Source organism: Pseudomonas sp. ArH3a, assembly GCF_022648765.1.
In the GTDB taxonomy this organism is placed as follows: Bacteria; Pseudomonadota; Gammaproteobacteria; order Pseudomonadales; family Pseudomonadaceae; genus Aquipseudomonas.
Genome location: NZ_CP080330.1, coordinates 5,487,936 through 5,544,167, shown reverse-complemented (window position 1 = coordinate 5,544,167; position 56,232 = coordinate 5,487,936). Strand labels below are relative to the sequence as shown.

The window sequence follows — 56,232 nt, the reverse complement described above, 5'->3', positions numbered from 1 at the left end:
GTTAGGCTCGGTGACCTTCACTTGGCCAGGGGCCGGATAGGCATAGCGAGTGGTTTGCTTATAGGTTGGGCTCTGCGCGCACACTGTGAGCGTCGCTAACCTTCCAAACGCGTCATAGGTGTACTCCGTCCGATTACCGTCGGTGTCCACCTGACGAATGAGGCGCCCGCTGAGAACGCTCTGAGTGGATGAAGACGTACGCGAGGTTCCAGTAGGTTCAGTGTCGACGGTCTTTGTGGTCAGCTCTGTGTTGTTTGCCCCCCCGAGGGTGTACGTAAAGGCACGTTTGGGTACACGAAATATGTCATCTTCGTAGGCGACTTCCATTAGTTTTCCTTTACGAAAGTCATTGTCCGTGTAATAGCTGAAGTTCTGGAAAGTGATGCTGGGGTTAATGATATTTAAGGGGTCGAAGGTTTCTATCAGGACGGCGAGCTTTGGCTCGCTCATGCCGGGTATATCGGTATAAAGATACGTTTTAGTGTTTATGGCAATGTTTAAATACTCGCCGAGCAGTATGGTTTCTTTGTACGGTCGGTCCGAGAGAAATTTTTCGCCGTCATCGTATTCGTAGGTGGTGGATGTGTTAAGTTTTTTGTTTTCAATCAGGGCGGCATCTTTGTTGAAACGATTATGAATATCTATTTTTCGAGGTTTAGAAGATGATTGGCCGTATGTAGTGGAACGTTCATTTTTTATGGCGTTCGGTTCTGCAGAAATTGTGTAGTCTGTGTTGGTATAGGTCGTAATGTCGTCCGTGGTGCTACTGGTCAATTCCGATAAGATTTCGTTAGTCTTGTGATCGTACGTATAGATCGTCTTTTGTCCAGCGCCGGTTTTAGTTGTTATGTAGGCTTTAAGGTTGGTATATCGACTGTACTCATAATGATGAAAGACCGGTTCCCCGCCGCCGTTGGGCTGCAAGTGATGGCCGAGAACACAGGGCAGTGCCGATAATGTGGGGTTGTCCGGGAAGGTCAGCCCATTGTCGTCGTACTCAACCTCTTCAACGAGGCCGTCCCAGTGGGTGAACGTGTTCAGCAGCCAGCCAGCGGTCTTATGATCCAGATACGTGAACGAGGTTTTAATATCGTCGGCAAGCGTCACGGATTTAAGGGCGTAGTCCTCAATCGTCAGCTCATAGCGCAATGTTTCAGTGGCATCGTCGGGCCAGAAGGTCAGGGTGACGGGCGTAAGTGCTGACTGGGCGTTATCTTCGGCGAGCGTATAGTCAATTTCGATCAGCGTACGAAGGCTGTCTTTAACACGCTGTAACTTGGTTTGATAATAGGTTTTACCGTCTATTACGTGGGCTGTGGCAATCCAGGTCGAGTACAGGAAGTAATATCCATCGAGGGTCAGCGACTCGGGTAGATAAAACAGCGAATCTCCCAGCTTGGACAAGACTTCTGTTCTGCCGCCTTTGCGGTAGACGGTCAATTTACCATCGGCGCCCCATTCGGCAATGACCGCCACTTGTTTCAAGTTTTTGCCCTTTTTCAAGGGCAGTGTTTCGCCGGTATTGAGCGTTAACTTTTCATATTCTTCACTGTAAATAGTCGTGCTGAATTCCCAACCGTCGCCCAATGCGGCCTGGTTATTGGTCAGGGGGCTATAATACAGGTCCATTTCTAACGGGGGGCCGTTACCCTGGTTACCGCTCGGGGTGGGCATTTTTACGTACGCTTCAAACAGTCCGGTGCGGGTGTTCACCATATTGAATTTTTGGGTGGTTGCGTTAAAAATCGGCTCGCTCTCGTAGTCGGCCGGGTCTTTGCCCATTGGGTTATGTGCCATGTTCAATCTCCTTATAAGTTTGCTTGTCCTGAGCCTTCAGAACAGGGTGGAGATCTGAGCCTATATAAAATCTGACGGGGTAAAACCTGTGATTTCTGACAGTTTTTTATAGCGATTGGCTATAGACCGGGCTGTTTAATAGCAGCGATGGGCAAGGTTTGCGGCGGGCATAAAAAAACCGGAGCCCTTGGCGGGGCTCCGGTTTTTAAGCAGATCACGGATTATTGATTAATCACACAAGTGATCAGCGGTACAGCAAGGTGTGCTTAAGCAGTAAAGGTCTTGCCTTCGAACTGCTCAGCCACGAACTTCCAGTTGACCAGGTTCCAGAACGCTTCCACATACTTTGGACGCACGTTGCGGTAGTCGATGTAGTAAGCGTGTTCCCAGACGTCGCAGGTCAGCAGCGGGGTGTCGCCGCTGGTCAGCGGGTTGCCGGCGCCGATGGTACTGGCCAGGGCCAGGGAACCGTCAGCCTTTTTCACCAGCCAGCCCCAACCGGAACCGAAGGTGCCGACGGACGTCTTGGTGAATTCTTCTTTGAACTTGTCGAACGAACCGAACGCAGCGTTGATGGCATCGCCAAGTGCGCCGGTTGGTTGGCCGCCGGCGTTTGGCGCCAGGCAGTTCCAGTAGAACGTGTGGTTCCAGACCTGAGCGGCGTTGTTGAAGATGCCGCCCGAAGAGGACTTGACGATTTCTTCCAGGGTCTTGCCTTCGAACTCGGTGCCTGGCACCAGGTTGTTCAGGTTCACGACATAGGTGTTGTGGTGCTTGTCGTGGTGGTATTCCAAGGTTTCCTTGGAGATGTGCGGCTGCAGGGCATCGTGTGCGTAGGGCAGCGGCGGCAATTCGAAAGCCATGATGATTCTCCTAATCAGGTCAGTTGCGGTGAGCGCAAGGCCGATCACGGGCGGCCAAACAAGCGCCGGGGAGTTTGTACTCTTTGCGGCGCAGGGTCTGGATCATAGCACCGGGGGTGCGGCAAAACCACGCAACAACTGTGTGGGATAGAGGTTCCAGAGCGTTTTGGAATATTCATCAAGCACTGATCAATTGATACGCCACGCTGAACATCATGACCGCCACCAAAAGGTCCAGCAGCCGCCAGGTAGCAGGGCGTGCCAGCCACGGCGCCAACCACGCGGCGCCTAATGCCAGGGTGGCGAACCACAGGAACGACGCGCTGGCCGCGCCGGCCACGTAGGCGCCGGGTTCAGTTTGCTGAGCGCCTAAAGAGCCAATCAGCAAGACGGTGTCCAAATACACATGCGGATTGAGTAACGTCACCGCCAGGGCGCTGAGTAACACCGCGCGCAGGGAACGCACCTTGAGGTTTTCGCCTTGACCTAGGCTTTGCTTGGAAAACGCGCGACGCAGCGCCAAGGTGCCGTACCACAGCAGGAACGCCGCGCCGCCCCAACGGGCAACCGCCAGCAGCAGCGGGTTTTGTGCCAGCACTGTGGCCAGGCCGAATACCCCGGCAGCCACCAGAATCGCATCACATACGATGCACAGCGCCGCCACCGGTAGGTGATGCTCACGGCGCAGGCTTTGCGCCAACACAAACGCATTCTGGGTGCCGATCGCCATGATCAGGCCGAGGGCTACCAGCAGCCCGTTCACGTAGCTTTGCCACATAACCTTTACTCCGCGTTTGCTGCCAAGTGGCGCAATACATCCATGGCTCGCTCAGCATCGCTGCGGCCGACAAACAGGTGGTCGTGATAAAAGCCGGCGATCACGTTGCAACTGATGCCGGCCTTGCCCAAGGCGCTGGCGAAGGCAGCGGTCAGGCCTACCGCCTCCAAGGCCGAATGCACGTTCAAGGTGATCCACGCGGCGACATAGTCGAAGGCCAATCCGGCCTGTTCAGCGTGTTGGCGGTCCAGGATCAAGGTCAGGCCTTCCTGCTCGCGGAAGCTGCCGATCACCTCGCAGCCGGGCGGGATACGGTTGTCGGGCAGGGTGCAGAACACATAATCGCCCTCATTGAGCTGTGGGCTCATGCTGCGCAGCAGGGTTGCCAGGGCGGTTTCGCCAGCCATGTGTGGGTTCCTTAATAGAGAGAGACTCAATGCTGGTCATTCTCATGGGCTAGGCTGTATAAGAAAAACCAATATTGCTGATCGCCCATTAGAGAAACTGATGTTCGACTATAAATTGCTTTCCGCCCTGGCGGCGGTGGTGGAACAGGCCGGCTTTGAGCGCGGCGCCCAGGTGCTGGGGTTGTCGCAGTCGGCGATCTCCCAGCGCATCAAGTTGCTTGAGGCGCGTGTCGGCCAGCCGGTGCTGGTGCGGGCCACACCGCCCACACCTACCGAAATCGGCCGGCGCCTGCTCAACCATGTGCAACAGGTGCGCTTGCTCGAGCGCGACCTGCAAAGCCAGGTGCCGGCGCTGGACGAGGAGGGCATGCCCGAGCGCCTGCGCATCGCACTGAATGCCGACAGCCTCGCCACTTGGTGGGCTGAGGCCGTCAGCGACTTTTGCGCCGAGCAGCATTTGCTGCTGGACCTGGTGGTGGAAGACCAGACTGTGGGCCTTAAACGCATGCGCGCCGGTGAAGTGGCGGCCTGCATTTGCGCCAGCGAGCGCCCCGTGGCCGGCGCGCGCAGCCTGTTGCTCGGTGCCATGCGCTATCGCGCGCTGGCCAGCCCGGCTTTTATTGCGCGGCATTTCCCTGAGGGCGTGCGTGCCGATCAATTGGCGCGAACGCCGGCGCTGGTGTTCGGCCCGGATGATTTCCTGCAGCACCGTTACCTGGCGTCCTTGGGCGTGGACGGCGGTTTCGAACACCATTTATGCCCATCCTCCGAAGGCTTTATCCGCTTGACGGAAGCCGGCCTGGGCTGGGGGCTGGTGCCGGAATTACAGGTGCGCGACCAGCTGCAAACCGGCGTATTAGTCGAGTTATTGCCAGATAAGCCCATCGATGTGCCGTTGTACTGGCATCATTGGCGCAGTGGCGGGCAGCTGTTGGGCCTGTTGACCGACCATCTGGCCCAGGCCTGTGGCCAATGGTTGGTGCCCTATCAGCAGTAACAAGCGTCAAGCTGCAAGCTGCAAGAGAAAAGCTTGCGGATCGTTTTTAACTTGTGGCTTGAAGCTTGACGCTGGCAGCTGCATCCGTAGGAGGCTACATGAAGATTCTGGTCACCGGCGCAAGCGGCTTCATCGGCGGGCGCTTTGCGCGTTTCGCCCTGGAGCAAGGCCTGGACGTGCGGGTCAACGGGCGGCGCGCCGAAGGTGTGGAGCACCTGGTACGGCGCGGCGCCGAGTTTATCCAGGGTGATTTGAACGACGCCGATCTGGTGCGCCACCTGTGCCGCGATGTTGAAGCCGTGGTGCATTGCGCCGGCGCCGTCGGGCTGTGGGGCAAGTATCAGGACTTCCATCAAGGCAATGTGCTGGTCACCGAAAACGTGGTTGAAGCCTGCCTCAAGCAACGCGTCGGGCGACTGGTGCACTTGTCATCGCCGTCGATCTACTTCGACGGGCGCGACCACCTCGGCCTGACGGAAGAACAAGTGCCCAAGCGCTTCAAGCATCCCTACGCCGCCACCAAGTACCTGGCGGAACAGAAAGTGTTCGGCGCCCAGGAGTTCGGCCTGGAAGTGCTGGCCCTGCGCCCGCGCTTTGTTACCGGTGCCGGTGACATGAGCATCTTCCCGCGCCTGTTGAACATGCAGCGCAAGAACCGCCTGGCTATCGTCGGCGACGGCCTGAACAAGGTCGACTTCACCAGCGTGCACAACCTCAATGAAGCGCTGCTGAGCAGTTTGCTGGCCACCGGTTCGGCGCTGGGCAAGGCCTACAACATCAGCAACGGCACGCCGGTGCCGGTGTGGGATGTGGTCAACTACGTGATGCGCCAGATGGACATGCCCCAAGTCACGCGTTATCGCTCTTACGGTTTGTCCTACAGCGTGGCGGCGTTGAACGAGGCATTTTGTGCGATGTGGCCGGGGCGCCCGGAGCCGTCACTGTCGCGGTTGGGCATGCAGGTGATGAACAAAGATTTCACGCTCGATATCAGCCGGGCGAGGCATTATCTCGACTACGAGCCCAAGGTCAGCTTATGGACTGCACTCGACGAGTTCTGCAGTTGGTGGCGAGCCCAGGCTCCGGGGCGCCAGTAAGCTCACACCCGGCAACACTTCGGGAACCGAATTCGCGGTTCCGGGTCGATCAGTGCGGCGCAAGCGCGGTTTATACTCGCGCTGCTCGGCTTTTCAGGTAGCTATCTCACCGATTCAGGGTTGATTCATGCGTAACGATGCTAAAGACGATTTCGACAACGTTCCCAGCCTGCGGGCCGACATCGGGGACGATGATGATTTCGAGCCGAGCCCCGCCACGTCGGTGCGCTCGCGCAATCCGAAGGTGGTCAAGGTCAAGAGCGCCAGCACCGGCCCGCTGTGGGCTTTGGTCGGCGCGCTGTTGATCGCCTTTGCGGGTCTTGCCTGGTGGAGCTTCCAGCAGATTTCCCTGATGGGCCAGCAATTGGTCGCTACCCAGGAAAGCTTTGCGCGCATCAGCGAAGAAGCGGCGGGGCGCCTGCAGGATATTTCCGGCAAGGTGGTGGCCAGCCAAGCCAGCGTGAACAACGGCAGTGAAGCGCTCAAGTTGCAGATCAAGCAGTTGGAAGCGCAGTTGCAGGAGCAAGGCAAGCAGCAGGTCGGCGTCGCCGGCCAGGCCTCCGAACTGGACCAGCGCCTGGCACAAATGACCGCCAGCACCGCCGACCTGTCGAGCGCGAATGCCAAGTTGCAGGGCCAGGTGCAGGCGCTGACCGACGCAGTGGCAACCCTCAAAGCGGCGCAAGGTGAAGTCAAGGATCTGTCTGCCGACGTGGCCACCCTGAAGAAACAGGGCAACCCGAGCGCGGCCATTGCCCGCCTGGAACAGGACCTCGTGGTGCTCAAAAGCGCGCAGGACAACCCGACGGTTAACAGCGATGCGCCGACCAATAAAGAGTTTGATGTGTTCCGCATCCAGACCACACGCAATATCACCACCCTGCAAAGCCAAGTGCAAAACCTGCAGCAACAGCTCAACGCGCCAGCGAAGATCAGGCCTCTGGGGCAGTGATAGCAGGTGTAAACCGGCTTTCAACTGTGGGCGCTGGCTTGCCTGCGATAGCGATCTGTCAGCTCATGCTTTTGTAACTGACCCACCGCTATCGCAGGCAAGCCAGCTGCCACAATTAGATTGGGTTCAGAGTTAGACAGGACCATCTTTTGAATTGTCACCGGCTGGTGACATTTCCGTTCCCCTTCGTTACTTGCCCTGATCTCACCCTTGTTTAGACTCCGGTCATCCCATAAAAAATAATAAGGGCTACCTATGACCACGCAACCACTGCCTGCCAGCAGTTGGCTGAACGCACCTGCCCATCACACTTGGCTCGCCCACGAAGGCCTGCGCCTGCTGGCATTCGCCAAGGCCTCGCGCCTGCCAGATGGCTTCGGCAACCTCGACGACAACGGCCAACTGCCGGCCGATGCCCACGCCGAAACCATGAACACCGCCCGCATGACCCACAGCTTCGCCATGGCCCACGCCATGGGGTTGCCCGGTTATGCCGACCTGGTGGCGCACGGCGTTGCGGCGCTCAGCGGGCCATTACGCGATAGCGAGCACGGCGGTTGGTTTGCCGCGCCCCATGCCGTGGATGGCAACCGTGGCAAGGCCGCTTACCTGCATGCGTTCGTCGCCCTGGCCGCCAGTTCGGCGGTGGTGGCGGGCGCGCCCGGTGCACAAAACCTCTTGAACGACGCCGTGCACATCATCGACCAGTTCTTCTGGAGCGAGGAGGAAGGCGTCATGCTCGAATCCTTTGCCCAGGGCTGGAGCGGTGTTGAGGCTTATCGCGGCGCCAACAGCAACATGCACGCCACCGAAGCATTCCTGGCCCTGGCCGATGTGACCGGTGACACGCGCTGGCTCGACCGCGCATTGCGCATCGTCGAACGTGTTATCCACACCCACGCCGCCGGCAACCAGTTCATGGTCATTGAGCACTTCGACGCCCACTGGAAGCCACTGCTCGGCTACAACGAAGACAACCCTGCCGACGGTTTCCGCCCTTATGGCATCACCCCCGGCCACGGTTTTGAATGGGCGCGGCTGGTGCTGCACCTGGAAGCCGCGCGCCTGCAAGCCGGGTTGGCCACGCCGGACTGGCTGGTAACCGATGCTCAAGGCCTGTTCGCCAGCGCCTGCGAATACGCCTGGGCCGTAGATGGTGCGCCCGGCATCGTCTACACCCTGGACTGGAACCACCGCCCGGTGGTGCGCGAGCGCCTGCACTGGACCCATGCCGAAGCCAGCGCCGCCGCCCAAGCGTTGCTCAAGCGCACCGGTGAGCTGCATTACGAAACCTGGTATCGGCGGTTCTGGGAGTTCTGCGAAAGCCACTTTATCGACCGCATCCGTGGCAGCTGGCACCACGAACTCAGCCCACACAACCAACCCAGCAGCAAGATCTGGGGCGGTAAACCGGACCTTTATCACGCCTGGCAAGCGGTGGTGCTGCCTGCGTTACCCTTGTCACCCAGCATGACCAGTGCGTTAGGGCAGGGCTGCTATGTCACCAAGTGGTGACATTTGTACGTCCCTTTGTTACCTGCGCCTGGAAAATCCCTGTTTAAACTCCGTGCAGCGCAAGCTCTAGACTTGCATGCATAACAACAAGAAAAGGTACTCAGATGAACGCGATTAATCGCCTCGCCGTTGCTATTTCCATTGCCTCGTTGTTTCCCCTCAGTGCATTTGCCGCCGACTCGAAAGGGACGGTTGAAGTTGTGCATTGGTGGACCTCCGGCGGTGAAAAGGCGGCTGTAGATGTCCTGAAGGCCCAAGTTGAAAAAGACGGCTTCACCTGGAAAGACGGTGCCGTCGCAGGTGGCGGTGGTGCCACCGCGATGACTGTGCTGAAAAGCCGCGCAGTCGCCGGCAACCCACCCGGCGTTGCCCAGATCAAAGGCCCCGACATCCAGGAATGGGCGTCCACCGGCTTGCTCGACACCGACGTGCTCAAAGACGTCGCCAAAGAAGAAAAGTGGGACTCCCTGCTCGACAAGAAAGTCTCCGACACCGTGAAGTACGAAGGTGACTACGTCGCCGTACCGGTCAACATCCACCGCGTTAACTGGCTGTGGATCAACCCGGAAGTCTTCAAGAAAGCCGGTATCACCAAGAACCCGACCACCCTCGAAGAATTCTACGCAGCCGGTGACAAGCTCAAGGCCGCGGGCTTCATTGCGCTCGCCCACGGTGGCCAGCCTTGGCAGGACAGCACCGTATTCGAAGCGGTCGTACTGTCGGTGATGGGGGCTGATGGCTACAAGAAAGCCCTGGTCGACCTGGATAACGCTGCGCTGACCGGTCCTGAAATGGTCAAGTCCCTGACCGAGCTGAAGAAAGTCGCGACCTACATGGACGTCGACGGCAAAGGCCAGGACTGGAACCTCGAAGCAGGCAAGGTCATCAACGGCAAGGCCGGCATGCAGATCATGGGTGACTGGGCCAAGTCCGAGTGGACTGCCGCCAAGAAAGTCGCCGGTAAAGACTACGAGTGCGTAGCCTTCCCAGGCACCGACAAAGCCTTCACCTACAACATCGACTCCCTGGCGGTGTTCAAGCAGAAAGACAAAGGCACTGCTGCCGGTCAGCAGGACATCGCCAAAGTCGTGCTGGGTGAGAACTTCCAGAAAGTCTTCAGCATCAACAAAGGCTCGATTCCGGTTCGGGTCGACATGCTGAACAAAATGGAATCGTACGGGTTCGACTCCTGCGCCCAGACCGCAGCCAAAGACTTCCTGGCAGACGCCAAAACCGGCGGCCTGCAGCCAAGCATGGCGCACAACATGGCCACCACCCTGGCTGTGCAAGGTGCGTTCTTTGATGTCGTGACCAACTTCATCAACGACCCGAAAGCCGACCCGGCCGACACCGCCAAGAAACTCGGCGCTGCGATCAAGTCTGCCAAGTAACGGTTAGCAGCTGGTCCTTGTGAGGGGAAACCCCCTGACCCCTCACAAGGCTTGTTCCTGTAGTCCTTTTCTCTGTACTGGATTTTCCCATGAGTTCTGTTGCTGTGTTCAGCAAGGCCTCGCCGTTCGATGCACTGCAGCGCTGGCTCCCTAAACTGGTGCTGGCGCCCAGCATGCTCATCGTGCTGGTGGGCTTTTATGGCTACATCCTGTGGACGTTCGTTCTGTCGTTCACCACTTCCACGTTCCTGCCAAGCTACAAATGGGCGGGGCTTGCGCAATACGCGCGGTTGTTCGACAACGACCGCTGGTGGGTAGCGAGCAAGAACCTGGCTGTTTTTGGCGGGATGTTTATCGGCATCACCTTGGTGATTGGCGTGACCCTGGCGATTTTCCTCGACCAGAAAATCCGCCGCGAAGGTTTTATCCGCACCATTTACCTGTACCCGATGGCGCTCTCGATGATCGTCACCGGTACTGCCTGGAAATGGCTGCTCAACCCGGGCATGGGCCTGGACAAACTCCTGCGTGACTGGGGCTGGGAAGGCTTCCGCTTGGATTGGCTGATCGACCCGGACCGCGTTGTGTATTGCCTGGTGATTGCTGCCGTGTGGCAAGCCTCCGGCTTCATCATGGCGATGTTCCTCGCTGGCCTGCGTGGCGTTGATCAGTCGATCATCCGTGCCGCCCAGATAGACGGCGCGAGCCTGCCGCGTATCTACTGGAGCGTGGTACTGCCAAGCCTGCGTCCGGTGTTCTTCAGTGCGGTGATGATCCTGGCGCACATCGCCATCAAGAGCTTCGACTTGGTTGCGGCAATGACCGCCGGTGGCCCGGGCTACTCGTCCGACTTGCCCGCGATGTTCATGTACTCGTTCACCTTCAGTCGTGGCCAGATGGGCATGGGCTCTGCCAGTGCAATCCTGATGCTCGGTGCGATCCTCGCGATCATCGTGCCTTACCTGTACTCCGAGCTGAGGACCAAGCGTAATGACTAGTCTCGCTTCCAAACCAACCATCAGCCTGAGTCGCATCGCGATCTACACGGTGCTGATCCTTGCTGTGCTGCTGTACCTGGTGCCGCTGGTAGTGATGCTGTTGACCAGCTTCAAGACCCCGGAAGACATCAGCACCGGCAACCTGCTGAGCTGGCCCACCGTGGTCACCGGCATCGGCTGGGTAAAAGCTTGGGCCACCGTCGATGGCTACTTCTGGAACTCGATCAAGATCACCGTTCCGGCGGTGCTGATTTCCACTGCCATCGGCGCATTGAACGGCTACGTGCTGTCGTTCTGGCGCTTCCGTGGTTCGCAGCTGTTCTTCGGCCTGCTGTTGTTCGGCTGCTTCCTGCCGTTCCAGACCGTGCTGCTGCCGGCCTCTTTCACCCTCGGCAAGATGGGCCTGGCCAGCACCACCACCGGCCTGGTGTTTGTGCACGTGGTCTACGGGCTGGCATTTACCACACTGTTCTTTCGTAACTACTACGTCAGCATTCCGGATGCGCTGATCAAGGCGGCACGACTGGACGGTGCAGGGTTCTTCACCATCTTCCGGCTCATCATTCTGCCGATGTCGACGCCGATCATCATGGTCTGCCTGATCTGGCAGTTCACCCAGATCTGGAACGACTTCCTGTTCGGTGTGGTGTTCTCCAGCGGCGACTCGCAGCCCATCACGGTGGCGCTGAACAACCTGGTCAACACCAGCACCGGGGCCAAGGAATATAACGTGGATATGGCGGCGGCGATGATCGCCGGGCTGCCGACCCTGCTGGTCTATGTGATCGCAGGCAAGTATTTCGTGCGCGGCCTCACGGCCGGCGCGGTCAAGGGGTAATCATGGCTACGCTTGAACTTCGCAATGTAAACAAGACCTATGGCGCCGGCCTGCCCGACACCTTGAAGAACATCGAACTGTCGATCAAGGAAGGCGAATTCCTGATCCTGGTCGGCCCTTCGGGGTGTGGTAAGTCCACGCTGATGAACTGCATCGCCGGTCTGGAAACCATTACCGGCGGCGCCATCATGATCGGTGATCAGGATGTGAGCGGCATGAGCCCCAAGGACCGTGACATCGCCATGGTGTTCCAGTCCTACGCCCTGTACCCGACCATGAGCGTGCGCGAGAACATCGAGTTCGGCCTCAAAATCCGCAAGATGCCTCAGGCGGATATCGACGCCGAAGTGGCGCGCGTGGCCAAGCTGCTGCAGATCGAGCACCTGCTTAACCGCAAGCCAGGCCAACTGTCCGGTGGCCAGCAACAGCGTGTTGCCATGGGCCGCGCCCTGGCGCGTCGGCCGAAGATCTACCTGTTCGACGAACCGCTGTCCAACCTCGACGCCAAGCTGCGCGTCGAGATGCGCACCGAAATGAAGCTGATGCACCAGCGCTTGAAAACCACCACTGTCTACGTCACCCACGATCAGATCGAAGCGATGACCCTGGGCGACAAAGTGGCGGTGATGAAGGACGGCATCATCCAGCAGTTCGGCACGCCGAAAGAGATCTACAACGACCCGGCCAACCTTTTTGTGGCAAGTTTTATCGGTTCACCTCCGATGAACTTCATTCCTTTGCGCCTGCAGCGCAAGGACGGTCATCTGGTGGCGCTGCTCGACAGCGGCCAGGCCCGTTGCGAGCTGCCGCTGAGCATGAATGACACCGGCCTTGAAGACCGTGACGTGATCCTGGGCCTGCGCCCGGAGCAGATCGTGTTGGCGGCGGGTGAAGGTAATGGTTCGTCGAGCATTCGTGCCGAAGTCCAGGTCACCGAGCCGACTGGCCCGGACACCCTGGTATTCGTGCAACTCAACGACACCAAAGTCTGCTGCCGCCTGGCACCCGACGTGGCACCGCAGGTGGGCGAGACCCTGACCCTGCAGTTCGACCCGGCCAAGGTCTTGCTGTTCGACGCCAAAACCGGCGAGCGCCTGGGCGCTGCTGCTTCATTGCCTGCACACGGGCATGCCGACAATGTGGCCCAATTCAAAGGCCGCTAATGCAGATAAGTTGTTGTTTTAGATAAAAATGTAACCCGCGTTAGATAAAAACAGTTTAATAACAATAAAGACGAGGATGTAGGGATGAAAAAGCAACACAACAACACCCGGCTGATCTGCCAACTGTCAGCAGCAGCAGCCCTGGTATTGTCCGCCAATGCGATGGCGGCCGATGCATTCAGCGCCGACTCCAAGTGGATGACCGGCGATTGGGGCGGCGAGCGGACCAAGCTCATCGAGCAAGGTATCGACATCAAGGCTGACTACGTTGGGGAAGTGGGCGCCAACCTGCGCGGCGGCTACAACGACGACAAAACTGCCCGTTACGCTGACCAGTTCGGTCTGGGCGTAGCACTGGATCTGCAAAAGCTGTTTGGCTGGGATAACACCCAGGCCAAGATCCAACTCACCAATCGTAACGGCGCGAACATTTCCAATGACCGTATTGGTGACCCGCGTGCCGGCACCTTGAGTTCGTCTCAAGAAGTTGATGGCCGAGGCCACATGGTGCGTCTGACCCAGTTCTGGATTCAGCACCAGATGTTCGACAACAAGTTGGACGTCAAACTCGGTTACTTCGGTGAAGGCGAAGACTTCAACACCTTCCCATGCGACTTCCAGAACCTGTCGTTCTGCGGCTCGCAAGTGGGTAACTACGTTAACACCTGGTACAACTGGCCGGTCAGCCAGGCTGCGATCCGCGTGAAGTACAACATCACGCCTGAGCTGTATGCGCAAATCGGTGCTTACAACCAGAACCCATCGCAACTGGAGCACGGCAACGGCTTCAAACTCAGCGGCAGTGGCACCAAGGGCACCGTATTGCCGGTGGAATTGGTCTGGTCGCCGAAGGTCAATGGCCTGCCGGGCGAATACCGTGTGGGTTACTACAAGAGCACCGCCGACGCTACCGACGTACGTGAAGACGTCAACGGTAACGACGCTGGTACCACCGGCGCGGCCTTCCGCGTTCGTAGCAGCAAGAGCGGCTACTGGGGCGTTCTTCAACAGCAGCTCACCACGCACAATGGCGACGCTTCACGCGGCTTGAACATCGCGGCCAACGTGACCTTCCACGACAAAGACACCAACGTCGTCGACAACTACCAGTCGCTGATGCTTGTGTATAAAGGCCCATTCGACGCGCGCGCCAAAGATGACATCGGTATCGGTGTTGCGCGTATCCATGCCAACAGTGACGTGAAGAAAAACGCCGAGTTGCTCAATGCCGCTGGCGGCTTCACCGATTACGACCAACTGGGTTACGCGCCACTGCGTAACACCGAGTACAACGTCGAGCTCAACTATGGCGTCCACGTCACCAATTGGCTGACCGTGCGTCCTAACTTGCAATACGTCGTCCACCCAGGTGGCGTGAACCAAGTCGACAACGCGCTGGTAGCGGGCCTGAAAATTCAGTCTACGTTCTAACGCTGTTGCGATAAGCTCCTTCTCTCTGTGCGCATTTCGCGGATAGCCATGGCTATCCGCTTTTTTTTGGGCAGCACGCTGCACAATTCCTGCGGGAGCTGGCTTACCTGCGATGGCATCGCCTCGGTCATTCAAACAAACCGAGTCGCTCACATTGCAGGCAAGCCAGCTCCCACAGGGGAACCAAGGTTTGAGCGAGAATGAATTTCAGGACCGTGGCACATGCATGAGCATCCGCTGCAACGTTTTTTCAAATCCCTGCGCGAGCGTCCGGTGTTCGCCTGGGAGCGCTTTCAGATGCGCGATGTGTTGGTGATCGACCATCCGCTGTGCCAGGCGGTGTTCAGTCGCCAGGGCGCGCAACTGCTGCATTTTCAACCCCGTGGCCAGAAACCCTGGCTGTGGTGCGCGGCCAAGTGGCCGCAAGTCGGCGCCATCCGTGGCGGCGTGCCGGTGTGCTGGCCATGGTATGGGCGCCACCCGAGTGAAAACGCGTGGCCGTCCCATGGCTGGGCGCGGCTGATTGATTGGAAACTGCTCGACAGCAGTACCGACGACGATGGCGTGCGCCTGCATTGGCAATTGCAGCTGTGCGACTGGCAGGTCGACCTGCACGCGCACCTGGGCGAAACCCTGGAACTGCGCCTGTGCACAGAGCATCAGGACGAGTTGCCGTGCCAGTTGAGCCATGCTTTGCACGCTTATTGGCGGATCGGCAATGTCGGTGAGATAGCGCTGTCTGGGCTCGATGGAGCGCAAGGTTATGACCAGCTCAATCGCCAGGTTTGCCAGCAGGAAGGCGAGTTACGCGTGGACGGCGGTTGCCAGCGAGTGTTCCAGCATGACGGCGAGCTGCACCTCAAAGACCACGCCTGGCAGCGCGAGCTGTGCATTGATACTGGCGACAGTGCCGACACGGTGGTGTGGCACCCGGGCAGCCGGCCACTGTTGGGCGTGAGCTTCAACGAGGCATCGGGGTTTGTGTGCGTGGAGTCGGCGATGGCTGGGGCCAGTTTGGCGCCGGGGGAGAGGGCGCATTTGAGTCTGCAGGCCAGGGCTGGGGTTTAGCGGTGTGGCTTATGGCCTCATCGCGGGCAAGCCCGGCTCCCACAGTGGAATGCATTCCAAATGTGGGAGCGGGCTTGCCCGCGATGGCGGCGGTACTGCTGGCAGAGATTTGATCGTTCCCACGCTCCGCGCGGGAATGCCACCTTGGACGCTCTGAAGTCGTGACGCAGAGCGTCACTGGATGCATTCCCACGCAGGGCGTAGGAACGATCTGGAACTAGTTAAACTCATCCCCAACCGGATACCGGCTGTCATTCAAACTCTCTTTGATCTTGCGCAAATGCGGCTGGAAATCCACGCCACGGCGCAACGTCATGCCCGTTGCCAGCACATCCAGCACCGTCAGCTGGATAATCCGCGACGTCATCGGCATGTAGATGTCGGTGTCTTCCGGCAGCGGAATGTTCAGGCTCACCGTGCTGGCCTTGGCCAGCGGCGAGTTCTCGGCGGTTACGCCCAGTACCGATGCGCCGTTTTCCCGCGCGATACGCGCCACTTCCACAAGCTCACGGGTACGCCCGGTGTAGGAAATAATCACGAACAGCTCACCCGTATGCGCCACCGACGCGAGCATGCGCTGCATCAGCACGTCGGCGTGTGCGGTCACGGCCAGGTTGAAGCGGAAGAATTTGTGCAGCGCATCCATGGCCACCGGCGCCGAGGCGCCCAGGCCGAAGAAGTGGATCTGCCGCGCCTGGATCAACAGGTCTACGGCCTTGCTGATCAGCGCCGGGTCCAAGGCTTGGCAGGCGCTGTCCAGTGACGCAATGGCACTGCCAAAGATCTTCTGGGTGTAGGCCTCAGGGTTATCATCGGCCTCCACGGCGCGGCTGACATACGCCGCACCACTGGCCAAACTTTGCGCCAGCTGCAATTTAAGTTCAGGGTAACCGCTGACGCCGAACGAACGGCAGAAACGGTTGACCGTCGGTTCACTGACCGAGGCGGCTTGGGCGAGGGCTGCGATCGAGAAGCGGGTCGCCTGCTGCGGGTTGAGCAGGATGACCTCGGCGACTTTTTTCTCAGCCTTGTTCAATTCTTCGAGGCGGTTCCGGATTTGTTCCAGAAGATTTCGCACGCGGTCCATTCAGTCTTTCCTTCGGGCGACGATGCAACTATAGGGCGGTAACCAATCGACGAGTGGCCCTTTGCGGTGGCCTATCCTACTGAGGGTAGCTGAACACCACCACTCGGAATGCATATTTTGGGAAAATGTTGTGGTTATTACTACATTTTTCCTTGAGTGATGCCTTGAAAAAAGGTATTTGTAGCTTAACTTGATAAAAGAACAAACATCATGCCTTCGATAACCGTAGAACCCTGCACCTTTGCCCTGTTTGGCGCGTTGGGTGATCTGGCGCTGCGCAAGTTATTTCCTGCCCTCTATCAACTCGATGGCGCAGGCCTGCTGCACGACGACACGCGCATCCTGGCCCTGGCCCGTGAAGCCGGCTCCGAGCAGCAGCACTTGGCGCATATCGAAAAAGAACTGCGTAAATACGTCGGCAAGGAACTGGACGAAACCATCGCCCAGCGTTTCCTGGCTCGCCTGACGTACCTGCACGTCGACTTCCTGAAGGCTGACGACTACGTCGCCCTGGCAGAGAGCGCCGGCACCGAACAACGCCTGATTGCCTACTTCGCCACCCCGGCGGCGGTGTACGGCGCGATCTGCGAGAACTTGTCCAAGGTCGGCCTGGCGGAAAACACCCGCGTCGTCCTGGAAAAACCCATCGGTTCGGACCTGGAGTCGTCGCGCAAAGTCAACGACGCCGTGGCGCAGTTTTTCCCGGAAAACCGCACCTACCGCATCGACCACTACCTGGGCAAAGAAACCGTCCAGAACCTGATTGCGCTGCGTTTCGCCAATAGCCTCTTTGAAACCCAGTGGAACCAAAACTACATCTCCCACGTGGAAATCACCGTGGCCGAGCAGGTGGGTATTGAGGGCCGTTGGGGTTACTTCGACAAAGCCGGCCAGCTGCGCGACATGATCCAGAACCACCTGCTGCAGCTGCTGTGCCTGATCGCCATGGACCCGCCGGCCGACTTGTCCGCCGACAGCATCCGCGACGAGAAGGTCAAGGTGCTCAAGGCCCTGGCGCCGATCAGCCCAGACGGCCTGACCACCCAAGTGGTACGTGGCCAGTACATCGCCGGCTACAGCGCCGGCAAGCCGGTGCCGGGTTACCTGGAAGAAGAGAATTCCAACACCCAGAGCGACACCGAGACGTTCGTTGCCCTGCGTGCCGATATCCGCAACTGGCGTTGGGCCGGGGTGCCGTTCTACTTGCGTACCGGCAAGCGTATGCCGCAAAAGCTGTCGCAGATTGTTATCCACTTCAAGGAACCGTCCCACTACATCTTCGCCCCCGAGCAGCGCCTGCAGATCAGCAACAAGCTGATCATCCGCCTGCAACCGGACGAAGGTATTTCCTTGCGTGTGATGACCAAGGAGCAGGGCCTGGACAAGGGCATGCAACTGCGCAGCGGCCCGCTGCAACTGAATTTTTCCGACACCTACCGCAGCGCGCGCATCCCTGATGCCTACGAGCGGTTGTTGCTGGAAGTGATGCGCGGCAATCAGAACCTGTTTGTTCGCAAAGATGAAATCGAAGCCGCGTGGAAGTGGTGTGACCAGTTGATCGCCGGGTGGAAAAAATCCGGTGATGCGCCCAAGCCGTATGCGGCTGGGTCCTGGGGGCCGATGAGCTCGATTGCACTGATCACGCGGGATGGGAGGTCGTGGTATGGCGATATCTGAATTGAAACTGCCTCAGGGTGTGACTGCCCATGAGTACCGTACGCCCGTGCTGCTGGCGGACGGCCTGGCCAATGACGTGGCCGAGCAACTGCGCGGGGCCATCAGTGCCCGTGGCGAGGCCACCCTGGTCGTGTCCGGTGGCCGCAGCCCCGTGGCGTTTTTCCAGAACCTGGCCAAGCAGAGCCTGGACTGGTCCAAGGTCACCATCACCCTGGCCGACGAGCGCTGGGTGCCGGTAGAGCACGCCGACAGCAATGCTGGCCTGTTGAAGAAGTATTTGCTGCAAGGCCCGGCAGCCAAGGCCACGTTCCTCAGCCTGTACAACGTTGCCGCGAACCTTGAAGACGCCGCCGAACTGGCCGACCGCCAGTTGGCAGAGTTGTCAGCCATTGATGTGCTGGTACTGGGCATGGGCGATGACGGCCACACCGCGTCGCTGTTTCCCAACAGCCCGAACCTCACCGAAGCCCTGCAGGCCGACGGTACCCGCCGTTGCTGGCCGATGCTGGCGCCGACCGTGCCGCACCAGCGCCTGACCATGAGTCGCGCGTTGCTCGCCACGGCCCACTACACCGTGCTGTCGATTGCCGGCAGCTCGAAATTGACCACCTTGAGCGCCGCGCTGGCCAGTGACGACGTTGCTGCCATGCCGATTCGCGCGTTTTTGCAACCTACTTTAGAGATTTACTGGTGCCCATGAGCCAAGGATCAGCCGCTATGAAAAGCCCTCAACCGACCGTGTCCATGGCGGAAAAAGTTGCCTTGATCGACAGCCTCTGCGCCAAGGCGCGGATCCTGCCGGTGATCACCATCGCCCGCGAACAGGACATCTTGCCGCTGGCCGATGCCCTGGCCGCGGGCGGTTTGACCGCATTGGAAGTGACCCTGCGTTCCGAGTTCGGCCTCAAGGCTATTCAGGTACTGCGCGAGCAACGCCCTGAACTGTGCACCGGTGCCGGCACCGTGCTCGACCGTCACATGCTCGAAGCGGCGGAAGTAGCCGGCTCGCAATTCATCGTCACCCCAGGCATTACCCGCGACCTGCTGGAAGCCTCGGTGCATAGCCCGATCCCGCTGCTGCCGGGCATCAGCAATGCCTCCGGCATCATGGAAGGCTATGGCTTGGGTTATCGCCGCTTTAAGCTGTTCCCGGCTGAAGTCAGCGGTGGCGTAGCGGCTATCAAGGCCCTGGGCGGCCCGTTCGGCGAAGTGAAATTCTGCCCAACCGGCGGCGTTGGCCCGGCCAACATCAAGAGCTACATGGCGTTGAAAAACGTGATGTGCGTGGGCGGTAGCTGGATGCTCGACCCGCAATGGGTCAAGAACGGCGACTGGGCCCGCATCCAAGAAGTCACCGCACAGGCGCTGGCGCTGCTGGATTGAGCTGATTTACCGAATCGTTGTTGCTGTGCTTAACGGCATTTTTGCGGCGCACTTGGTCGGTGTGCCGCTTTTTTTTGCCTGCAGAAAAACTTGAATTCAACGCCGATCAGTTGTGGGAGCTGGCTTGCCTGCGATAGCGGTGTAACTGCCACTGCAATGTGGCTGACCCACCGCCATCGCAGCATAGGTATCTACACATCTTTTATGGGTTGAATTCTTTGGTTGTCGCGGGGGTGCTGGGTACATATCCGTTATTTGGGTAACGGCTGCTATGGGTTCCGCCCTTACGGCGGGTCACTTTTGGAAAAGAGCCCCAAAAGTAACCAAAAGGGCTCTTGCCCCACCACTCGGCACCTCGCCTAGGCTCGGTGTGCCCTCACTCCGGCTTTGGACCGTGGGCCGCCGCCATGGGCCATCCTTGGCCCATCGCGGCTAAACCGGCGTCCTGCCGGTTTACCCACGCTCCAAAGCCTGCGTTCGGCCAGCGTGGTTTAACGGGGCGCCTAAGATCAAGATCAAAAGCAAGAGCACGGCGGCCTAGTAGCCGACCTGAGTGGTTGAAGCAAAAGCAGAGCAGAAGCAGAGCACCACCCTATCTAGCTGATGTAATGAGATCCCAATGTGGGAGCGGGCTTGCTCGCGAAGGCGGTGGGTCAGTTACACATGAGCTGGCTGACCCACCGCCTTCGCGAGCAAGCCCGCTCCCACAATTTTGACCGAGTTCGGCTGCCAGCCCCGCAGTGCTCTGCTTTTCTGTGGGAGCTGGCTTGCCTGCGATGGCATCAACTCGGTGTACTTGATAGACCGAGGTGTCTGCATCGCAGGCAAGCCAGCTCCCACATTAGATTGAGTTCAGTTTCAAATGTCAGGTCGGCTGTCAGGCCGCCTCGGCCGTGCTTTTGATTTGCTTCAACCACTCAGGTCGGCTACTAGGCCGCCGTGCTCTTGCTTTTGATCTTGATCTTGATCTTGATCTGAGGCGCCCCGTTAACCACGATGGCCGAACGCAGGCTTGAATCCGTGGGTAACCCGGCAGGACGCCGGGTTAGCCGCGATGGGCCAAGGATGGCCCATGGCGGCGGCCCACGGATTCAAGCCGGAGTGAGGGCATGCCGAGCCTAGGCGAGGCACCGAGTGGTGGGGCGAAGACCTTTTGCTTACTTTTGGGTCTTTCCAAAAGTGAGCCGCTGTAAGAGCGGAACCCTAAGCAGCCGTTACCGCAGCAACGGATATGTACTCACATCTACCTAAAAACCCCGTCAAAAGCTAAGCGCAACACAAAAAAATGCGTAGATACCCATGCTGCGATAGCGGTGTGTCAGTAGATGCATCCAAAGCTGACCCACCGCCATCGCAGGCAAGCCAGCGCCCACAGGTTTAATCTTTGTTGAGTTCGGTAATCGCGTTGATCAACACATTGATATCCGCCGCCGACGTCACCAGCCCCGGCGTCACTCGAATACAGGTGCCAAACGCCGCACCCGTTCGAAGGGTGGTAAACACGCCATGCTCCTTGAGCAACCGGTCCACCATCGCCTGCTGATCCCGCCCTGTGAACTTGAACGCAGTGATTCCGCAATACAGGCGTGGATCATCCGGCGTCAGTACCTCAACCCCCGGCAACGGCCGCACCTGGCTCACCCACAGATCCCGCAGGTAATTGACCCGCGCACCTTTAGCGGCCGAGCCACCCAAGGCGCGGTGTTCTTCCAGCACCAGCGGCAAGGTCATCAGCGCCGGAAAATTCGGTGTGCTGTAGGACGTACGCGCGCGTACATCGGTGGCCGGGTAATGAAATTCGCCCATGTCCGGGTCAATATCGGCCAGGCGCTCCGGTGCTATATACAGAAAGCCAAGGGTCAGCGGCGCGCCGATCCATTTATGCAAATTGAAGCCGGCGAATTGAATACCCAGCTGCGCGAGGTTGAAGTCGATCTGGCCCAGGGCGTGGGCGCCATCGAGGATCACATCGACGCCATGCTCACGCGCGGCCTGGGCAATCGCCTCCACCGGCATCACCAGCCCGGTGCGGTGGGTGACATGGGTCAGGGCCATCAGCTTGAGGCGCGGGTACTGAGCGAACGTATCGCGATAGGCCTGCACCAGGCTGTCGAAACTGGCCGGGTGAGTGTGAGAAATCTCAATAACCTCTACACCGCGATAGCCCGCCAACCAGCGCATTGCGCCTTTGACCGTGTCGTACTCCAGGTCGCTGATCAGCACCTGATCGCCCGGTTGCAGGCAGTTGTAGTTACGGATCAGCGACTGCAAGGCTTCGGTGGCATTGCGGGTAAAGGCGACCGCCTCGGGGTCGGCATCGATCAACCCGGCCAGTTGGCGGCGGATCTCGACATGTTCACCTTGCTCGAAGCGCTGGCGCACATACAGCGAGTTGCTGCGGTTGATAAACGCAACGTGCTCCAGGTACTGCGCGCTTACCGCGCGGCTCATGCGCCCAAAGTAGCCGTTTTCCAGGTTGATCGGGCCAGGCTCCAGCGCATAGCGCTGGGCGATGGCCTGCCAGTGAAGTTCGTTATCTGCATTCCTTGGCATGGCGTGGGCTCTTAATGACGGGGGGCGGGTTTGCCGTGTTTTGCCCGTAGAGGTTCCAGCAGTTCGGACAGGCCGTTGTGGTCGATTTCCTGCATCAGTGCCAGCAACCCGCCCAGTTCGCCGTGGGGGAAACCTTCACGGGCAAACCAGTTCAGGTAGGGGCCGGGCAGGTCAGCGATGATCCGCCCCTTGTACTTGCCGAAGGGCATTTCGCGGGTGATTAGCAGTTCGAGTTTTTCGGGGTTCATGGGCTTCAGTGGTTTGAGTCGAGACCTTGGAAAATACAGGCATTCTGCATGAAGGCCAAATGACAGATCATGCAAATAACGTACATACAGATGGTTCAATAATTTTCAAGTTATTGAAATGTAAGGAGAAAGTAATTTTTCAAAACCTGGCACGGGCGCTGCAATCATTAAGATACGTTTCTTAACCCGCACAAGGAATTGAAAAATGACTGACATCAATAAAGAATCGATCTCCGTACTGAACGACCTGATCGAGACCAGCAAAGACGGCCAGAAAGGCTTCGCGACTTGTGCTGAAGACATCAAACATCCAGAGCTCAAAGCCCTGTTTGTGAAGCGCTCCGCTGACTGCGCGACCGCAGCTGCCGAATTGCAAACTGCTGTGAAAGCGTTGGGCGGCGACCCGGAAAAATCCGGCTCGGTTGCCGGTGCTCTGCACCGTGGCTGGGTGGACGTGAAGTCGCTGGTCACCGGCAAAGATGAAGAGGCTGTGCTGAACGAAGCCGAGCGCGGCGAAGACCATGCCTTGAAGGCTTACAAAGAAGCGATCGAGAAGATCAACAAGCACAACCTGCTGGGCATTCGTGACCTGGTTGAGCGTCAGTTCCACGGCGCGCAACGCAACCACGACCAGGTGAAAGCCCTGCGTAACCAGGCTCGCGCTCAGTCGTAAAACCTGCTGCGTAACACCTGTTGTGAAAAAAAATGTGGGAGCGGGCTTGCCCGCGATTGCGGTGAGTCAGTCACTCTATCCAGTGACTGACACTCCGACATCGCGGGCAAGCCCGTTCCCACATTTGCTTGGTATCGACCTCGAGATTGCAATCAGCCAATGCTGATCGGCGGCAGCTCAGTCAACGTCACAACCTGCTGCTTGCGTGGCGCGAGGATTTCCGCCTCGCCGTCCACCACCAACTCGTCGCGCTGGTTGAACACGCGGGTGGCAATGCGCACGCGAAACTTGGGCAGCTTCTCGAGGATTTCCAGACGCACGGTCAGGGTGTCGCCGATTTTTACCGGCTTCTGGAAGGTCATCTGCTGGCCGATGTAGATGGTGCCTGGCCCAGGCAGCTCGCACGCAACGGCCGCGCTGATCAGGGCGCCGCTGAACATACCGTGGGCGATACGCTCCTTGAACATGGTCGCCTTGGCGTACTCGGCATCCAGGTGCACCGGGTTGTGGTCGCCGGACATGGCGGCGAACAACTGGATATCGCGCTCTTCGACGGTCTTGCTGTAGCTGGCGGTCTGGCCGACTTCGAGGGCTTCGTACGGGGTGTTGGTTACCTGAGTCATCTAAAGGTGCATCCTGTGGCTAATCGGTAATGTAACTATCTGATTTTAAACGGTTGATTTTAAGGGGCTGATTTTAAAGGAGCAGTTACTCGCAGCGGGTCGGCCTGTGCAACGCCAGGGCCTGCTCGAGCCACCTCAGCACATCTGCTGTGACTTCGTCGCGATTGGTTTCATTGAACACTTCGTGACGCGCCTGCGGGTAAATATTCAGTTGCAGGTTCTGGCAGCCGGCCTCACGCAGTGCATGGGCCAGACTTTTGAGACGCTTGCCTTCACTCACCGGATCACATTCGCCGCCCATTATCAGGAGCGGCAGGCCCGGGTCGATCTGCGTGAGATTGGACGCTTTGCTGATTTGCTGCAAGCCGCCCAGCAGGTCGATCCATAGCTGGTTAGTGCAACGGAAGCCGCAGAGCGGGTCGTTGATGTACTTGTCGACTTCAACCGGGTCGCGGCTGAGCCAATCAAAGGCGGTGCGGGTAGGCTTGAACGCCTTGTTGAACGAGCCGAACGACAGGAACTCGATCAGCGCACTGCGCCCGCGCAAGCCCTGGCGTGCGCGTTCGATTCTGGCAATGACCTTAGCGGCACGGTACAGCGCCACCGGCTGGAAATTCGAACCACTGAGAATTGCGCCATTCAAACTGGCGCTGTGGTGCAACAGGTAGGCCTGGGCGATATAACTGCCCATGCTGTGGCCCAGCAAAATGATCGGCAAACCCGGCTGCTGCTGGCCGATGTGCTGGTTGAGGCTGGCGAGGTCGCCCACCACTTTGGTCCAACCATCCTTTTCGGCGTATAGCCCCAGCGTCCCTTCGTCGGCGGTGCGGCCGTGGCCGCGCTGGTCCAGGGCGTACAGGCCGTAGCCGGCGGCGCACAAGGCCTCGGCCAGGCGTGCATAACGCCCGCTGTGCTCGGCCATGCCGTGGGACAGCATGATCATGGCCCGGGCTTGGCTTTCCGGCAGCCATTGATTGACGTACAGGCGGCTGCGGTCATTCGCGGTCAGCCAGAAGGTGCTGTGGTTCATGGCGCTTCCTTTGCTCAGAGTCGTTGCAGTGTATAGCTCATCTGCCAGAGGCTGGTGTATCTGCCTACACGTTGGGCGCAAGATTCATACAATAAATGACACAGTTGGTTGTATTTGCCTGTTTGGCCATAGCTGCTAACGTCCTCAAAGCTCCGCTTTTTAAACCTTCATAAAAGCGGCCGGACACACTCAGGTAAGAGGACAAGAATAATGCAACCTGATTTCTGGAATGACAAACGCGCGGCGGGCGTTCCCAATGCCATCGACCTCACCACGTACAAGTCGGTGGTGGAAGTCTTCGAACGTTCCTGCAAAGCCTTTGCCGACCGTCCGGCGTTCAGCAACATGGGCATTACCCTGACTTACGCCGAGCTTGAGCGCCACAGTGCGGCGTTCGCCGGTTACCTGCAACAGCACACCGACCTCAAGCCGGGCGACCGTATCGCGGTGCAGATGCCCAATGTGCTGCATTACCCGATTGCCGTGTTCGGCGCATTGCGCGCCGGGCTCATCGTGGTCAATACCAACCCGCTGTACACCCCGCGCGAGATGCGCCACCAGTTCAAGGATGCCGGCATTCGCGCGTTGGTCTATCTCAACCTGTTTGGTTCGCGGGTGCAGGAAGTGTGCGCCGATACCGAGATCGACTACCTGATCGAAGCCAAGATGGGTGACTTCATGCCGGCCGCCAAAGGTTGGTTGATCAACACCGTGGTCGACAAAGTCAAGAAGATGGTCCCGGCCTACAACCTCCCACGCGCCGTGTCGTTCAAACGCGCCTTGCGCATGGGCGCGGGCCAAAGCCTGACCCGGCACCCGGTGACCCTGGATGACATCGCCGTGCTGCAATACACCGGCGGCACCACCGGCCTGGCCAAGGGCGCGATGCTCACCCACGGCAACCTGGTCGCCAATATGCAGCAGGTGCGGGCGTGCATGTCCCAGGTCGGCGATGACGGCCAGCCGCTGATCAAGGAAGGGCAGGAGGTGATGATCGCGCCGCTGCCGCTGTACCACATCTATGCATTTACGGCGAACTGCATGTGCATGATGGTGACCGGCAGCCACAACGTGTTGATCACCAACCCGCGCGACATTGGCGGCTTTATCAAGGAACTGAAAAAGTGGCGGTTCTCCGGTCTGTTGGGGCTGAACACGCTGTTCGTGGCGCTGATGGACCACCCGGATTTCAAGACCCTGGACTTCTCCCACCTCAAGATCACTAACTCTGGCGGCACCGCCTTGATCAAGGCCACGGCCGAGCGCTGGAAGGCGCTGACCGGTTGCTCCATCGGCGAAGGCTACGGCCTGACCGAAACCTCACCGGTGGCCAGCACCAACCCCTACGGCGGCCTATCGCGCCTCGGCACCGTAGGCATTCCGGTGCCCGGCACGGGCATGAAAGTGATTGATGACGAGGGCCACGAGTTGCCGTTGGGCGAGCGCGGCGAACTGTGCATCAAGGGCCCGCAGGTGATGAAGGGCTACTGGCAGCAACCGGCCGCCACCGCCGAGGCCTTGGACGCTGAAGGCTGGCTGAAAACCGGTGATATTGCGGTGATCGACGCCGATGGCTACGTGAGCATTGTCGATCGCAAGAAGGACTTGATCATCGTCTCGGGCTTCAACGTATACCCCAACGAGATCGAAGACGTGGTGATGGCCCACCCGGCGGTCGCCAACTGCGCAGTGATCGGCGTGCCGGATGACCGTACCGGTGAGGCGGTGAAGCTGTTTGTGGTGGCGCGTGCCCAGGGTGTGAGCCTTGAAGAACTGAAGGCGTACTGCAAGACCAACTTCACCGGGTACAAGGTGCCCAAGCACATTGTGTTGCGCGAGTCATTGCCGATGACGCCGGTGGGCAAGATTCTGCGCAGGGAGCTGCGCGACATCGCTTGATGTGAAATAGGCTTCAAAAATGTGGGAGCGGGCTTGCCTGCGATCACGGTGTATCAGTCACCTAATTCATCGACTGATGGACCGTTATCGCAGGCAAGCCCGCTCCCATATTGTTATTTATCGCGCTGAAAGGCCCATTCCAGAGCGACTTTCAAAGATATAGAATCTTTGCTCTAAAAATGACCACTGGGTATTCTTGAGTCATATTTATGACTGTAGGGCCCTCTCTTGGCTCTAGGCGGCCCTTGGCAAAGCTGCTACTCTCGGCGCGCTTTGTGACTTCTCGGCCTGCTTGAAAGCGCCAGACTCACCTTAAAAAAACATACACCAATAATAATCGCATCAAATGCGATGATGAATTCGCGTCGCTGAGGAGTGGGCTTCCATGAACGAAGACTTTTGGAAGGATAAGTACCCCGCCGGGATTGCTGCAGACATCAATCCAGACGAGTATCAAAATATTCAGGCGGTACTGAAACAGTCCTGCCAGCGCTTCGCCAACAAACCGGCTTTCAGCAACCTGGGCAAGACAATCACCTACGGTGAACTGTACGAATTGTCCGGCGCTTTCGCCGCCTACCTGCAACAGCATACCGACTTGAAGCCTGGCGATCGAATCGCCGTGCAACTGCCCAACGTCCTGCAATACCCAGTTGCCGTGTTCGGCGCCATTCGTGCTGGCCTGATCGTGGTCAACACCAACCCGCTGTACACCGCGCGGGAAATGGAACACCAATTCAATGATTCCGGGGCCAAGGCCCTGGTGTGCTTGGCGAACATGGCGCACCTGGCTGAAAAAGTCGTGCCCAAGACCGCCGTCAAACATGTGATCGTCACCGAAGTCGCTGACCTGTTGTCGCCATTCAAGCGCCTGCTGATCAACAGCGTCATCAAGTACGTGAAGAAAATGGTCCCGGCCTATCACCTGCCCAAGGCGATCAAGTTCAACGACGTGCTGGCCAAGGGGCACGGCCAACCGGTCAGCGATGCCAGCCCGGCGAGCGACGATGTCGCCGTGCTGCAATACACCGGCGGCACCACCGGGGTGGCTAAGGGCGCGATGCTCACCCACCGCAACCTGGTCGCCAACATGTTGCAGTGCAAGGCGCTGATGGGCTCCAACCTCAACGAAGGCTGCGAGATCCTGATCACGCCGCTGCCGCTGTACCACATCTATGCCTTCACCTTTCATTGCATGGCGATGATGCTGATCGGCAACCACAACATCCTGATCAGCAACCCGCGCGACTTGCCGGCGATGGTTAAGGAACTGTCGAAGTGGAAGTTCAGCGGCTTTGTCGGCCTGAACACCCTGTTCGTGGCGCTGTGCAACAACGAAGGCTTTCGCAAGCTGGATTTTTCCGCGCTGAAAGTCACCCTGTCGGGTGGCATGGCGCTGCAATTGGCAGCTGCCGAGCGTTGGAAAGACGTGACCGGTTGCAACATCTGCGAAGGTTACGGCATGACCGAAACCAGCCCTGTGGCGACGGTCAACCCGATTCAGAACATCCAGATCGGCACCATCGGCATTCCAGTGCCATCGACGGTGTGCAAAGTCATCACCGATGACGGCGTCGAGTTGGCCCTCGGTGAAATCGGCGAGCTGTGCGTCAAAGGCCCGCAAGTGATGAAGGGCTACTGGCAGCGCGAAGACGCCACCGCCGAGATCCTCGACAGCGAAGGCTGGTTGAAGACCGGTGACATCGCGATCATCCAGCCGGATGGCTACATGCGCATTGTCGACCGCAAGAAAGACATGATTCTGGTCTCCGGCTTCAACGTCTACCCCAACGAGCTGGAAGACGTGCTGGCGACCCTGCCGGGCGTGCTGCAATGCGCGGCCATCGGCGTGCCGGATGATAAGTCCGGGGAGCACATTAAGATCTTCATCGTGGTCAAGCCGGGGGCGACCCTGACCAAGGACCAGGTGATGGAACACATGCGCGCCAATGTCACCGGCTACAAGGTGCCCAAGGCCGTGGAGTTCCGTGATGCGTTGCCGACCACCAACGTAGGCAAGATCCTGCGCCGTGAGTTGCGCGATGAAGAACTGAAGAAGCTGGGACTTAAAAAGTAACCCAATAAGAAACCCCGCCAATGCGGGGTTTTTTATTGCCTGCTGCTGGCGAAACACTAGCCTCTGTGGGAGCTGGATTGCCTGCGATAGCTATAGGTATCTACACATCTTTTTATGGGTTGGATTCTTTGGTTGTCTCGGGGGCGCTGGGTGCATATCCGTTGCTGCGGTAACGGCTTCGTATGGTTCCGCCCTTACGGCGGGTCACTTTTGGAAAAGAGCCCCAAAAGTAACCAAAAGGGCTCTTGCCCCACCACTCGGCACCTCGCCTAGGCTCGGTGTGCCCTCACTCCGGCTTTGGACCGTGGGCCGCCGCCATGGGCCATCCTTGGCCCATCGCGGCTAAACCGGCGTCCTGCCGGTTTACCCACGCTCCAAAGCCTGCGTTCGGCCAGCGTGGTTTAACGGGGCGCCTAAGATCAAGATCAAAAGCAAGAGCACGGCGGCCTAGTAGCCGACCTGAGTGGTTAAATCAAAAGCAAAACCGAGGCGGCCTGACAGCCGACCTGATATTTGAAACTGAACTCAATCTAATGTGGGAGCTGGCTTGCCTGCGATGCAGACACCTCGGTCCATCAAGTACACCGAGTTGATGCCATCGCAGGCAAGCCAGCTCCCACAGAAAAGCAGAGCACTGCGGTGCTGACAGTCGAACTCGGTCAAAACTGTGGGAGCGGGGCTTGCTCGCGAAGGCGGTGGGTCAGTCAGCTCATGTGTAACTGACCCACCGCCTTCGCGAGCAAGCCCGCTCCCCACATTGGGATCTCATTACATCAGCTAGATAGGGTGGTGCTCTGCTTCTGCTCTGCTTCTGCTCTGTTTCTGCCCTGCTTTTGCTTCAACCACTCAGGTCGGCTACTAGGCCGCCGTGCTCTTGCTTTTGATCTTGCTTTTGATCTGAGGCGCCCCGTTAACCACGATGGCCGAACGCAGGCTTGAATCCGTGGGTAACCCGGCAGGACGCCGGGTTAGCCGCGATGGGCCAAGGATGGCCCATGGCGGCGGCCCACGGATTCAAGCCTTCGTTCTGGCATGCCGAGCCTAGGCGAGGCAACGAGTGGTGGGGCAAGAGCCCTTTTGGTTACTTTTGGGGCTCTTTTCCAAAAGTGACCCGCCGTAAGGGCGGAACCAATAGCCGCCGTTACCGCAGCAACGGATATGTACTCACATCTACCTAAAAAACCCGTCAAAAGCTTAAAGTTGCGTAGATACCTATGCTGCGATAGCGGTGTAACTGCCACTGCAATGTGGCTAACCCACCGCCATCGCAGGCAAGCCAGTTCCCACATTATTTTTACCGCGTTGTTACAGGGCGAACTGCGCGAAGCTCACGCCAGCACCCGCCGGGCGCACATCTTTCAAGAACGAATCTTTGTCCGCACTCAACTCCAGGGTGATCTCCGGCTTGCGCTTGCCTGCATTGCGCACCACCAGCCCTTCGAGCTTTTCACGCAGGAACGCCGTCGGCACCTTCAGGTGCAGCAACTGGTCGGACTCGGCGTTGTGCATCAACAGGTGAACCCACTCGAACTGGCCCACGGCAATACGGCCCACCGGCAGGTCGAACCACCAGATGTTGCGTTTGTGGTCCAGGTCGGTGAAGTGGCAGTTGTTGACGCCGAGTACGGCACCGCCCAGTTCCTGGTTTCTGCGGGCGATGGCCTGTGCTTTATTGAGTTTCATAACCTTCCTACGGGATCTGTTATTCAGCGTTATAGCCTGAATGTGCCGCGCATTCTCGTGGGTTGGCCGCAAAACATAAAGCCAAACCTGCAGGCGGCGATGAAATGCGCGCTGAAAAATAATTGAAACTCTGCTGAACGGCTTCAGGTCAATCTCTACGTAATGACCAAAAACCTCGATTGTTCCAGGAGAAATACCATGAGCAGCACATCGGATAAGGCAAAAGGTTTGGCTAACGAAGCCGTCGGCAACATCAAGCAAGGTGTCGGCAAAGTCACCGGCAATGACAAGCTGCGCGCTGAAGGCGTGGTGCAGGAAAAGAAAGGTGAAGTGCAAAAAGCCGTCGGCGATACCAAAGACGCGATTAACAAAGCCACCAAGTAAGCCTGAATCGCTGGCTGTATGCGTGCAGCCCGACGGCCATCCACGGATGGCCGTTTTTATGCCTTACGTTGAAACTAAAATCTGGTAATTGTTTCAAAGTCGCCAAGTAGGCTACTTTTAATGTAGAAAACGGCCCCTGAGTCGCCCACGACCTCACTCTTTTTGCGGCGAAAGGAGACGCTATGATTTTTCCGGTACTAGACGGCCTCAAGCTCCACAAAGTGCTGGTGCGCACCGTCAAGGAATTCGTCGATGACGAAATGCCCACCTATGCCTCGGCACTGGCTTACCAGATGCTGTTCTCGTTGTTCCCCTTCCTGCTGTTTCTCATTGCCCTGATCGGCTTCCTGCACCTGCCGGACTTCTTCACCTGGCTGCGCTTGCAGTCGGAACTGGTGTTGCCGCCCCAGGCGCTGGAACAGGTCAACCCGGTGATCGACCAGTTGCAGCAATCCAAGGGTGGCTTGCTGTCCGTCGGTATCGTGATTGCGTTGTGGACTGCCTCGGCGGGCGTTCGCCTGATGATGAGCGCGATGAACGCCGCCTACGACGTGGTCGAAGGTCGACCGATCTGGAAGCGCTTCCCGCTCTCGGTGTTCTACACCGTCGGCATCGCCGGCATGCTGCTCGCCGCCGCCGCGTTGATGGTGCTTGGTCCGCAGGTGATGGGGTGGCTCGCCGGGCAGATCGGCATGCAGGAATTTGTGGTCACCTTGTGGACCATCCTGCGTTGGCCGCTGATCGTGATTTTGCTGATGTTCGCCGTGGCCCTCATGTATTACGTGATGCCCGATGTAGAGCAGAAATTCCGCTTCATCACTCCAGGCTCGGTGCTCGCCGTGGTGGTGTGGATCGTTGCTTCCCTGGGCTTTGGTTATTACGTCAAAACCTTCGCCGACTACAACGCCATGTATGGCAGTATCGGTGCGATCATCGTCCTGCTCCTGTACTTCTACATTTCCGCTGCCGTGCTGTTGCTGGGCGCGGAGATGAATGCCGTGATCGAACACATGTCGGCTGAAGGCAAGGACCCGGGGGAAAAGGCGTTTGAAGAAAACGCCGATGCAAGTTCTTACACGGATGAAAAACAGCACGTCTCAGGCCTAGGCCGGGACCACTCCAAGCCCACACCCATTGAGCCTGATCGATGATCCATGAAATTCTGAAAATGGGCGATGAGCGCCTGCTGCGTATTGCACCGCCGGTTCCGCCGGAGATGTTCGACAGCCCCGAGCTTTGGCAGTTGATTGATGACATGTTCCAGACCATGGAGCACGTCGGCGGTGTCGGTCTCGCCGCCCCGCAGATCGGCGTCGACCTGCAACTGGTGATCTTTGGCTTTGAGGCCAGCGAGCGCTACCCGCACGCACCGCCGGTGACGCAGACCATCCTGATCAACCCATTGATCACGCCGCTTAGCCCAGTACTGGAAGAGGGCTACGAGGGCTGCCTGTCCGTGCCTGGCCTGCGTGGCGCCGTGGACCGTTATCAGCATATTCGCTACGAGGGTTTCGACCCCAAGGGCGAGCCGATTGTGCGCATCGCCGAAGGCTTCCACGCGCGGGTGGTGCAGCATGAATGCGATCACCTGATCGGCCGGTTGTACCCATCGCGCATTACCGACTTCAGCAAGTTCGGGTTTATCGAAGTGATGTTTCCGGATATGGATCCCACGGCGGACGAATAGCCCCCTGCCACACCATCGATCAAAAATGTGGGAGCTGGCAAGCCAGCTCCCACATTGGTGTTGCGTTCATTCAGACTATTTGGCCGGTTTCACAAACCGCAACGTCATCCGATCCGACTCCCCAATCGCCACATATTTAGCCTTATCCTGCTCCCCCAGCTTCAACGTCGGCGGCAACGTCCACACGCCACCTGGATAATCCTTGGTGTCTTTGGGGTTGGCGTTCACCTCACTTTGCCCGGCCAGCTTGAACCCGGCATCCGTGGCCAGTTTCACCACCTGCGCCGTGGTCAGGTAACCACTGTCCTTGATCGCTTCCAGATCGGCCCCGTCCTTGGCGCGGTGATCTTCCACGCCCAGCACGCCACCCGGCTTGAGCACGCTGTAGAACGCCGTGAACGTGGCGTTGGCGGTATCCGCCGCCACCCAGTTATGCACATTGCGAAAGGTCAGCACGGCATCCGCCGACGCAGGTTTGCCGAACACCGGCGCCTTGGGATCGAACTCCACCACGTCGGCCTTGGCATATCGCGTTGGGTCGGCGGCGAATTTCTTCTTTAGGTTTTCTTCGGAGGTGCGCGCGTAGGCGCTGCTGCTGGCGGCCTGCACGGCGGCGATGTAGTGCCCGTGGTCCTTGAGCAGTGGCGCCAGTATTTCGCTGTACCAGCCACCGCCTGGCGTGATTTCAATCACGGTCTGTTTGGCGCCCAAGCCGAAAAACGCCAACGTCTGCTGCGGATGGCGATAGCCGTCACGCGCGCTGTTGGCCGGGTCGCGCCAACTGCCGGCCAATACGCTTGAATATTGCTGGGCAGTAATGGGGGCGTCGGCTGCTTGGCTGAACGCTGGAAAGAGCAGGGCGGCTAGGGATAGAGCTGCGAGCGTCGTTTTCATGATCGTCCTGTAAGGGGTCACTGTGCCACCGAGGCTAGCACGGGCCCCGCACAGGTCGATCACACATTATCCGCAGTCGACCTCACCAAACGTTCTAAGCCCATGGCAATCATTGGCTTGTTACGTTTGTAGCGCGCCCACCGCTCGCTGAGTGATTGCGGCAGCACCGTGTCCTGGCTGAAACCCATACGCTGATACACAGCTTCCAAATCAGGATGGCACAGCAGCCATACCGTTCCTTCCACGTCGGCCACTGCCTGCACAATCAAGCGCGCCGCCAACCCTTGGCCGCGAAACCCTGGGTCAACAAATACGCCGGTCAGCCACTGCCCTCCGACCACGGGCGTGAGGCACAGCCCGGCCACAATCTCGCCGTCGCGCGCCACCCACAAACGCCCGCCCTTAAGCGCCTTCATCGGTGAATTATGGCTGCGGTAAAACTTGTTCAGCAGCGGCCACAGTGGCTCTGCCAGCGGTTCGATGAGCAGTTCGGGCATGGTCTTTAAGCCAGCGTTTTCAAGGGCCGGGGATTATAAGCGCCTTCTGCCCGGCAATAGGTGGTATACCCATTGTTACATCCCCTTTTAGTGGAGCATGCATCATGGCCAAAGGTATGGATTCAAAGAAAGCCGCGAAGAAGAAACCGGCAAAAACCGCCGATGAAAAACGCGCCAACAAGAAGGCCAAGAAAACCGAGACAGGCCTGTTCGGTCACTGAGTTACAAGCTTAGAACCAAACGATCTGCAAGATTTTTAGGTCTCGCTGCACAGAGCAGGAAACACCTGCTCTGAGCTGCCGATGGCCAACTACCTTGATCTGACCCAACGCCGGGAAATCGAAGCCCTGGCGCACCGCTTTACCGCCAGAACCGAATGGCCGACCTGGCTGCTGCTGATCGGCGTGTATGCCGGCTGGTTCTCTGTGATGCTCGCCAGCCCTTGGCTGGGCCTGTGGCTCAGCAACCTGTTGCTGGTTCCGTTGGTGACGCTGTGGCTGTCGGTGCAACACGAATTGCTCCACGGTCATCCCACCCGTTCCCTCCTCGTAAACAAACTGCTCGGCTACGCGCCCTTTGCCGTGTGGTACCCCTACACGCTGTACCGCAACAGCCATCTGCTGCATCACAACGATGAAGACCTGACCCTGCCGGGCATCGACCCGGAAAGCCGCTACCTGAATCAATCCCAATGGGACAACAGCTCGTTGTTTAAACGCGGTGTGCATTGGTTGACCAAAACCGTGCTCGGCCGTTTCCTGCTCGCGGCCCCGCTGGCGATTGGTCGATTGGCGCGCCAGGAATTTCAACGCCTGCCACAGGTGTGGCCGATGTGGCTGGCCCACGGCGCCGTGACGGTCTTGATGCTCAGCTTTATCGCCCACTTCAGCGTAATGCCGGTGTGGCATTACCTGCTGCTGGTCAGCGTGCCAGCCTTGTCCCTGGCCTCGATCCGTTCCTACTATGAACACCGCCCGCACCTGCAACCGGAACAGCGCACCGTGCTCAACGAAGCCGCCTGGCCGTGGACCTGGCTGTTTCTCAACAACAACTTGCACCTGGTGCACCACGACTTGCCGAAACTGCCCTGGTACTTGCTGCCCACGGTCTACCACGCCCGCCGCGAACAGTGGGTAGCGCGCAGCGGTGGTTTTCTGGTGCAAGGTTACGGCCAGTTGATCAGCCGTCACGGCCTCAAGGCCATCGACAGCCCCCGGCACCCTTTTGCGTGAGAGACGACCATGAGTGATCACTATGCCGAGCTGTTGATGTACGTCGCGCCCGAAGCGGTGCAGCAAGCCAACCAGCAATGGCTGACGCGCATATTTGAGCGCCTGAACCTCAGCCGGCGCAACGCCGACCACCTCGACTTGCACAGCCTGTGGCGGGCGCCCGAACTGCTCGTCACGCAAACCTGCGGTTACCCGCTGATGACCCAACTGCGCGGCCAGGTGCGGGTGATCGGGCGCCCACGTTACGAGCTGGCCCACAGCAGCCACGGCGAACATTGCAGCCTGCTGCTGACCCGCGACGACAACCCGCGCACCGCCCTGGCGGACTTCTACAACAGCCGCGGCGTGATCAACGGCCACGACTCCAACAGCGGCATGAACCTGCTGCGCGAACGCCTCGCGCCGTTGCAGCGCGACGGCCGTTTCTTCACCCGTGTCGGCATCAGCGGCGCCCACCGCGAAAGCCTGCGTTGGCTGCGCGAAGACTGCGCCGACCTTGCCGCCATCGACAGCGTCACCTACGACTACCTCGCCCGTTTCGCCCCGCAGGAGGTGGCGGGGCTGCGCATCGTCACCCATAGCGCGCCAAGCCCGACCTTGCCCTACATCGGGCCGCTGCATCTGCGCGACGAACAGGTGGCGCAGATTCGTCAGGCGATGAACCTGGCGTTGCAGGACTTGCCGCAGGTCGTCGAAACGCTGGGTATTCAAGAAGTTTTATCCGCCAGCGAAGACGACTACCACGTGCTGTTGGGCTACCAACAACAAGCCGTCAGCGCCGGTTATCCAAACCTGCACTGATCGTTCCCACGCTCTGGGTGGGAACGCCTGTTGTGACGCTCCGCGTCACGCTTTCATACGCAGAGGGTTGGAACGATAAGTTATATAAAAATACCTTTTAAATATTATTAAAGAATAAGCAGCCTTGCTAGGATCGCTCCACCGGAACACCGGACATAACGCGCAACCTACTCAGATGGAGCCACTATGTCCGGCGCCGACACTTCACACTGCGATTACGTGGGCGGATTGTTCCGCAGTCATTACGACTGGCTGTGCAGCCGTTTGCACCGCCACTTGGATTCGCGTGCCCACGCCGAAGACATCGCCGCCGACGCCTTCGTCCAACTCCTGAGCTCGTCGGGTGTGACGCCGATCCGCCAACCCCGCGCCTTACTCACCACCATCGCCCAGCGCCTGATGTACCAGCTGTGGCGCCGCCGTGACCTGGAGCGCGCTTACCTCGACGCCCTGGGCAACGACGAAACCTGCACCGCGCCTTCGCTCGAAGACCTGGCGCAAATGCTCGAAGCCCTGCAGGCCATCGACCAGTTGCTCGACGGCTTGCCGGCCAAGGTCAAGGCGACCTTCCTGCTGTCGCAACTCAAAGGCCTGACGTATCCCGAGATCGCTGCCGAACTGGGGATTTCCCAGCGCTCGGTCAGTGACTACATGGCCCGCGCGCTCAACCAAACCCGACGACTTCAACAGCCGCCGGCGCCGGGCCAGCAACACAGCTACCTGTCGCCGACCGCGCCGGAAGGGGCGTTCCACTGCACGCGGCTCAGTTATGACGTTCAACCGATCTTGACGACTGCGCAGATCGAATGTGGGAGCTGCCCACTTTGAATGTGTTGTGAATCGAATCTCCAAGAGGCTACTCATGAGAACACTAAAAAACCTGCTCGGTGGTTCGCTACTGGCACTCACCGCCCTGGCCCAGCCAGTCACCGCTGGTGAACCGATCAAACCGATCCACTTCGGCGACATCACCTGGGAAAGCGGCAGCCTGATCACTGAAGTGCTGCGCCTGATCGTCGAGAAAGGCTACGGCCTGCCCACCGACACCTTGCCCGGCAGCACCGTGAGCCTGGAAGCCGCCCTGGCTAAGGACGACATCCAGGTGATCGGCGAAGAGTGGGCCGGGCGCAGCCCGGCGTGGGTCAAGGCTGAAAGCGAAGGCAAAGTGTTCGGTCTGGGCGACACGGTCAAAGGCGCCACCGAAGGCTGGTGGGTGCCGGAATACGTGATCAAGGGCGACGCCGAACGCGGCATCAAACCCCTGGCGCCGGACCTCAAGTCGGTGGCCGACCTGGCGCGCTATAAAGATGTGTTCCGCGACCCCGAAGACCCGAGCCGTGGCCGCTTCCTCAACAGCCCCACCGGCTGGACCTCGGAAATCGTCAACAGCCAGAAGCTCAAGGCGTATGGCCTGACCGATACCTTCGTCAACTTCCGCACCGGCTCCGGCGCGGCGCTGGACGCCGAAGTGGCGTCGTCGATCCGACGTGGCAAACCGGTGTTGTTCTACTACTGGTCGCCGACCCCGCTGCTCGGGCGCTTCAAGCTGATCAAGCTAGAGGAGCCGCCGTTCAACGCACAAGCCTGGAAGACCCTGGCCGACGCCAACAACCCACACCCCATCGGCACCCGCTCGATGCCCGCGCACTTGGCGATTGGCGTGTCGGCGCCGTTCAAGGCGCAGTACCCGCAACTGGTGACGTTGTTTGAGAAAGTCGACCTGCCGATCGACCTGCTCAACGGCATCCTCGCGCAGATGAGCGAGAAACGTGAACAGCCACGCCAAGTGGCGCTGGCGTTCCTCAAAGAGCAACTGCAAGTCTGGCAACAATGGGTGCCAGCGGACGTGGCGGCCAAGGTCAAGGCAAGCCTGTAGATCGTTCCCACGCCCCGCGTGGGAATGCCGCCAGGGACGCTCCGCGTCCCGCTCTAAAGTCGTGACGCAGAGCGTCACAGGATGCATCCCCACGCTGAGCGTGGGAACGATCAGAGGTGACAGTGATGGTTAAGTTTTTCAGCGTGATTCTGGCTTCAGTTGTGTTGTCGGCAGCGGTTTTAGCCGCCGAACCTTCCACCTTGCGCATCGGCTATCAGAAAAGCTCGGTGAGCATGGTGCTGGCCCGTGAGCACAAGCTTTTCGAAGAGGCACTGCCCGGCACCCAAGTGCAATGGATTGAGTTTCTCGGCGGCCCGCCGCTGATCGAGGCGCTGAACGGCGGCAGCTTGGACATCGGCAATATCGGCGACATCCCGCCGATCTTCGCCCAGGCCGCCGGCATCGATTTGCAGTACTTCGCCGTCGAGCCCAACGAGGGTAAAACCGAAGCGGTGCTGGTGCCCAAGGCCAGCACGATTCAAAGCGTGGCCGAACTCAAGGGCAAGCGCGTGGCGCTGCTCAAGGGTTCCAGCGCGCACAACCTGTTCCTCAAAAGCCTGCTGCGCGCCGGTTTGCAATGGAAGGATGTGAACGTGGTGTACCTGTCGCCGTCCGACGGTCGCGCCGCGTTCGAACAAGGCAAGGTCGATGCCTGGGTGGTGTGGGACCCGTATTACTCCGCTGCCGTGGTCGACGGTTCCGCCCGTGTGCTAGGCGACGGCCAAGGCCTCAACCCGGCCGGCAGTTTCTTTGTGGTCAGCAGCCCGTTTGCCAAACAGCACCCGCAGGCCGTCGGCGCGATTATCAAGACCCTCGCCAAGGCCCAGCGCCTGTCCCTGGACCAACCCGAGGACAGCATCGCACTGATGGCCAACACTTTGGGCCTGCCACCGGCCGTGGTCAAAAGCTACTTCGAACACCGCTCACCCGCACCGATTCGCCCACTGGAAGCCGTGGACATCGCCAACCAGCAACGCACCGCCGACCTGTTTTTTGCCAACGGCCTGATCCCCAAGAAGGTCGATGTGCAGCAGATCGTGCTCAAGGCCCCCTAAACCCTGCGGCCAGCGGGCTTCCTGCAACCCGCGGGCCTGTTGTGGCGAGCGGGCTCGCCACAGGAAGCCCGCTCGCCACAAAAACATCCGACTTTAATCAGCGAGCAGACAATGCAACCGATCTGAATCGACTTTCTCAACGGCCTGGACATCGGCGCGCTCAACTTTTCCAACGACGAAATCCTCACCGCCATCGCAGGCAAGCCAGCTCCCACAGTGAATTGCATTTCAGGTCATGCGGCTTCGGCGGCCAATGCGGCGATCACAGCTTGCCGCTCACCCATCCGCTGCTCAAACGCCGCCAACGCTGGCCACTGCTGCAAATCAATCTCGTGAAACCCCGCCCAGCGCAGCACCACAAACAAATACGTATCCGCCACTGAATACTGCGCGCCCATTAGATAATCCTGACGCTCCAACGTCTGCACCAGAATCGCAAACCGCTTGTACAACGTGGCCAGGAACATCGCCCGTACCTCACCCTGAATCGCACCATTAAAGAAAATCGCCAGCCCGCCATGAATCTCGCTGGCGATAAAGTTCAGCCATTCCTGCAAGCGCACACGCTCCCAGCTGCCATTGGCCGGGGCCAGGTGGGCGGCGGGCTGCAGGTCGGCCAGGTACTGCAGGATGGCGCTTGCCTCGGTCAGTACTTCGCCGTTGCCCAGTTGCAGCGCCGCGACGTAGCCTTTGGGGTTGATTTGTAGGAAGTCTTCGCCGCCGGCGAAGGTTTTGGCCTGGTTATTCACCCGCACCAGTTCGAACGGCAACGCCAATTCACGCAGCACGATATGCGGGGCGAGCGAACAGGCATTGGGGGAAAAATACAGTTTCATCTAAGGCCGCTCCGTTGGATTTGCGCCAGTCTCACGGGCATGGCACCTTGCGTAAAATTAAACCTTCAAACCCCATCCATAAGGACAGCTACTGCCATGATGAACCTGATGCACTGGCGTTTGTTGGTGGCTGTGGCCGATCACGGCAGCATCACGGCGGCTGCCGAACAGGTGGGCATGACCCAGTCCGCAGCGAGCCAGGCCATGGCGTCCATGGAGGCGACGCTGGGGGCGCAACTGTTCACTCGTGAGCCGCGCAAGACCTTGCCCACTGCGCTGGGGCTGAGTGTGATCGAGCAGGCGCGGGTGATGATGGGGGCGTTGCAAACCATTCGCACCACGGTGGATGAAGCGCGCCCGCTGCTGCGTGGGAGTATTCGCATCGCCAGTTTCCCGATGGTGTTGGCGACCGTTCTGACGCCGTTGTTGCAGCGTTTTCGTCAGTTGAACCCGGGTATCGAGGTCACCACCCTGGACGTCACGGACAGCGAAGTGCACACCTTGCTCGACGCCGGCCTGATCGACTTGGGCGTGGTGCTCAACCCCAAGCCCGAGCGCAACGCCACGGTATTGGGTCGCGGCCTGTGGATGGCGGTGTTGCCGACCCACCATCCACTGGCGCAGCGTGCAGCCGATGCCAGCGTGTCGCTTGAGGAATTGCTCGAACAACCCTTCGTGCTCGCCACCGGTGGCTGTACCGCCAATGCCCGCAGCCTAGCTGTAGACGCCGGGCTGAGCCTGCGCGACATCCGCGTGGAAGTGCGCGAATGGAACAGCGCCTACAGCCTCGTGCGCGAAGGCGTCGGCGTCACGTTGGTGCCTGAAATGGCCTTGCCGGCCCAGCGCAACGGCCTGCGCGTGATGCCGCTTACGGTCCCGCTGTACCGTGAGTTTGCCTTAGTCGGTTCACCAGCCCTTCCGACCTCGGCTGCCGTCAGCGCATTGTTAAAAATGCTGGCTGAATAATGGCCTTGCATAGCGCCAAGCCGAGTCTATGCTCACCCAGAACCGTTGATGACGTTTGGCATATATAGCGTTTTGGATGGTTTTTTCCCTATGAAGGTGTGCCAGCAATAGCCAACTGAAGAATGGAATGCGCCTTCCACGGGCGCCGGGAATCTAGGGTGATCTGACCATGTTCAACCGCCACCACCAATCCGACCTGCAAGAAATCGAACGTTTCTCCTGTGCCCTCACCGAAGCTAACGCCAAACTCGCCGCCATCAGCCGCTCCATGGCGATGATCGAGTTCGACGGCAATGGCGTGATCCTCGACGCCAACCCCAATTTTTGCAAAACCATGGGCTACACCGTCGAGGAGATTCGCGGCAAACATCACCGGCTCTTTTGCGAAGAGGCCTACACCCACACCGAGGCCTACACCAAACTCTGGCGCGACCTGGCGCGGGGCGAAGCCCTCAGCGGCACGTTCATGCGCCTGAACAAGCGCGGCGAAGAGGTGTGGCTCGAGGCCAGTTACATGCCGGTGCTGGACAGCAGCAATCAGGTGCAGAGCGTGATCAAGGTGGCGTCGGATATTTCCGCACGGGTCCACCGTGAACACGAGAACCAGAGCCTGATCGATGCCATCAGCCGCTCCATGGCGGTGATCGAGTTCACGCCCCAAGGCCAGATCCTCAATGCCAACGACAACTTCCTGCGCACCGTGCAGTATTCACGTGAAGAAATCATCGGCCAGCACCACAGCATGTTCTGCCATCGCGGCGAAGTGGAATCCCCAGCGTACAAGGCCTTTTGGGCCTCGCTCAATCGCGGCGAATATCACTCCCATCGCTTTGAACGCAAAAACAAATACGGCAAAACCCTGTTTCTGGAAGCCTCCTACAACCCGATCTTCGACGCCAACGGGCGCCTGTACAAAGTGGTGAAGTTTGCCAGCGACATCACCGAGCAGGTCACCACCCTGCGCACCGCCGCCGATTCGGCCCACGCCACGTCGGTACAAAACGACGCCTGCGCACGCAAAGGTTCGCAGGTGGTGCAGCAAACCGTGCAAATCATCGAAGCCATTTCCAACGACTTGAACCAGGCGGCCCAGAGCATCGATGCGGTGAACAAACAGTCGGACATCATTGGCTCCATCGTGCAGACCATCCGCAGCATTGCCGAACAAACCAACATGCTCGCGCTCAACGCAGCGATTGAAGCGGCGCGGGCCGGCGAGCATGGGCGCGGCTTCGCGGTAGTGGCCGACGAAGTGCGCAGCCTCGCGGCACGTACCAGCCAGGCGACGGTGGAAATTGTTGATGTCGTGCGCAAGAACCACGACCTGTCGCTGAGTGCGGTGTCGAGCATGCAGTCGAGCCTGAGTCGCACGGGGCTGGGGGTTGAACTGGCGAATGAAGCGGGGCAGGTGATCCTGGAGATTCAGGAAGGCTCACGGCATGTGGTGGATGCGATCAGCCAGTTCAACTCGACGTTGCAGCTGCAGTAAACGTCTTGGCGCTCGCGTTCGGCCCTGGGCCGGCAGCGAGCTTTGCGATTTACCCTACAGAGTGCTTCCACGGGGGGCGGTATAAAACTCAGGTTTATTCACTGAGTTGGACTAACTATGAAGTTGCAAGGTGCCTTATTTCTGTCGCTGTGCGTGCTGTCAGCCGGCGTTGCCGCGAACGATGCCGTTCTGGAAAAGATCCGCGAAACGAAACACATGGTGATTGGTTATCCGGCTGAGGCCCTGCCGTTCTCCTATCAACCCGGCGCCGGTGAGCCGGTGGGTTACTCCATCGACCTGTGCCGGCGTATCGCCAGTGATGTGAAGAAAAACCTCAAGCTCGACGAACTGGCCTTGAGCTTCAAACCCTTGAGTTTCAAAGAACGTATCAGTGCCGTCAGCAGCGGCGCGGTGGATCTGGAATGTGGTTCCACCACTAATACGCCGGAGCGCCAGAAGCAGGTTGATTTCAGCGTTTCAACCTTTGCAGCCTCGATCAAAGTGGTCTCCCGGGTGGGTGAGAAGCTGGACACCTTGAAGGATCTCAATGGCCGGTCTGTGGTGATCGTTGACGGCACCACGGTGGGCGAGGTGGTCAAGCAACTTGAAAAACGTGAAGGCTGGCGCCTTAAAAAGGTGCCTGCCAAGAACCTGACCGAGGGTTTCAAGTTGTTGGTCGAGAACCAGGCCGACAGCCTGGTGTTTGATGAAGTGGTGGTGGCCCCGTTAATGGCGAGCGCCGCCGAGCCTGCGCGTTATCAGTTTTTGCCGGATGTGCTGGTGGTTGAACACTTGGCGTTGATCATGCCGAAAAATAACCCAGCGTTAAAACGTACGGTCGACACGACCCTGGCGGGCTTGATGGCCTCCGGGGAAGCCAAGGCGCTGTACGTGAAGTGGTTTGAATCGCCGATTGCGACCAAGACGCTGAATGTGAACGTGCCCTTTTCAGCACAGATGGAGCACATGTTCAGCGCCCCTACCGACCAACCGGGCAAGGCGTTGTAAGGTTACTTGCGCAAGGAGGGGAGCAGAGTTACTCCCCTCCTCAAAAGCTACGTAGTCAGATCGCAGCCAAGGTCTCTTTCACGCTCTGTGCCTGCGGGTCAGCGGTCTTCGCCGCGACTTGCTGCTCTTGCTGCTGCTTCATGCGCTCAGCCACTTGCTTGGCAATTGCGTCCTGTTTTTCCTGTGGCATGGCTTGCACCTCTGCCTCAGTCAAACCCTGCTCCTTGAGCAACTGTTCGCGAATGCGTTCGGCCGGGGTTTTGCTCATGTAGTCGGTGAAGTCGGCACGCGCGGTGCTGGTGCTCGAGCCGGCCGCCGGCACATCCGTCGACGCCGTAGGGGCGGCGGTGGTGGCTTGCAACTGCACACGGGTCTTGGCGAAGGCTTCGTCGATACGGTCGTTGGCCTTGTCCAGGTCCTTCTGCGCAGTCGGCACGGTCACGCTCTGCTGCGCGGCTTGCACGGCACCGCTGTACAGCGCGCTGGCGGCTGCGTTGGCGGGGTCCATGTCGGGGCGCTTGAGCTGTTGCACGGTCGACACAGCTTGGGTGTTGTTGTTAACCAGCATGATCGGTTACCTGTGGATATGTTCGGTGCCACAGGTGGAGCAAATAGTGTGCCGGAGGCGATGCCCCCGGTTTTATTGGAGAGGGTGCGGCCGTCGCGGCAAACATTGTCCAGCTCGCGGCCAAGCGTTGCCGTCAGTGCGCAATATTCTCCAACGCCAAATTGCGCGTACGCGGCCCGAACCAACTGATGGTGATCATCACGATCAACATGCTGCTGGCAATAAACGCGAGCACCCCAGGCGTGCCCAAGTGTTCGAGGATAAAGCCGATCAACAAACTGCTGAACACCGTGGACAAGCGGCTGAACGAATAGCAGAACCCCACTGCCCGCGCGCGGATGTTGGTCGGGAACAGTTCGCTTTGGTAGGCGTGATAGCTGAAGCTCAGCCAGGCGTTGCAGAAGGTGATCATCACCCCGCAGATCACTAGCCCCAGCGCTGTGGTTTGCAGGGCGAACAGGCTGCCGAAGATCATCGCGCCCATGGCCGAGCCGACGATTTGCCATTTGTTTTCAAAGCGGTTGGCCACCTTCACAAACAGCAACGGCCCCAGCGGGTAGGCGAGGGTGATGATAAAGGCGTACATCAAGCTGTGGGTCACGCTCACGCCCTGGCCCGACAGCAACGCTGGCAACCAATTGCCAAAGCCGAAAAAGCCGATGGCCTGGAACACGTGGAACACAATCAGCATCAACGCCCGGCGCCGGTACGGCGGTTGCCAGATATCGGCAAAGCGGCCGTTGCCTTGCACGCTGACGGCTTGCGGCTCAGGCTCATCCAGCGGTTTGCCGTGGTCTTTCTGGCAGCGCGCCTCCAGGCTGTCCATGATCTGCCCGGCTTCGTCAAAGCGGCCTTTCTGTGCGAGCCAGCGCGGTGATTCTGGCAGGCGTTTGCGCAGTTGCCAGATAAACAGCGCAAACACCGCGCTGCTCAACACCACCCAGCGCCAGCCGGAGATGCCAAACGGCGCCTGGGGCACCAGCCACCACGACATCAACGCCACCGCCGGCACCGACAGAAACTGGATGAAAAACGCAAAGGCAAACGCCGAGCTGCGCATGCGTTTGGGCACCAGTTCCGAGAGGTAGGCGTCGATGGTCACGAGCTCAATCCCTAAGCCAATGCCCACTAGAAAGCGCATGCCGATGATGCCCAGGGCGGACGTCTGAATGCCCATCAACACCGTGGCAATCGTGTACCAGATCAGCGCGAAGGTGAAGATTGCCCGGCGCCCGAAACGGTCGGCGATGGGGCTGAGCAGGCTGGCGCCGAGGAACAGGCCCAGGAAGGTCGCCGAGGCAAACGCTGCCTGGTCGGAGAAGCCGAATACGCCTTCGCTGCCGGTGTGGAAAATCCCGTCGCTGATCAAACCGGGGCTGATATAGGCGGTCTGGAACAGGTCATACAGCTCGAAAAAACCACCAATCGACAGCAACGCCACCAGGCGCCAGACGGTGGCGACGGCGGGCAGGCGGTCAATGCGCGCGCTGATATGGGCGGCATGGATTGGGTCGATGCTGTCCGTGGCTGAGGCAGTGAGTGTCGACATGGAGCGGATTCCAGGAGCAGTGACCTGGAATCTTAGCGGGCTAACGGAAATCGGCGCTTGTGAAATTACGTGCGGCAGGCCTCACATTCGCTGATTTATTGCGCCAGGGTGTCAGGTTTAAAGGTTTTATGGCGCGGGGCTCAATAAGTGATGGGGATCTCGAAGGTCTGGAACGCGTCATCCACTGGCTGGTAACCCAACACCCGTATGGTCTCACTCAAGTCCAGGCGCTTGAAGCGGTTATTGGAAATGCCATGGGCGATCAGGTGCTTCACGCCCTCGGCCTCTACCGAGCGTTGCAGCAGTTGCACGGCGTCACGCGGGCTGAGCCAGGCGCTGAGGTCGCGGGCGTTGTTCAGGTCGTGGGTTTCAGGGAATTCGAACGCGCCGATGCGCAGGGCAATGGTCGACAGGGGTGTCTTGGCTGCGTAATAGCCGCACAGCGCTTCGCCGTAGCATTTGCTCACGCCATACAGGTTGGCGGGCAATACCGGCATGCCGGGGGTGATCTGCCGGTCCACGGGGTAGCCTTCGATGGTTTGCGCACTGCTAGCGAATACCAGGCGTTTAACCCCGGCGGCCACGGCGGCTTCGAACAAGTAGGTGGTGGCGAGGATGTTGTTCGGCAGTAACTCATCGAATGAAGCGCTGGCGTGGGGGATGCCCGACAGGTGCACGATCACATCGATGCCGTCGAGCAGGGCGGCCAAGCTGGACTTGTCGCTGAGGTCGGCGTGCACAAAACGGTGCTCGCCCAGGTCGAAATCCGGCGCGATGCGGTCAGTGAGGGTGAAGCGGTAGCGGTTTTTCGAGGCTTCGAAAAACGTCTTGCCGATTCTGCCGCAGGCGCCGGTGAGCAGTACGTTGAGTCCTTTCACGAAGTGTCCTTGTGTTAGTTATGACCGTCGAGGGCAAAGGTCTTGAAGCCTGGACGCTGGCTGAGGCGTTGGTAGTACGCCGCAATGGCGGGGTAGGGCGGGCGCGCCATGGGCGTGTTCTGCCAGCGGTGCACCGAGAGGCCGATGAGGATATCGGCGAGGGTGAATTCATCGCCGGCCACATAGGCGCAGGTTTTCGCCAGCTGTTGCTCCAGCAGGCCCATCTTGTCATTCCACCGGTGTACCGCGGCGGCAATCTGCGCAGCGTCCAGGCCGTCCGGGTTGTTGCGCACCAGCGCGGTAAAGGCATCGCCCCAGGCGCGGTTGAGTTCCACGGCTTGCCAGTCCACCCATTGCTCGATGCGCGCACGGGGCGCGGGTTCGACGGGTAGCAGGTCCGTGCGTTGGTAAAGGCCGATCAGGTAGCGACAGATGGTGTTGGATTCCCACAGCACGCCATGGTCGTCGATCAGCACCGGCACTTGGGCGTTGGGGTTCAGAGCGAGAAACTCGGCAGACTGGGTGGGCTTGAAGCCGATGCCCCAGTCTTCGCGCACGTAGTCGATGCCCAGTTCCTGGCAGGTCCAGAGCACTTTGCGCACGTTGATGGAGGAGGTGCGGCCTAAGATTTTCAGTGAGTGTCCCATGGTGCTTCCCTGACGATGGAGATGACCAATCTAGCAGGGGTCGGGAACGACAGCGAGGGCGAGAAGTGCACAGGGGCCAAATGTGGGAGCGGGCTTGCTCGCGAATGCGGTGGGTCAGTTAGCCCATCTATAGCTGACCCGCCGCCATCGCAGGCAAGCCAACTCCCACATTTTTGACCGAGTAGGGCTTTAGGTTCGCGGTGTTTGCTGGTCCATGGCCTTGCCTACCATCAAGACTGATAGCTCGCTCAGTTGATGAATGGCGAGGGCCACGTCGCGCTCTTTGCCGGTGAGGTCATCGGACAGGTCGAGCAACAAGGCGCTGACGGAACACACGGTTTCGTAGCTGTTGGCAATCAGGCTTTCAGGGCTGGTGTCGGGGCTGACAGTGCACAAAGAAGGGGTTTCTGGTGCGGGTTCGGTGGTGGGATTGAGGTAGTGATCAATCGCGCGATGGGCGGCTTTGTTGCGTTTTGTGTCGTTAAGCGGAGGATTCGGCGTTGTTTTGAACATAGGTGGGGCCTCTAACTGAGCCACCACCTGATCGCTACTAAACGAAGGGTGGCGGCTGCACGCAGGTTAGTAGACCGGTGCCCACACCAAAACCGGCGCGCCACGAGGGCGCCCTGCGCACAGCCACCATCAAGTACAGACAAATAAGTCCTACTGATGAAGCTCATGCACTTTTGGTGAGGGGGCTCGGGCTACTAAACCCGATCGCCGAGAAATTCAGCGACCGGCCAACCTTAGAGACCACCACCCAAGCGCACAAGCCGGCGGATTCTGACGTAAGCGTAGGCAACCGGGCAAGGCGCTTACCGCAATGTCAGTCGCGTCCTACAGGCGTCCTACACCACTCTGATCGTTCCCACGCTCCCGCGTGGGAATGCAGCCCTGGACGCTCTGCGTCCAAAGCATGACGCAGAGCGTCACAAGAGGCATTCCCACGCAGAGCGTGGGAACGATCAGGCCGCGCTCAGGTGCTTTCGCGCACCTGCAACTCAAACCCCATATCCACCACCGGCTTGGCAATCTTGTTGCCCGCCATGATGGTCAGCAAATGCTCCGCCGACCGCCGCCCAATCGCTTCACGCGGTGTGCTGATGCTGCTCAAGCGCGGCACCATGAACGACGACGCCGGCAAGTCGTTAAAGCCCAGCACCGCTACGCGCTCCGGCACGTTGATACCGTGGCGCATGGCTTCCAGCAGCGCACCTTGGGCCAAGTCGTCGTTGCCAAAGAAGATCGCATCCACATCCGGATGGCTGGCCAGCAACTGCAAAAACAACTCGCCACCCAAGCCCACAGAGGAGGGGCGCGGCGTCAGCAATTCCAGCGCCGGGTCATACAAGCCCGCCTGTTGCAGCGCGCGGCGAAAACCTTCACCGCGCAGCAACGTGCGTTGGTCCAACTGCGCGCCGATATACGCCAGGCGCTTGCGCCCACGTGAGATCAAATGTGCCGCTGCCGTTTCACCCGCACTCAGTTGCGAGAACCCTACGCAGTTCACGCCGGCATTCGGGTCCAGGTCCATCATGTACACACACGGCACATTGCTGGCCTCGACCATCCGTCGGGCGCTTTCAGTGCGGTCAAACCCGGTCAGCAGCAAACCGCGTGGCTGGTAGGCCATGTAGTTGCGCAGCAGGTTCTCTTCTTCGTCGCGTGAATAGTGGGAGTTGCCGATCAGTACTTCAAAGCCCTTGGGTCGCAGCACCTGGTGGATGGCTTCGAGGGTTTCGATAAACAGCAGGTTGGACAGCGACGGCACGATGACCACCACTGAATGGCTCTGCGCCGAGGCCAAGGCGCGGGCGGCGGGGTTGACCACGTAGTTGAGTTCGGCAGCGGCCAGTTGCACTTTTTCCACCAGTTCGGTGGCGACCGTGCTGACGCCACGCAAGGCGCGGGACGCGGTAATAGGGCTGACGCCGGCCAGGCGGGCGACTTCATTCAAGGTCGGACGACCGGTGGTGCGGGTATTTTTATCGTTCTTGGAGGTCATCAGGCGGTTGCCAAACAAAAATCGAGGCACTAAGGTAGCGCTGTCTCCAAAAGGCTGCAAATGCTTGAACACAGGGTTGCCTGATCCGGTTCAACGGTTTTGGAGAGGATGCACGCGTCACTCCATAAAAATGACAAGTCGGCGCGGGAAAAGCCTGTTTTTGCAGTAGCCTTACAGCGTGCAAAGGTAGCGCTATCTGCGTCCTGAGGTGTTTCATGAGTCAACCTGTTACCGCCCTGGTCATCATGGGTGTTTCCGGCTGTGGCAAGTCCAGCGTCAGCGAAGCCTTGTGCCGCCTGAACGGCGCCACCGCCATTGAAGGCGACAGCTTTCACCCTGCCGCGAACATCGAGAAGATGAGCGCCGGCCACCCCCTCAACGACGACGACCGCGCCGGCTGGCTCGACATCCTGTGCGATGAACTGCGCCGCGCGCTCAAAGCCGGCGAGCATCCGGTGCTCACCTGTTCGGCCCTGAAGAAAAAATACCGTGACCATTTGCGCGAAGCCGCGCCGGGCCTGGGCTTTGTGTTCCTGGAGCTGACCCGTGCCGTGGCCGCCGACCGCGTGTCCCATCGCCCCGGCCATTTCATGCCCGCCAGCCTGATCGACAGCCAGTTCGCCACCCTTGAATCGCCCGTGGGCGAGCCGCTGACCCTGGCGTTAAACGCCAGCGAAGACAGCATCGAGGACCTGGCCGAGCAAACCAATGCCTGGTGGCTGCAGCACGGCTTTGAACCAACCCATTAATTTTTTGCCGGAAAAGATAGCGCTATCCCCGGCGAAAGATTCAACACCGGCTTTAATAACAACAACAAACAGGAGAGACCCCCCATGTTTGGCATGTCCCACGAGTCCTACCTGCTGCTAGATGCAGTGGTCACAATCATCGGGCTGATCGTACTGATCACCAAGTTCAAGGTGCACCCGTTCATTGCACTGATCATCGCGGCCGGCTTCCTCGGCCTGACCTCGGGCATGCCCGTGGACAAGATCATCAAGGCGTTCCAAGACGGCTTCGGCGGGGTGCTCGGCTTTGTCGGCATCATCCTCGCGCTGGGCACGATGCTCGGCAAGATGATGGCTGAATCCGGCGGTGCCGATCAGATCGCCCAGACCTTGATCCGCGCCTTTGGCAAAGACAAAGTCCAATGGGCGATGATGTTCGCTGCGTTCCTAGTGGGCATCCCGCTGTTCTTCGAAATCGGCTTTGTGCTGCTGATCCCGCTGGTATTTATCGTCGCGCGCCGCACCGGCGTGTCGCTGATCAAGATCGGCATCCCGCTGCTCGCGGGTTTGTCGGCGGTGCACGGCCTGGTGCCACCGCACCCGGGCCCGTTGCTGGCTATCGGCGTGTTTGGCGCGGACATCGGCAAGACCATCCTGTACGGCCTGATCGTCGCATTGCCGACCGCCATCATTGCCGGCCCGATTTTCGGTACGTTTATCGCCAAGTACATTCCGGGCAACCCGTCCCAGGAACTGGTCGACCAACTGGCCCGCGAGCCGGAATCCAAAGACCTGCCGAGCTTCAGCATTACCCTGATCACCGTGCTGCTGCCGGTGTTCCTGATGCTGCTCAAAACCTTTGCTGACGTCGCGCTGCCGGACGGCCACGCCATCCGTAACTGGATGGACATGATCGGCCATCCGATCACTGCGCTGCTGCTGGCATTGCTGCTGTCGCTGTACACCTTTGGCCATCGCCAAGGCATTCATTCCAAGCAAATCCTCAAGCTGCTCGACGCTAGCCTCGCGCCGACCGCGGCGATCATCCTGATCATCGGCGCCGGTGGTGGTTTCAAGCAGATGCTCGTGACTAGCGGCGTAGGTGATGTGATCGGCCATATGGCCGTGAACGCGCAGATCAACCCGATTTTGCTGGCGTGGCTGGTGGCGGCGGTGATTCGCGTGGCCACCGGTTCCGCGACCGTGGCGACCATTACTGGCGCAGGCATTGTAGTGCCGGTGGTAGGGATGATTCCGGGTGTGAACCTTGAGCTGCTGGTGTTGGCGACGGGGGCGGGTTCGTTGGTGTTGTCTCACGTCAACGATGCGGGGTTCTGGCTGGTGAAGCAGTACTTCAACATGACCGTGCTCGAGACGTTCAAAACCTGGACGGCGATGGAGACCATCCTGTCGGTGGTGGCGCTGATCTTTATCATGCTGCTGTCGTTGGTGGTGTAAGCCAGCGGCGCTGATCTCTCGTCTGAACTGTCAATGTTGACAGGTAGTTTGAATGAGCGCCTGTTGCTAGAAATACCTCCAGGCTGCCACCGTCGTGGCAGCGTTCTGGAGGTATAGGGACATGGCTGAATTCAGAATTACGACTCCGGCAGGCAATGGCTATTCGTCTACGAGTGCTTACAAGTCTTGAGGTTGGCATGATGTCGGTGGGTACGGTGAGCCGAGGGATGAAAGCGGAACGGGCAAGGGCGAGCCGCTTCCTCGCGTTTGGATTTACGACGACGCTGGCAAGGAGATTGGCGGCCCTTTTATAGTCAACAAGAGCGGGACGTGGAGTGGTCAATTCCTGGTTGACGCGCAGATGATTAAGCCACCTGGTAATCTCGTCAATTCTGTAAAGGGGGTGGTGACAATTAAGGGCGTACAGAAAGGCGATACCATCCCGGTCTCTGAATACAAAGTCAGTTTCAACGTTCAAGGTATTTATGATTGATCAATAGCCCCCGCTATTGACCCCTGAGGCAGGAGCGAATCAGATCGCTCCTGCCAACCTCAGGCCTCGGTTTTGCGAACTAAGCCATCCGCCCGAAACATCCCGCGAATACCGCGTATCGCCTGGCGAATCCGGTCCTGGTTCTCGATCAGCGCAAAGCGCACGTGATCATCCCCATACTCACCAAAGCCAATCCCCGGGGACACGCACACCTTCGCTTCCAACAGCAGTTTCTTGGCAAATTCCAACGAGCCCATGGCGGCATACGCCTCGGGAATTTTCGCCCAGACGTACATCGACGCCTTCGGGTTCTCGACCATCCAGCCCAGCTCATGCAAGCCCTTAACCAGTACGTTGCGGCGCTGGCGGTACTGCTCGGCGATGTCTTTCACGCATTGCTGATCGCCTTCCAGCGCCGCAATGGCCGCCACTTGCAGCGGGGTGAAGGTGCCGTAGTCGTGGTAACTCTTAATGCGCGCCAGGGCGTTGACCAGTTCCGGGTTGCCGACCATAAAACCAATGCGCCAGCCAGCCATGTTGTAGCTCTTGGACAGGGTGAAAAACTCCACCGCAATGTCCTTGGCGCCGGGCACTTGCATGATCGACGGGGCTTTCCAGCCGTCGTAGACGATGTCGGCGTAGGCCAAATCGTGCACCACCAGTACGTCGTACTGTTTGGCCAGTGCAATCACCCGTTCGAAGAAATCCAGCTCCACGCACTGCGCGGTCGGGTTGGACGGGAAGCCCAGAATCATCATCTTTGGCTTGGGGATCGAGCCACGAATCGCCCGTTCCAGCTCGGCGAAGAAGTCCACACCCGGCACCAGCGGTACCGAGCGCACCTGGGCGCCGGCAATCACGGCGCCGTAGATATGAATCGGGTAGCTCGGGTTGGGCACCAGCACGGTGTCGCCTTGGTCCAGGGTAGCCAGCATCAGATGCGCCAGGCCTTCCTTGGAACCGATGGTCACGATGGCCTCGGTTTCCGGGTCGATGTCCACTGCGTAGCGGTCTTTGTACCAGCGCGAAATGGCCCGACGCAGGCGCGGAATGCCTTTGGAGGTGGAGTAGCCGTGGGTGTCTTCACGCTGGGCGACGGTGACCATTTTTTCCACGATGTGTGGAGGCGTGGCGCCGTCTGGGTTACCCATGCTCAAGTCGATGATGTCTTCGCCGCGCCGACGCGCAGCCATCTTCAGCTCAGCAGTGATATTAAAAACATAAGGGGGGAGTCGATCTATGCGCGCAAAGCGGCGCGGCGAACCTTGGTCTGCCATTGTTGCCTCGAGGTACGTAAGCGCCCGGAACCGTCCGAGCGACGTCGGCCACTGCGGTGGCCTGCGGGGCAGACAATACGGTCGATGATGGCCAGTTGTCCAGATGTCGCGGGAAAAATTTCTGCTTGAGGCACCGCACGGATATGCCCCTATACTCGATGCGGGTTTGTTCCCTCATAAGAAGGAGACTGTTCAGATGGATCAGCAGACAAAACAACCGTTAGAGCCACGCATGGAAGCCGGTAAAGCCCTGGTGATCGCAGGCGTCCAAGGGCGTTATTCGAAGGCCACCGTGGGTGATATCCCCAAGCTGTGGGAGTTGTTCGACACCTGCATCAAGGACATCAAGCAGCGCGTCGGCGGCGTGACGTATGGCGTTTGCCATAACCCCAAAAATGCCGAATTTGACTATATGGCCGGTGCTGAAGTCCCCACCCGGGGCGACGTGCCGGGCAACTTCGAGTGCATCGAAATTCCGCCGCTCAACTACGCCGTGTTCCCGCATTACGGGCCGGTACAGGCACTTGAGCAAACGTACGAGCGCATCATGTTCGAATGGCTGCCGCACTCGGGCTACAAGGTGATGGGGGCGGATTTCGAGCGCTACAGTGCCGATTTTGATGTGCGCAAAGGTACGGGGACCGTGGAAATCTGGTTGCCGATCGGGGAACGAGGCTGACTGCCGCCTTGCAAGCGCCGGCCAGCCGGCGCCTGCAATGGGCTCAATACAACGTGCTTTTGACTCGCTCTGGCATCTCACGGTCATACGCATCGGCGTCAAACTGCCCATCATTGAGCCGCTTGTGAAACGCCCCGGCCGACGGCAATGCCGAGCGGTCCAGATGCTTCTCGGGGTTCCAGCAGTCTGAGCGTACAAAGGCTTTGGAGCAGTGGAAATACGCAGCGTGCACCTGCACCAGGATCACCGAGCGCGCCGGTTTGCCATTCACCGCAAAACTCTCCAGCAGGTCGGGCTCGATGGAAATTTGCGCCCGGCCATTCACGCGCAACGTCTCGCCAATACCCGGGATGATGAACAGCAATGCAATCCGCGGGTCCTGCAGCAGATTACGCAGGGTATCGAGGCGGTTGTTTCCCGGCCGGTCCGGAATCGCCAACGTGCGCTCATCCACAATTCGCACAAACCCCGGCACATCGCCGCGCGGCGAACCATCAATGCCGTCCGGCCCGGATGAACTCACCACCACCAGCGGCGACGCCCGCACCATGGCCTGGTAATCCTCGTTGAGAAACGCGATTTCCTTGCGCACCGCCCGCTCGTGGGGGAGGCCGTAGAGGGTTTCAAGTTGTTCTAGGGTTGTCAGCATATTCACCACCTCCTTATCGTTCAAAACACCAACGCCAGCCGGCGCTCATACCCAACCCGCCCCTTATACGCCTCCCCGCTGTCCACCCATCCGGCGCCCAAATACAAGCCCATCGCCGCCCCATTATCGGTGTCCACCGACAACTCTAACCCCTTGATCTGCGGCCAGGCCTGCAGCGCCACCGCCGGCAGCGCTTGCAAGCATGCCTTGCCAAAGCCACGCCCCTGCTGATGCCGATCAACCTGAAACGCATGCAGCGTCGCACTGTGTTCATCGGCCCAATGGGGCAGGCAAGGCGGGCGTTTGAGCAGCAGGAAGGCCACGGGCTGTTCGTCGGCGAGCAGGGCGAAACCTTTGATAGCGCCGGGGTTGGGATTGACCAGCAGGCTGTTCAGCGCGCAGTAGATATCGCCGGAAAACACCAGTTGCTCGGGGTGCACTTGCAGCGTGTCGAGCTGCTGTTTTTGCACAAGGCTCAGCGTCTCATAGGGGACGAGGCGAGTTTCCATCAGGGGTGCATCCGAAATCCTACAAAGAGGTGTGGATTCTATCGGGTTTGCGCAGGGCGAAATTATTTTTAAACAGGATGTCTATTTACCCCAAAGCCATTCGACTAAGGGTGTTCTTCGTGATTTTCCAACCCTCAGGAGTATCGCTATGAGTACCGTAATCAACACCCTGATCGAGCAATGGAAGCAAGCTGTTCTTGACCGGGATATCGACAAAATTGTCAGCTTTTACGCCGACGATATCCTCTCGTTCGACGCCGTCACCGCGCTGCAATTCAAGGGCAAGGCCGCCTACCGTGCACACTGGGAAGACTGCATGAAGCATTGCCCCGGCCCCGGCATTTTCGAGTTTCATGACCTGCATATCGTCGAGGCGCCAGACAGTGCGTTTGCCCACTGGCTGGCCCATTGCGGCGGTGCCGGGCCGGACGGCGTGGTGAAGGCCTGCTGGATGCGCGTAACCGCCGGCTATCAGCGGATCAACGGCCAATGGCGCGTGGTGCATGAACACTGGTCGGCGCCTTTCGATATGGCGAGCGGCACGGCGCTGTTCGACCTGAAACCCTGACCGCCACGAACTATAGTCAGTAGTCCGAAAACGGAGACGCACATGAAATACCTCTGCTTGATCTACAGCAACGAACAGGTGCTGCACACCTCGCCGGACAGCCCGGAGGACCCTGAGTGTTTCGCCTATGCCGAGGCGATCCAGGCCAGCGGGCGCATGCTCGCCGCCGAGCCGCTGGAGTCGGTGAGCAGCGCCACCACCGTGCGCGTGCGCAATGGCAAGCTGTCGATTACCGACGGACCGTTGGCCGAAACCAAGGAGCAGCTCGCCGGGTTTTACCTGATCGAGGCCAAGGACTTGAACGAAGCGATCCAGGTGGCCGTTGGCATTCCGGCAGCAAGGGTTGGCAGTGTGGAAGTACGCCCCGTGCGTGAATTGAATCTCTGAACACAACAACCAAAAGGCTTCAGGAGGTTTACCCCATGACAACGCAACCTGCCGAATTTGAACTGTGCATCAGCCGCTTGATCGACGCCCCGCGCAACCGCGTGTTTCGCGCCTGGACCGAGCCTGCTTTGTTGCAACAATGGTGGGGCCCGCACGGCATGACCACCCCCGAGTGCGAAATGAACCTGTGGGTCGGTGGCCTGTTTCGCACCCTGATGCGCGCGCCCGATGGCGCCGAATACCCGACCCAAGGCGTGTTCCTGGAGATCGAGGCGCCGAGCCGGCTGGTGTTTACCGATGCGTACTCGCCAGGCTGGATTCCGTCGGGCAAGCCGTTCATGACCGCCAAAGTCACTTTCGAAGAGCGCGACGGCAAAACCCTCTACACCGCCCGCGCCATGCACTGGAGCGAAGCCGACAAGCAGGCCCATGAAGCCATGGGCTTTTATGACGGCTGGGGCCAGAGCCTGGACCGCCTAGTGACGCTGGTGACCCAAGGCATGCCCGATTGACGCCTCAAATCGAGGCGATTTACCGCAGCGAATCACGGCGCGTGCTCGCCACGCTGATCCGCCTGCTCGGCGATTTCGACCTCGCCGAAGACGCCTTGCACGAGGCCTTCTTTGTCGCGGTCGAACGCTGGCAGCAAGATGGCGTGCCGAGCAATCCACGCGCCTGGCTGGTCTCGACCGGCCGCTTCAAAGCCATCGACCGCCTGCGCCGCCAAGCGCGCTTCACGCCGTTATTGCAGGAGCAAGCCGACGCGCTGGAAGCGGCGCAGTGGAGTGAGGAAGACGTGGAAGACGACCGCCTGCGCCTGATCTTCACCTGTTGCCACCCGGCGCTGGCGCCCGATGCCCAGGCGGCGCTGACTTTGCGTGAGA

At 59.2% G+C, this 56,232-nt stretch carries 55 protein-coding genes and 1 pseudogene (2 of these 56 running past the window's edge); 34 read left to right on the top strand and 22 right to left on the bottom strand.

Annotated features, from left to right (window positions below):
• The 4 genes from K0P33_RS25450 to K0P33_RS25435 form a co-directional block, all read right to left on the bottom strand.
• Positions 1-1,797: the 5' end (the start) of an RHS repeat-associated core domain-containing protein gene (locus K0P33_RS25450; protein ID WP_242152233.1), read on the bottom strand. 2,910 nt of this gene lie to the left of the window's left edge; the window shows 1,797 of its 4,707 coding nt (coding positions 1-1,797); it begins with the start codon at positions 1,795-1,797; the stop codon falls past the left edge of the window.
• Between the two features lie 266 nt (positions 1,798-2,063).
• Positions 2,064-2,660 carry a Fe-Mn family superoxide dismutase gene (locus tag K0P33_RS25445; protein ID WP_094950838.1) on the bottom strand — a complete coding sequence of 199 codons (597 nt, stop codon included), beginning with the start codon at positions 2,658-2,660 and terminating at the stop codon, positions 2,064-2,066.
• A 178-nt stretch (positions 2,661-2,838) separates the two neighbouring features.
• Complete coding sequence (locus K0P33_RS25440) at positions 2,839-3,438, bottom strand: LysE/ArgO family amino acid transporter (RefSeq protein WP_094950839.1); 600 nt, start codon at positions 3,436-3,438, stop codon at positions 2,839-2,841.
• Between the two features lie 5 nt (positions 3,439-3,443).
• Entirely contained in the window at positions 3,444-3,845 is a 402-nt protein-coding gene (locus K0P33_RS25435; RefSeq protein WP_094950840.1) for an ACT domain-containing protein, read from the bottom strand.
• A 100-nt stretch (positions 3,846-3,945) separates the two neighbouring features.
• Between K0P33_RS25435 and K0P33_RS25430 the strand changes: the two genes are divergently transcribed.
• The 10 genes from K0P33_RS25430 (at position 3,946) to K0P33_RS25385 (ending at position 15,295) form a co-directional block, all read left to right on the top strand.
• Positions 3,946-4,842 carry a LysR family transcriptional regulator ArgP gene (locus K0P33_RS25430; protein WP_242152230.1) on the top strand — a complete coding sequence of 299 codons (897 nt, stop codon included), beginning with the start codon at positions 3,946-3,948 and terminating at the stop codon, positions 4,840-4,842.
• 98 nt (positions 4,843-4,940) lie between these two features.
• Positions 4,941-5,939 carry an NAD-dependent epimerase/dehydratase family protein gene (locus K0P33_RS25425; protein ID WP_094950842.1) on the top strand — a complete coding sequence of 333 codons (999 nt, stop codon included), beginning with the start codon at positions 4,941-4,943 and terminating at the stop codon, positions 5,937-5,939.
• A 127-nt stretch (positions 5,940-6,066) separates the two neighbouring features.
• Positions 6,067-6,891 carry an ATPase gene (locus tag K0P33_RS25420; RefSeq protein ID WP_094950843.1) on the top strand — a complete coding sequence of 275 codons (825 nt, stop codon included), beginning with the start codon at positions 6,067-6,069 and terminating at the stop codon, positions 6,889-6,891.
• Between the two features lie 255 nt (positions 6,892-7,146).
• The gene (locus tag K0P33_RS25415) at positions 7,147-8,406 is read left to right on the top strand and encodes an AGE family epimerase/isomerase (protein ID WP_094950844.1); all 1,260 of its coding nucleotides are present in this window, start codon (positions 7,147-7,149) and stop codon (positions 8,404-8,406) included.
• Between the two features lie 104 nt (positions 8,407-8,510).
• Positions 8,511-9,797: an ABC transporter substrate-binding protein gene (locus K0P33_RS25410; RefSeq protein ID WP_094950845.1), complete on the top strand. Its 1,287-nt coding sequence runs from the start codon at positions 8,511-8,513 to the stop codon at positions 9,795-9,797.
• 89 nt (positions 9,798-9,886) lie between these two features.
• The gene (locus K0P33_RS25405) at positions 9,887-10,795 is read left to right on the top strand and encodes a sugar ABC transporter permease (RefSeq protein ID WP_094950846.1); all 909 of its coding nucleotides are present in this window, start codon (positions 9,887-9,889) and stop codon (positions 10,793-10,795) included.
• Complete coding sequence (locus K0P33_RS25400; protein WP_094950847.1) at positions 10,788-11,633, top strand: carbohydrate ABC transporter permease; 846 nt, start codon at positions 10,788-10,790, stop codon at positions 11,631-11,633. The genes K0P33_RS25405 and K0P33_RS25400 overlap by 8 nt, the downstream gene beginning before the upstream one ends.
• A 2-nt stretch (positions 11,634-11,635) precedes the next feature.
• Entirely contained in the window at positions 11,636-12,796 is a 1,161-nt protein-coding gene (gene ugpC / locus K0P33_RS25395) for a sn-glycerol-3-phosphate ABC transporter ATP-binding protein UgpC (protein WP_094950848.1), read from the top strand.
• Between the two features lie 84 nt (positions 12,797-12,880).
• On the top strand, positions 12,881-14,227 hold the full coding sequence (locus K0P33_RS25390; protein ID WP_094950849.1) for a carbohydrate porin: 1,347 nt from the start codon (positions 12,881-12,883) through the stop codon (positions 14,225-14,227).
• Positions 14,228-14,449: 222 nt separating this feature from the next.
• The gene (locus K0P33_RS25385) at positions 14,450-15,295 is read left to right on the top strand and encodes a D-hexose-6-phosphate mutarotase (protein ID WP_094950850.1); all 846 of its coding nucleotides are present in this window, start codon (positions 14,450-14,452) and stop codon (positions 15,293-15,295) included.
• A 217-nt stretch (positions 15,296-15,512) separates the two neighbouring features.
• Here K0P33_RS25385 and K0P33_RS25380 read toward each other — a convergent pair whose 3' ends face one another.
• The gene (locus tag K0P33_RS25380; protein WP_176462929.1) at positions 15,513-16,373 is read right to left on the bottom strand and encodes a MurR/RpiR family transcriptional regulator; all 861 of its coding nucleotides are present in this window, start codon (positions 16,371-16,373) and stop codon (positions 15,513-15,515) included.
• A 219-nt stretch (positions 16,374-16,592) separates the two neighbouring features.
• On the opposite strand from K0P33_RS25380, the gene zwf reads away from it, so the two are divergent.
• The 3 genes from zwf to K0P33_RS25365 are packed head-to-tail and all read left to right on the top strand — an operon-like array spanning position 16,593 to position 19,442.
• Positions 16,593-18,059, top strand: a complete 1,467-nt coding sequence (zwf, locus tag K0P33_RS25375; protein ID WP_094950852.1) for a glucose-6-phosphate dehydrogenase — start codon at positions 16,593-16,595, stop codon at positions 18,057-18,059.
• Positions 18,046-18,759, top strand: a complete 714-nt coding sequence (gene pgl / locus K0P33_RS25370) for a 6-phosphogluconolactonase (RefSeq protein ID WP_094950853.1) — start codon at positions 18,046-18,048, stop codon at positions 18,757-18,759. The genes zwf and pgl overlap by 14 nt, the downstream gene beginning before the upstream one ends.
• Positions 18,760-18,776: 17 nt before the next feature.
• On the top strand, positions 18,777-19,442 hold the full coding sequence (locus tag K0P33_RS25365) for a bifunctional 4-hydroxy-2-oxoglutarate aldolase/2-dehydro-3-deoxy-phosphogluconate aldolase (protein ID WP_094950854.1): 666 nt from the start codon (positions 18,777-18,779) through the stop codon (positions 19,440-19,442).
• A 1,377-nt stretch (positions 19,443-20,819) separates the two neighbouring features.
• Here K0P33_RS25365 and K0P33_RS25360 read toward each other — a convergent pair.
• Positions 20,820-21,995, bottom strand: coding sequence for an aminotransferase class V-fold PLP-dependent enzyme (locus K0P33_RS25360; protein ID WP_242152227.1), 1,176 nt, complete (start codon positions 21,993-21,995; stop codon positions 20,820-20,822).
• A gap of 11 nt (positions 21,996-22,006) precedes the next feature.
• Positions 22,007-22,243 (bottom strand): DUF3820 family protein, encoded by a 237-nt coding sequence (locus K0P33_RS25355; RefSeq protein WP_003213031.1) that lies wholly within the window; start codon positions 22,241-22,243, stop codon positions 22,007-22,009.
• 205 nt (positions 22,244-22,448) lie between these two features.
• On the opposite strand from K0P33_RS25355, the gene K0P33_RS25350 reads away from it, so the two are divergent.
• Positions 22,449-22,916, top strand: a complete 468-nt coding sequence (locus tag K0P33_RS25350; RefSeq protein WP_094953816.1) for a PA2169 family four-helix-bundle protein — start codon at positions 22,449-22,451, stop codon at positions 22,914-22,916.
• Between the two features lie 152 nt (positions 22,917-23,068).
• Here the strand turns inward: K0P33_RS25350 and K0P33_RS25345 are convergent, their stop codons facing one another.
• Positions 23,069-23,539, bottom strand: a complete 471-nt coding sequence (locus K0P33_RS25345; RefSeq protein ID WP_024077080.1) for a MaoC family dehydratase — start codon at positions 23,537-23,539, stop codon at positions 23,069-23,071.
• A gap of 85 nt (positions 23,540-23,624) precedes the next feature.
• Positions 23,625-24,569 carry an alpha/beta hydrolase gene (locus K0P33_RS25340; protein WP_242152224.1) on the bottom strand — a complete coding sequence of 315 codons (945 nt, stop codon included), beginning with the start codon at positions 24,567-24,569 and terminating at the stop codon, positions 23,625-23,627.
• Between the two features lie 210 nt (positions 24,570-24,779).
• Here K0P33_RS25340 and fadD2 point away from each other — a divergent pair, with 210 nt between their 5' ends.
• Positions 24,780-26,468 (top strand): long-chain-fatty-acid--CoA ligase FadD2, encoded by a 1,689-nt coding sequence (fadD2, locus tag K0P33_RS25335; RefSeq protein WP_242152221.1) that lies wholly within the window; start codon positions 24,780-24,782, stop codon positions 26,466-26,468.
• Positions 26,469-26,853: 385 nt separating this feature from the next.
• Positions 26,854-28,545: a long-chain-fatty-acid--CoA ligase FadD1 gene (gene fadD1, locus K0P33_RS25330; protein WP_094953904.1), complete on the top strand. Its 1,692-nt coding sequence runs from the start codon at positions 26,854-26,856 to the stop codon at positions 28,543-28,545.
• Between the two features lie 1,305 nt (positions 28,546-29,850).
• On the opposite strand, the gene K0P33_RS25325 is transcribed toward fadD1, so the two are convergent.
• Positions 29,851-30,228, bottom strand: a complete 378-nt coding sequence (locus tag K0P33_RS25325; RefSeq protein WP_242152218.1) for a hypothetical protein — start codon at positions 30,226-30,228, stop codon at positions 29,851-29,853.
• 198 nt (positions 30,229-30,426) lie between these two features.
• Between K0P33_RS25325 and K0P33_RS25320 the strand changes: the two genes are divergently transcribed.
• The 3 genes from K0P33_RS25320 (at position 30,427) to def (ending at position 32,299) form a co-directional block, all read left to right on the top strand.
• The gene (locus K0P33_RS25320) at positions 30,427-30,612 is read left to right on the top strand and encodes a CsbD family protein (protein WP_094952591.1); all 186 of its coding nucleotides are present in this window, start codon (positions 30,427-30,429) and stop codon (positions 30,610-30,612) included.
• 182 nt (positions 30,613-30,794) lie between these two features.
• Entirely contained in the window at positions 30,795-31,763 is a 969-nt protein-coding gene (locus K0P33_RS25315) for a YihY/virulence factor BrkB family protein (RefSeq protein WP_242152215.1), read from the top strand.
• Positions 31,760-32,299: a peptide deformylase gene (gene def, locus K0P33_RS25310; RefSeq protein ID WP_242152213.1), complete on the top strand. Its 540-nt coding sequence runs from the start codon at positions 31,760-31,762 to the stop codon at positions 32,297-32,299. Before K0P33_RS25315 ends, def begins: the two co-directional genes overlap by 4 nt.
• Before the next feature lie 75 nt (positions 32,300-32,374).
• Here def and K0P33_RS25305 read toward each other — a convergent pair whose 3' ends face one another.
• Both K0P33_RS25305 and K0P33_RS25300 read right to left on the bottom strand, forming a co-directional pair.
• Positions 32,375-33,193, bottom strand: coding sequence for a methyltransferase (locus K0P33_RS25305; RefSeq protein ID WP_242152210.1), 819 nt, complete (start codon positions 33,191-33,193; stop codon positions 32,375-32,377).
• 59 nt (positions 33,194-33,252) lie between these two features.
• Complete coding sequence (locus tag K0P33_RS25300) at positions 33,253-33,690, bottom strand: GNAT family N-acetyltransferase (protein WP_094952587.1); 438 nt, start codon at positions 33,688-33,690, stop codon at positions 33,253-33,255.
• Positions 33,691-33,992: 302 nt separating this feature from the next.
• Here K0P33_RS25300 and K0P33_RS25295 point away from each other — a divergent pair, with 302 nt between their 5' ends.
• The 5 genes and pseudogenes from K0P33_RS25295 (at position 33,993) to K0P33_RS25275 (ending at position 38,654) form a co-directional block, all read left to right on the top strand.
• Positions 33,993-34,922 carry a fatty acid desaturase gene (locus K0P33_RS25295; protein WP_242152207.1) on the top strand — a complete coding sequence of 310 codons (930 nt, stop codon included), beginning with the start codon at positions 33,993-33,995 and terminating at the stop codon, positions 34,920-34,922.
• Positions 34,923-34,931: 9 nt separating this feature from the next.
• Entirely contained in the window at positions 34,932-35,723 is a 792-nt protein-coding gene (locus K0P33_RS25290) for a PhnD/SsuA/transferrin family substrate-binding protein (RefSeq protein WP_242152203.1), read from the top strand.
• 186 nt (positions 35,724-35,909) lie between these two features.
• Positions 35,910-36,395 (top strand): annotated as a pseudogene (locus tag K0P33_RS25285) (sigma-70 family RNA polymerase sigma factor); the annotation flags it as partial.
• Between the two features lie 190 nt (positions 36,396-36,585).
• The gene (locus tag K0P33_RS25280) at positions 36,586-37,599 is read left to right on the top strand and encodes an ABC transporter substrate-binding protein (RefSeq protein WP_242152197.1); all 1,014 of its coding nucleotides are present in this window, start codon (positions 36,586-36,588) and stop codon (positions 37,597-37,599) included.
• 125 nt (positions 37,600-37,724) lie between these two features.
• Positions 37,725-38,654, top strand: a complete 930-nt coding sequence (locus K0P33_RS25275) for an aliphatic sulfonate ABC transporter substrate-binding protein (RefSeq protein ID WP_094952583.1) — start codon at positions 37,725-37,727, stop codon at positions 38,652-38,654.
• A gap of 233 nt (positions 38,655-38,887) precedes the next feature.
• Here K0P33_RS25275 and gstA read toward each other — a convergent pair whose 3' ends face one another.
• Complete coding sequence (gene gstA, locus K0P33_RS25270; protein ID WP_242152194.1) at positions 38,888-39,490, bottom strand: glutathione transferase GstA; 603 nt, start codon at positions 39,488-39,490, stop codon at positions 38,888-38,890.
• Positions 39,491-39,586: 96 nt separating this feature from the next.
• Here gstA and K0P33_RS25265 point away from each other — a divergent pair, with 96 nt between their 5' ends.
• The 3 genes from K0P33_RS25265 to K0P33_RS25255 all read left to right on the top strand — a co-directional run bounded on the left by K0P33_RS25265 (position 39,587) and on the right by K0P33_RS25255 (position 42,953).
• Positions 39,587-40,456, top strand: coding sequence for a LysR family transcriptional regulator (locus tag K0P33_RS25265; protein WP_094952581.1), 870 nt, complete (start codon positions 39,587-39,589; stop codon positions 40,454-40,456).
• A 169-nt stretch (positions 40,457-40,625) separates the two neighbouring features.
• The gene (locus tag K0P33_RS25260; protein WP_094952580.1) at positions 40,626-41,945 is read left to right on the top strand and encodes a PAS domain-containing methyl-accepting chemotaxis protein; all 1,320 of its coding nucleotides are present in this window, start codon (positions 40,626-40,628) and stop codon (positions 41,943-41,945) included.
• A 117-nt stretch (positions 41,946-42,062) separates the two neighbouring features.
• Positions 42,063-42,953 carry an amino acid ABC transporter substrate-binding protein gene (locus K0P33_RS25255; protein ID WP_094952579.1) on the top strand — a complete coding sequence of 297 codons (891 nt, stop codon included), beginning with the start codon at positions 42,063-42,065 and terminating at the stop codon, positions 42,951-42,953.
• Positions 42,954-43,008: 55 nt separating this feature from the next.
• On the opposite strand, the gene K0P33_RS25250 is transcribed toward K0P33_RS25255, so the two are convergent.
• The 6 genes from K0P33_RS25250 to K0P33_RS25225 form a co-directional block, all read right to left on the bottom strand.
• Complete coding sequence (locus K0P33_RS25250) at positions 43,009-43,521, bottom strand: hypothetical protein (protein ID WP_094952578.1); 513 nt, start codon at positions 43,519-43,521, stop codon at positions 43,009-43,011.
• Positions 43,522-43,654: 133 nt separating this feature from the next.
• On the bottom strand, positions 43,655-45,070 hold the full coding sequence (locus K0P33_RS25245) for an MFS transporter (protein WP_242152191.1): 1,416 nt from the start codon (positions 45,068-45,070) through the stop codon (positions 43,655-43,657).
• Between the two features lie 140 nt (positions 45,071-45,210).
• Complete coding sequence (locus K0P33_RS25240; RefSeq protein WP_242152189.1) at positions 45,211-45,948, bottom strand: NAD(P)-dependent oxidoreductase; 738 nt, start codon at positions 45,946-45,948, stop codon at positions 45,211-45,213.
• Positions 45,949-45,962: 14 nt separating this feature from the next.
• Entirely contained in the window at positions 45,963-46,595 is a 633-nt protein-coding gene (locus K0P33_RS25235) for a glutathione S-transferase family protein (RefSeq protein ID WP_242152186.1), read from the bottom strand.
• A 189-nt stretch (positions 46,596-46,784) separates the two neighbouring features.
• On the bottom strand, positions 46,785-47,108 hold the full coding sequence (locus tag K0P33_RS25230; RefSeq protein ID WP_242152183.1) for a DUF6124 family protein: 324 nt from the start codon (positions 47,106-47,108) through the stop codon (positions 46,785-46,787).
• A gap of 463 nt (positions 47,109-47,571) precedes the next feature.
• The gene (locus K0P33_RS25225) at positions 47,572-48,603 is read right to left on the bottom strand and encodes a LacI family DNA-binding transcriptional regulator (RefSeq protein WP_162276204.1); all 1,032 of its coding nucleotides are present in this window, start codon (positions 48,601-48,603) and stop codon (positions 47,572-47,574) included.
• Positions 48,604-48,815: 212 nt separating this feature from the next.
• Here K0P33_RS25225 and K0P33_RS25220 point away from each other — a divergent pair, with 212 nt between their 5' ends.
• Together K0P33_RS25220 and K0P33_RS25215 are read left to right on the top strand one after the other, a co-directional pair.
• Positions 48,816-49,349, top strand: a complete 534-nt coding sequence (locus K0P33_RS25220) for a gluconokinase (RefSeq protein WP_094952573.1) — start codon at positions 48,816-48,818, stop codon at positions 49,347-49,349.
• Between the two features lie 84 nt (positions 49,350-49,433).
• On the top strand, positions 49,434-50,786 hold the full coding sequence (locus K0P33_RS25215; protein WP_242152181.1) for a GntP family permease: 1,353 nt from the start codon (positions 49,434-49,436) through the stop codon (positions 50,784-50,786).
• Positions 50,787-51,338: 552 nt separating this feature from the next.
• On the opposite strand, the gene alaC is transcribed toward K0P33_RS25215, so the two are convergent.
• A complete protein-coding gene (gene alaC, locus K0P33_RS25210; protein ID WP_094952571.1) occupies positions 51,339-52,556 on the bottom strand; it encodes an alanine transaminase in 1,218 nt (405 codons plus the stop codon).
• A gap of 196 nt (positions 52,557-52,752) precedes the next feature.
• Here alaC and K0P33_RS25205 point away from each other — a divergent pair, with 196 nt between their 5' ends.
• A complete protein-coding gene (locus K0P33_RS25205; RefSeq protein ID WP_094952570.1) occupies positions 52,753-53,235 on the top strand; it encodes a GyrI-like domain-containing protein in 483 nt (160 codons plus the stop codon).
• 43 nt (positions 53,236-53,278) lie between these two features.
• Here the strand turns inward: K0P33_RS25205 and K0P33_RS25200 are convergent, their stop codons facing one another.
• On the bottom strand, positions 53,279-53,884 hold the full coding sequence (locus K0P33_RS25200; RefSeq protein ID WP_094952569.1) for a pyridoxamine 5'-phosphate oxidase family protein: 606 nt from the start codon (positions 53,882-53,884) through the stop codon (positions 53,279-53,281).
• Positions 53,885-53,904: 20 nt separating this feature from the next.
• Positions 53,905-54,393: a GNAT family N-acetyltransferase gene (locus tag K0P33_RS25195; protein WP_242152177.1), complete on the bottom strand. Its 489-nt coding sequence runs from the start codon at positions 54,391-54,393 to the stop codon at positions 53,905-53,907.
• Between the two features lie 148 nt (positions 54,394-54,541).
• On the opposite strand from K0P33_RS25195, the gene K0P33_RS25190 reads away from it, so the two are divergent.
• The 4 genes in view from K0P33_RS25190 to K0P33_RS25175 are tightly spaced (at most 42 nt apart) and all read left to right on the top strand, a layout consistent with a single transcriptional unit that may run on beyond the window.
• Positions 54,542-54,961 carry a nuclear transport factor 2 family protein gene (locus K0P33_RS25190; RefSeq protein WP_094952567.1) on the top strand — a complete coding sequence of 140 codons (420 nt, stop codon included), beginning with the start codon at positions 54,542-54,544 and terminating at the stop codon, positions 54,959-54,961.
• A gap of 42 nt (positions 54,962-55,003) precedes the next feature.
• Positions 55,004-55,348, top strand: a complete 345-nt coding sequence (locus tag K0P33_RS25185; protein WP_242152174.1) for a YciI family protein — start codon at positions 55,004-55,006, stop codon at positions 55,346-55,348.
• 35 nt (positions 55,349-55,383) lie between these two features.
• Positions 55,384-55,860: an SRPBCC family protein gene (locus K0P33_RS25180; protein ID WP_242152171.1), complete on the top strand. Its 477-nt coding sequence runs from the start codon at positions 55,384-55,386 to the stop codon at positions 55,858-55,860.
• Positions 55,857-56,232, top strand: the beginning of a protein-coding gene (locus K0P33_RS25175; RefSeq protein ID WP_094952564.1) for an RNA polymerase sigma factor. 848 nt of this gene lie beyond the right edge of the window; the window shows 376 of its 1,224 coding nt (coding positions 1-376); its start codon is at positions 55,857-55,859; its stop codon lies beyond the right edge, outside the window. The genes K0P33_RS25180 and K0P33_RS25175 overlap by 4 nt, the downstream gene beginning before the upstream one ends.

Bases quoted from the DNA above. Each gene is read 5' to 3' on its own strand.
- K0P33_RS25425 (WP_094950842.1), top strand. From the start codon at position 4,941: ATGAAGATTCTGGTCACCGGCGCAAGCGGCTTCATCGGCGGGCGCTTT.
- K0P33_RS25360 (WP_242152227.1), bottom strand. From the start codon at position 21,995: ATGCCAAGGAATGCAGATAACGAACTTCACTGGCAGGCCATCGCCCAG.
- K0P33_RS25260 (WP_094952580.1), top strand. From the start codon at position 40,626: ATGTTCAACCGCCACCACCAATCCGACCTGCAAGAAATCGAACGTTTC.
- K0P33_RS25350 (WP_094953816.1), top strand. From the start codon at position 22,449: ATGACTGACATCAATAAAGAATCGATCTCCGTACTGAACGACCTGATC.
- K0P33_RS25180 (WP_242152171.1), top strand. From the start codon at position 55,384: ATGACAACGCAACCTGCCGAATTTGAACTGTGCATCAGCCGCTTGATC.
- K0P33_RS25410 (WP_094950845.1), top strand. From the start codon at position 8,511: ATGAACGCGATTAATCGCCTCGCCGTTGCTATTTCCATTGCCTCGTTG.
- K0P33_RS25250 (WP_094952578.1), bottom strand. From the start codon at position 43,521: ATGCTGGTTAACAACAACACCCAAGCTGTGTCGACCGTGCAACAGCTC.
- K0P33_RS25220 (WP_094952573.1), top strand. From the start codon at position 48,816: ATGAGTCAACCTGTTACCGCCCTGGTCATCATGGGTGTTTCCGGCTGT.
- K0P33_RS25190 (WP_094952567.1), top strand. From the start codon at position 54,542: ATGAGTACCGTAATCAACACCCTGATCGAGCAATGGAAGCAAGCTGTT.
- K0P33_RS25290 (WP_242152203.1), top strand. From the start codon at position 34,932: ATGAGTGATCACTATGCCGAGCTGTTGATGTACGTCGCGCCCGAAGCG.
- alaC (WP_094952571.1), bottom strand. From the start codon at position 52,556: ATGGCAGACCAAGGTTCGCCGCGCCGCTTTGCGCGCATAGATCGACTC.
- fadD2 (WP_242152221.1), top strand. From the start codon at position 24,780: ATGCAACCTGATTTCTGGAATGACAAACGCGCGGCGGGCGTTCCCAAT.
- K0P33_RS25405 (WP_094950846.1), top strand. From the start codon at position 9,887: ATGAGTTCTGTTGCTGTGTTCAGCAAGGCCTCGCCGTTCGATGCACTG.
- K0P33_RS25355 (WP_003213031.1), bottom strand. From the start codon at position 22,243: ATGAACCCCGAAAAACTCGAACTGCTAATCACCCGCGAAATGCCCTTC.
- K0P33_RS25400 (WP_094950847.1), top strand. From the start codon at position 10,788: ATGACTAGTCTCGCTTCCAAACCAACCATCAGCCTGAGTCGCATCGCG.
- K0P33_RS25230 (WP_242152183.1), bottom strand. From the start codon at position 47,108: ATGTTCAAAACAACGCCGAATCCTCCGCTTAACGACACAAAACGCAAC.
- fadD1 (WP_094953904.1), top strand. From the start codon at position 26,854: ATGAACGAAGACTTTTGGAAGGATAAGTACCCCGCCGGGATTGCTGCA.
- K0P33_RS25215 (WP_242152181.1), top strand. From the start codon at position 49,434: ATGTTTGGCATGTCCCACGAGTCCTACCTGCTGCTAGATGCAGTGGTC.
- K0P33_RS25435 (WP_094950840.1), bottom strand. From the start codon at position 3,845: ATGGCTGGCGAAACCGCCCTGGCAACCCTGCTGCGCAGCATGAGCCCA.
- K0P33_RS25195 (WP_242152177.1), bottom strand. From the start codon at position 54,393: ATGGAAACTCGCCTCGTCCCCTATGAGACGCTGAGCCTTGTGCAAAAA.
- K0P33_RS25265 (WP_094952581.1), top strand. From the start codon at position 39,587: ATGATGAACCTGATGCACTGGCGTTTGTTGGTGGCTGTGGCCGATCAC.
- K0P33_RS25345 (WP_024077080.1), bottom strand. From the start codon at position 23,539: ATGACTCAGGTAACCAACACCCCGTACGAAGCCCTCGAAGTCGGCCAG.
- K0P33_RS25305 (WP_242152210.1), bottom strand. From the start codon at position 33,193: ATGAAAACGACGCTCGCAGCTCTATCCCTAGCCGCCCTGCTCTTTCCA.
- zwf (WP_094950852.1), top strand. From the start codon at position 16,593: ATGCCTTCGATAACCGTAGAACCCTGCACCTTTGCCCTGTTTGGCGCG.
- def (WP_242152213.1), top strand. From the start codon at position 31,760: ATGATCCATGAAATTCTGAAAATGGGCGATGAGCGCCTGCTGCGTATT.
- ugpC (WP_094950848.1), top strand. From the start codon at position 11,636: ATGGCTACGCTTGAACTTCGCAATGTAAACAAGACCTATGGCGCCGGC.
- K0P33_RS25325 (WP_242152218.1), bottom strand. From the start codon at position 30,228: ATGAAACTCAATAAAGCACAGGCCATCGCCCGCAGAAACCAGGAACTG.
- pgl (WP_094950853.1), top strand. From the start codon at position 18,046: ATGGCGATATCTGAATTGAAACTGCCTCAGGGTGTGACTGCCCATGAG.
- K0P33_RS25295 (WP_242152207.1), top strand. From the start codon at position 33,993: ATGGCCAACTACCTTGATCTGACCCAACGCCGGGAAATCGAAGCCCTG.
- K0P33_RS25315 (WP_242152215.1), top strand. From the start codon at position 30,795: ATGATTTTTCCGGTACTAGACGGCCTCAAGCTCCACAAAGTGCTGGTG.
- K0P33_RS25280 (WP_242152197.1), top strand. From the start codon at position 36,586: ATGAGAACACTAAAAAACCTGCTCGGTGGTTCGCTACTGGCACTCACC.
- K0P33_RS25275 (WP_094952583.1), top strand. From the start codon at position 37,725: ATGGTTAAGTTTTTCAGCGTGATTCTGGCTTCAGTTGTGTTGTCGGCA.
- K0P33_RS25385 (WP_094950850.1), top strand. From the start codon at position 14,450: ATGCATGAGCATCCGCTGCAACGTTTTTTCAAATCCCTGCGCGAGCGT.
- K0P33_RS25420 (WP_094950843.1), top strand. From the start codon at position 6,067: ATGCGTAACGATGCTAAAGACGATTTCGACAACGTTCCCAGCCTGCGG.
- K0P33_RS25255 (WP_094952579.1), top strand. From the start codon at position 42,063: ATGAAGTTGCAAGGTGCCTTATTTCTGTCGCTGTGCGTGCTGTCAGCC.
- K0P33_RS25185 (WP_242152174.1), top strand. From the start codon at position 55,004: ATGAAATACCTCTGCTTGATCTACAGCAACGAACAGGTGCTGCACACC.
- gstA (WP_242152194.1), bottom strand. From the start codon at position 39,490: ATGAAACTGTATTTTTCCCCCAATGCCTGTTCGCTCGCCCCGCATATC.
- K0P33_RS25205 (WP_094952570.1), top strand. From the start codon at position 52,753: ATGGATCAGCAGACAAAACAACCGTTAGAGCCACGCATGGAAGCCGGT.
- K0P33_RS25440 (WP_094950839.1), bottom strand. From the start codon at position 3,438: ATGTGGCAAAGCTACGTGAACGGGCTGCTGGTAGCCCTCGGCCTGATC.
- K0P33_RS25235 (WP_242152186.1), bottom strand. From the start codon at position 46,595: ATGGGACACTCACTGAAAATCTTAGGCCGCACCTCCTCCATCAACGTG.
- K0P33_RS25245 (WP_242152191.1), bottom strand. From the start codon at position 45,070: ATGTCGACACTCACTGCCTCAGCCACGGACAGCATCGACCCAATCCAT.
- K0P33_RS25300 (WP_094952587.1), bottom strand. From the start codon at position 33,690: ATGCCCGAACTGCTCATCGAACCGCTGGCAGAGCCACTGTGGCCGCTG.
- K0P33_RS25390 (WP_094950849.1), top strand. From the start codon at position 12,881: ATGAAAAAGCAACACAACAACACCCGGCTGATCTGCCAACTGTCAGCA.
- K0P33_RS25200 (WP_094952569.1), bottom strand. From the start codon at position 53,884: ATGCTGACAACCCTAGAACAACTTGAAACCCTCTACGGCCTCCCCCAC.
- K0P33_RS25430 (WP_242152230.1), top strand. From the start codon at position 3,946: ATGTTCGACTATAAATTGCTTTCCGCCCTGGCGGCGGTGGTGGAACAG.
- K0P33_RS25415 (WP_094950844.1), top strand. From the start codon at position 7,147: ATGACCACGCAACCACTGCCTGCCAGCAGTTGGCTGAACGCACCTGCC.
- K0P33_RS25445 (WP_094950838.1), bottom strand. From the start codon at position 2,660: ATGGCTTTCGAATTGCCGCCGCTGCCCTACGCACACGATGCCCTGCAG.
- K0P33_RS25365 (WP_094950854.1), top strand. From the start codon at position 18,777: ATGAAAAGCCCTCAACCGACCGTGTCCATGGCGGAAAAAGTTGCCTTG.
- K0P33_RS25320 (WP_094952591.1), top strand. From the start codon at position 30,427: ATGAGCAGCACATCGGATAAGGCAAAAGGTTTGGCTAACGAAGCCGTC.
- K0P33_RS25340 (WP_242152224.1), bottom strand. From the start codon at position 24,569: ATGAACCACAGCACCTTCTGGCTGACCGCGAATGACCGCAGCCGCCTG.